A 57,671-nucleotide genomic window follows, 5' to 3' on the forward strand; every position below is an offset into this window, starting at 1 on the left:
TTCTGGAAATCTGTTTAGTTCACTTTATTTTCTCTGGTTCTTCAGAATTTAATTATTATCTAATTTATAACTAAATCCTTTTGTAAATCTAAAGGAAATCTGTGAGAAATTATTTTCAACGCAAAGTTTTAAGATTTTTTCTGTTTGATTCTATAAGGAAGCTAAGAAGGAATCAGCAAGCTGATTGAATGAAGCTTTGAGGATACTTTATCTTAATTTATTATGATATCACAAAAAAACAGCTGCCGATGGCAGCTGTTTTTTTTATTTTAAAATCTTAAGAGTTCCTTTCGGGTGTGTGAATGTACCGTCTGGTCCTGCAATATTAGAATACACAATATTTTTATTGTAATCCTGAATATGGGTTACATTGAAGCCTAAGTGAGGTTCATGCCAATAGACCATAAAAACATTCTTCGCTACTTCCACAGCAGTATATTCTACGGTATCAGTACTATTTTTTGAACTCCCTGCAGTTCCGGTAAATGTCATTATTTTATTGTCTTTAAAGTCCAAAAGGAATTTTACAGCTCCAAAATCAACTTCTACCTTTTGACCAATTGCTGGATATGGTGATTTTAAATCCCAAGCCATTTCTCCAAGGAAAACCTTTACCCCCATTTCTAACTCATCTTTTCCGGGAAGGGTTGGATATTTCTTTACCATAAAATCTACGATTGCAGATGTAGTTTTGTTTTCATTAACGGCTTTCTTATAATTTTCAAGATAACCTTTTACAAAGTCAAGAGATGCCGGAGATAAAGATTGTTTTGCAAAATGTGATGGAACTACCTGTTCAGGTTTTAAAGATTTCATCGCATCCATTTGTCCAATCCATTGGTCAATGGCTTTTACATTCTGAGTATCTGCCATCCAAAGATGTGAATCTACAGAGACTGAAATTCCTCCTGCAATGGTTTTAATAGATGGAATCCAAAGAAAACTGTGAGCAGAATCTTCAGGGTTCTGTCTGATCTCAATTTTATTTCCTTCAAGATCAGGAACAGCAGTTACTGCTTCCGGAACAATGATTTCTGAAGGAGCATCTGCTTTCAATTGTGGCTTCCAAACTGCCAGTTTATCATCCTTAGAAGCGGAAATAAGATAGGCTGTTTGTGCTGTAGAAATAATTCTTATGTTCGGAAAAGTCTTTTTAATAACATCTAATCCAAAATAGAAATCCGGATCGCTGTGTGAGATAAAAACTGTTTTCAGATTTTTCCCGGTTGCTTTAATTTCTTTTACCAACTGTTCTGCATATTGCTTTTGAAACTGGGCATCAATAAGTATAGCATCTTTATCACCATAAATAATGGTAGACGTAATGGGGAAAATAGCTTTGGTTCCGGGATTATAGACTTTCACCTTCAGATTTCCTGCAAATATGCTTATGAAACCTAATATAGCCATTAATGATAATAATTTTCTTTTTAACATTTCTGTTCTTTTTAAATTAATAAGCTGCTGTAAAACGTTCACGAACGTGGTTGTTCTGCTCCAGTTCATCTACTAAAACTACAGCTACATCTTCTACTGAAAGTTGGCTTCTTCCATTTTCATCAAATACGGGAGTTTCCAGAGATGTTCTGTACTTTCCGGTTCTTGTTCCTACATTCGCCTGATTCATTTCTATTGCTGGGCTGAAGAAAGTCCAATCTAAATTATTATTTTCTTTGATTTTGTTCAGATAATCTCTTGCAGCAGTTGCTCCCGGCTTATAAGCATCCGGAAAGTCCGGTGTGTCTACAATTTGGATATTGTCCGGTGTATAAAGGCTTCCCGCTCCTCCTACTACGATCAGTCTTTTTACGCCTGATTCTTCTACAGCTTTTTGAATATTTTCAGAACCATTCAAAAAGTCGTTGTAAAGATTTGGGTTTGTCCATCCTGCATTAAAAGCACTGATTACGGCATCACTTCCTTTTAAAGCCTCTGCTAATTCTTCTACATTGTTTACATCAACGCTTTTTGCTGTTACATTTTCCTGTGTTTTCACTTTCGATGCGTCTCTTACTAAAGCTTCTACTGCATATCCTCTGTCTGCCAATTCTGTTACGATGTGTGCTCCTACAAATCCGGTTGCACCAATTACTGCTACTTTTTTCATAATGTTTTATTTTTTTTAATTAAATTGTAATAAATTTTGTTACATTTAAGGGTAAAAAATTTTTATTCGAACTGATCTGCGAATTCCTGCAAAGATTTATCTCCTAAAAACTGGCTTACCAACTGATCTGTCTCTTCAAATAATGTATTTAAATGACCATTAATTTCTTTTCCAACACTGCATGATGGATTAGGATTCTGATTTTTCTTCCCTAATACTTCTGTATTTTTTACCGATCTGTAAATCTCAGAAATGGTAATATTTTCCGCATCTTTTGCCAGGTGACTCCCTCCTTCTTTCCCTTGTCTGCTGATAATTAAACCTGCTTCTCTCAAGACACTGATCTCTTTACGTACAATGACAGGATTTACATTGATACTACCCGCAACCCAGTCAGAAGTGAGCCACTCCTGAGGACTTTTAGCCAATAAGGTCATGATATGTATTGCCGTAGCAAATCTTGTGTTATTCATTGTAATTACTCTGCAAAGATACAAAAATTTTAATTGTAACAAAATTTATTACAGTTAATTTTTCTTAAAGGATTAATTTATCCAGATCCAGCAGTAAATAATTAATATTCTGATTGATTGTTCGTGTAGCAGATTGCATCTGATTAAGCATAGCCGCACGATTATGAAGGTCGTCTGCCCTGTAATATCCACCATCCTTGAAAATAACGGACTGATTCGCAGCTGCTGTGTCATCATCAAACTGATAATGAAGCCATCTTTCTTTCATATTTCCGATAATAGAACGTTCTTCCCTATTGGAGAATTTCTTTTCGGTATACATATACCAGATAAAGGGTGGAAAGTTCGGAGACTCCAGTTTTTCTTTCCAGATATCTCTAAGAAGGTTTCTCTGGTGAATAAATTCTACTTTTTTTCCTTTCGGATTAAGGGTTGCCAAACCAAAACCTGCTCCCAAAACCCCACCACCGATATCAATGGCATTGCTCCATCCCTGATCTCCAACAATTCCTCCGGCGATGGAAGCTGCAGCTCCTGTGATAATAGAATATAGAATGAGTTTATTATTTCTGGAAGAGTTAAGATTATCCACATAATTTCCGATCTGGGCTACTCTTTCGCCTTCGCAATCAAATTCTGCAGCTACAGCATCAAGCTCTGTAAGGGCAATGGTAATTTTACTGTTGATTTTAGTTTTTAGTTGCAAAACTTTAACCTGAGAAGCCAGAGATGAATCTTTTTTAAGGTCCATAATCTCATGAACCTCATCCAGGTTATCCAATGCATTTAAAATTAAAATACTCTGGTCAGAAAACATTTCCTTCAGCTCCTTATTGGCTGCTAAGATAGAATCCGAATTGTGGGAAGGGACTTTATTGCTATAGTTATACTTAAAGGGTGCTTTACAATAGCTATCCTTCAAAGTAAGTATATTCTGCTGAATAAGCTGATTCTTCTTGGAAACACAAGAAGTCAACAAACCGAAAACGATAAAGAGGTAAAAAATCTTTTTCATTCAAACCAATTTTTGTGTTATAGCTGAATCATTTTCAGAAATCATCAATCAGTTTCAATATAATTCATCAATACGAATATAGTACAAATAAAAAAAATTACCTGAAATCAGGTAATTTTTTAATCTATTTTTAAGCCGGATTATTTAATACCCAGTAATTCTACTTCGAAAACAAGGGTACTGTTTGGTCCAATCTCTTTGCTGATCTCCTGATCTCCATATGCTAAATGCGGTGGAATAATCAGTCTCCACTTACTTCCAACAGTCATTAACTGAAGAGCTTCTGTCCATCCTGAAATCACTCTGTTTAATGGGAAAGATGCCGGAGTTCCTCTTTTTACAGAACTATCGAAAACCTTACCGGAAATAGTGGTTCCGTGATAGTGGCATTTTACAGTAGATTTAGGACCTGGTTTTGCACCATCACCTTCTGTAATAATTTCATATTGTAAGCCGCTTGGTAATTGAACAACGCTTTCTCTCTTACCATACTCTTCCATATACTCTTTACCGTCGTTAAGATTCTTTTCAGCTAATTCTTTTTTACGCTTAAATAACAAATCTGCTACTCCCATATTATAATTTTTTACAAAGATAAGGCTTTTTTAACTTCTTGTATACTTATCAATTTGGTCCAAAAATGTTTTTACAACCATACGCAAAAATATATTAATCATTAATTATCAATAACTTACATAATAAAACCATGTAGTCGTATATTTTCAAGGAATTCACTAGTTCTGGAGCTCATATTTTGCATACTCAAAATTCAAATAATTGTAATATTTTCTTAACACAGATTCCGAAACTTGGCGTTATAATTGGATTTAAAAACTAAATGCCAAATCCGATATTATATAACAAGAAGTTTGACGAGCTTAATGAAGAGGAAAAGAAACTTCTGGAAATCAATAAAAAAACGATTACCGATTTTGTTGAGCAATCCTCTTCCATAAGCGACGTTAATTATGCTACCAGAAATGCCCATGCCAAGACTTATGCGGTCTCAAAAGGAATTTTCTTGGTAGATCCTAATATTCCTGAATTTCTGAAGCCTTTTTTTGATAAAGAGAAATTTGATTTGTTCATAAGGCTTTCCAATGCTCAATTTAAAATTACCAATTCAAAAAGGGATATTCCTGCTTATGGTTTTGCTGTACAGATCAGGGATGAAAATAATAATCTGCTTTCCAATTATCCACTAGTGAATTTTCCATTGTTTCCGGTTAATTCTGTCTCCATATTTCTGAAACTGTTTACAGCCATCAATATTTTTTATATCAAAAAATGGAATGGTTTATTTTCACTGATTACTCAAATCATAAAAGTTATTCCATCTGTTTGTACACGATCTTTTATCAGAAATGCATTGAAACTATTTCGTAAAAGAAATGATTTTATTCTTTCTTTTGATTATCATTCGGTGGGTGCTTATCGTCTGGGAGATTATATGATGAAGATAAAACTGATCCCCAAGTCTGTTAATAAGAATATGGATAAGAAACAAAACATGAAAAAAGCTTTAAGGAATTATCTTCAAAGGAATTATTTTGCCGCTGATGTTTTGATCCAGCTTTGCTATGATCTGAAAGACCAGCCTATCAACAAACTCAATGTAGAATGGAAAAATTCGCCCTTCATTAAAATCGGTGAAGTGAAAATAGAAAAAGGGGCTTTATTAGATCCGCGTGATTGCAGTAATGAGCTGCTTTCATTTAATCCTTTTGAGAGTAAGGTTATTTTTCAGCCTGTTGGGAAAATTCAGAGATTGCGAGATAGTGCTTATAAAGTATCTGTACAGACAAGAAGAAAAATCAATACCCTTTTGCATGGTAAGAAAAGTGAACTGTAGACACAAAATTTTGTTGATAAAAGATGCAACAAGTTTACAAATAATTTTATTTATGCGTAAGATCTATGTGCCTATGTGGTTTGATGCTTTTACCACATAGGCATATAGAATATTATAATGAGAAAGATCTAAATTCTCGCAGATTCTGCTGATTACGCAGATCTAAAAGGCTTTTTAATCACTACGAATGCGCTAATAAAATTATTCGTGCATCCGTGGCAAGAAAAACTTTGGTTTTGATCAACAGTTTTTATTCTTTATTTAAACTTCCGATCCTCTTCACTGATAGCTAGATCATTGATGCTTGCATATCTTTTGACCATTAATCCGTTCTCATCAAACTCCCAGTTCTCGTTGCCATAGGCTCTGAACCAATTTCCTTCTTTGATCTGATATTCATACTCAAAACGAACGGCAATACGGTTTTCAGTGTGTGCCCAATACTCTTTCTTAAGTTTGTAATTGAGTTCTTTTTCCCATTTCTTCTGAAGAAACAAAACAATTTCTTCTCTTCCATTGACAAATGTATCTCTGTTTCTCCATTCGCTGTCTAAGGTATAAGCTTTAGAAACTTTTTCGGGATCCTGACTGTTCCAGGCATCTTCTGCCATTTGAATTTTTTGCTTTGCCGTTTCAAGGGTAAACGGAGGAAGCGGGTGTTTCTGTTCCATTGATTAAGGGATTAAATGATTAACTATTTTTTTTGATTTCACTATCAGTTCATTCGATTTAAAAAGCTGGCTTTCTATAATGCTGCTTTCAAAAAGCATATAGATATGATCGGAAAGAGTATCATCTTTCAGTAATTCAAGGAAATAATTTCTAAGATCAGCTTTATGAGTTTGAATTACGTTGAGAATTTTAACATTATCCATCGGAATTTCTGATAAAATATTCAGGAAACTACAGCCTCTGAAGTTCTCTTTATCATTCATATACATCAGAAAATCAAAAGCATCAATAATCTTTGAACGGAGATCTTCGGACTGGGCAGTAAAAGAATGAAGCTCATTGAACCAATACTCATGTCTTACATTAAGAAACTCCACGCATAAGTCTTCTTTGGATTTGAAATGAAGATAAAAGCTTGCTTTGGCCACTCCTGCATCAGAAATAATCTGGTTGATTCCTGTAGAATTATATCCCTGTTTTGCAAACAGATCAAAAGTTGTTTTTATAATTCTTTCTCTTGGCGACTTCATATTTATTTTATTTTGTAAGACAAAGATAGAAGAAAAAAACAAAATAGACAAACCTGTCTGTCTATTTTGTTTTTTGAAGGGAAGCTGGAAGAATGAAGCTGGAGGTCCTATTCGTTTTATAGATAAATATTTATATTCTTATGATGATAATCTCGTTACAATGCAGCTGATTCTTTATTTCGCCTACAAGTACTTCCATCTTCCAGCATCCAACTTCCTTTCTCTTCCTTCACAAAAAAGCCCCCAAGATTAATTCTTGGGGGCCATTTATATATCGTAATGTATGCTACTACTCTTCCAACTTATCTTTTTCCTCTTCTTCTTTTTCAGGGAAGATAACGGATAAAAGAACAGAGATCACCAATACTCCACCTACAATTCCTAATGAAACTGGGGAAGGAATATGAATCCATGGTGCAATAAGCATTTTAACTCCGATGAATGAAAGGATAATCGCCAATCCATAAGGAAGTTTGCTGAACATGTGAATAAAGTTTGCCAATAGGAAATATAATGATCTAAGACCTAAAATCGCAAAGATATTTGATGTATACAGGATAAACGGGTCGTTTGAAATCGCAAAGATCGCCGGAATGGAATCTACTGCGAAAAGAACGTCTGTAAACTCAATAACTCCCACTACTACTAATAGCGGTGTAGCCATTTTGATCCCGTTCTGAATGGTAAAGAACTTGTCTCCATCGTAGTTATCAGAAACTTTCCAGAAACTTTTGATCAGTCTTGCTCCTGCTGTATTGCTGTAATCTTCATCGTCATCATCGCCACCGTCACCCCATGATTTGATTCCTGCGTATACAAGAAACAGTCCGAACAGGGCCATCACGATGTTGATCTGTACTGCTTTTCCGAAAACAGTCATTTCAGGAAGATAGGTAAGGTTAATAAGTCCTACTCCAGCAAAGATAAATATCGCTCTGAAGATTAACGCTCCGATAATCCCCCAGAAAAGAACTTTATGGTGAAGGTATTTCGGAACTTTAAAGAACCCGAAAACAAGGATAAATACAAATAAGTTATCCACAGAAAGGGCTTTTTCAATCCAGTAGGCAGCCTGATACTGTGTAAATTTCTCTACTGCTATAGCATGACTTTCCGGCGTTCCGTCTGTATTGAAAACCCAATACACGACTCCTGAAAAGATCATAGACAGTGAGATCCATACAATAGACCAGATCGTAGCTTCTTTGGAAGAAACTTCGTGACTTTTTTTGTTGAATACTCCTAAATCCAGGAGTAGCATGATAACAACTGTTATCGCGAATCCCCAGACCAATCCAGGGTGCAGTTCTAAAATACTTTGATGTTCCACTTGAGTTATGTTATTATATGATAAAAGCAATAGATGTACAAAGTACAAATATTGCTATTTTATTTACATTTTGATGTATAAACGATTATAAATAATTCATCTGTACCGTTTGGATCGTCTGCTCCAGCTTTCTGTCTGCTGTAGGATCTCCAATTGCGTTGAATTTCCATTCACCATTTCTTCTGTAGAAAACGCCTAATACCATCGCTACATGTCCTCTGAAAGAAGCATCATTAGCTACATCATATTTAGCAAAAACCTCTTTTACATTGGTTGGAGTTCCTTCATAAATACGGATAGAAGCAAAAGGAATGGTTCCGAAATCCTGACCTTTGTAACTGTTTAGTACCATTGCCACGTGATCTACATTAGGCTCAAGGTTACTGAAATCTACAGTGATCACTTCGTTGTCTAATCCATCGTCACCGTTTACGTCACCGGTAAGGTCGTCTCCACTGTGTCTTACAGAACCGTTTTTAGATTTAAGGTTCCCGAAATAAACTACTTCAGTAACATTTTTGTTTGAATCATATAAAATACAGCTTCCGTCTAAGTCTACTGCTTCTTTTTTAGTTCCGAAAAGTCCTTTTTTTTCAATTGCTCCCCAGTTGATTCCTACACAAGCTTGGGAAAGCTCAGCTCCGTTTTCTTTTTTAAGGTTAATTCTCTGACCTTTTTGTAAGTTGATAGCCATCTTTGTATGTTTAGTTATTATTTACATTTTTGCCGAAAAGCAAATGTGCTTATCCGCTTGTTTCAAATTTCGTTTTATTGATTATTCAGGTTCAAATTAAGCATTGCCCTCAGAATATTTGTTTCTTCATCAAAAGCAAATATTTTGCTCATAATGTCTATATTTTCCAGGTTTCTGATATAATCCTTTAAGACCACTTCTACCTCTGGGGGTAAGTTGCGTTTTCTTTCATTCATTGTATTTTCCAGCTCTTCGTTTTTATTTTTAAGCTGGTCTATAATAGTACTCTGATTGGATTGATTTTCAGAAGTATCAAGCTTATCCAGTTCCTTGTCGAAAAGATAAAGCTTTTTATCATCTACACTGAAAATAAAATAATCATCGGTCTGAAAGATCTTGAAAAGTTCATATTCATGGGGTCCAATAGCATAGCCGCAAACAAAACGGACTTTAAATCCTTGTATGTTCAACCTTCCCAACAGTTTCCTTTCAATAGAATAATCTTTGTACTGATATGCCGGAAAAGATTCAGCCTTCAGCAGAGATTCATCTGCTTCCAACCTGTAGAATTCCTTTGCATACTTTTTATGAAAATACAATACATTATCCCAATTGGCAGTGAAAATATCTTCTGTAAGGTCTTTATACAGAGCTTTCAGATGTTGTGAAAATATACCGCTGTACATTTTCCTGTCAGTCTGAAAACTGTCTGCCTGTCTTTCTTCAAAACCTGAAATATATTTTTTGTTGATGTCAATTTCATTAAGGACCGCCAGCATATCATTTTCCTTCTGTCTTTTGATTTTCGTCAAAAGTTCTATGAGACTGTCGGTATACTGCAGGTGGAAAAGTTCCAATTTATTGTAATCAAGAGCCGTATTTTCCTGGAACAAATTGTGGATAATATCTGTTTTAATGTAAATGGATATTATATCAATATGTTCAAAAAAATTAGCCAGAAGCTTAAGTCTTGTTAACCTTCTTTTACTCTGTGACAATATGGTTGCTGCATCTTCCCCCACCTTAGTATCCTATAAATTAACCTCTGACATTCGCTTTCAATTCGTGCTCTAATGTCTGAAGATCCTGATCCAGTTTTCTTCTGTTATCAGCTCCCTGTTTCTGGATCTGTTTTACTTCATTCAATGTGTTGATCAACATTGTAGTTGTTTCTCTCAATGTTTCTACAGATACAATCGTCTGTTCATTGGCTCTCGCTACATTAACAGAGTTCTGCCCAAGACGTTCTGCATTTTTTCTCAAGATCTCTTCTGTAGTAGCAGATACTTTCTGCTGGATCTCAATACTCTGCTGCTGTCTGTACATGGCAACAGCAAGCGAAAGCTGGTTTTTCCATAACGGAAGCGTAGTGGTAAGAATAGTCTGTGCTTTTTCTGCAATAGAAACGTTGTTATTCTGAACCAATCTGATCTGTGGAAGAGACTGCATCATAATGACACGCACCACCTTAAGATCAGCCATTCTTCGGTCTAACCTTGCAATGAAGTCTCTCTTATCTGCAATCTGATAATCCTGGAAATTCTGAGGGGCTGTCTCCATCTGAGCCAACTCCACTGCCGCTCTTTCCATTCTGATATTTCCTGCAATCACAAGCTCTTCAATTTGTTTGATAGAGTTTACATTGCTTTCAAAAATCGTCTGAAGAACTGCATTATCCTTTGTAGAAGTAATGATTCCTGCATTTACTTTATATGAGATCTGCTCAATATTGTTAATGATCTTATCATATTTTGTAAACAGGTTTTCTACCTGAGTAATTACCTTCTTCATGAATGGTAACTTGCTCAGGAAGCTTTTTACTTTGTTTGTGTTAAGCTCTTCTACGTCTACGTAGTTTAGCTCTACTAAAAGGTCATTGATTAATCCTCCAACTTCTCCTGAGTTTGATCTTCTTACATTTCCTAAGAAGCTGTCACTCTGATTAGTTAAGGTTTTCTGAAGTTCGGCTCCAAAATTTACGATAGATCCTGGATTAGCTTCATCAATAGAGTTCGCAAGAACTTCATATTTCTGACGTTCTTCTGACTGCAACTGAGTTAGATTTACGTTCCCCTCTCTATCTACAAGTACCGCTGGTGCTGCATTCTGAATAGGTTGAGCTGGGGTTGGGGGAACCATTGGTGTCGGCTCAAATGTTCTAAGAGGTTCAATTGATCCAAGTGGATCTATAGGTTGATTTTCTTGATTATCCATGATTATTTCTGATAAATTGATACAAATTTCTCAAGGCCGTCTCTCTGTCCTGCTCCTACAGCCTCAAATTTCCATTCTCCGTTTCTGTTGTAGATTCTTCCGAATTCTACTGCCGTTTCGATTGAAAAATCTTCATCCAATTCATATTTTAAGATTTCTTCATTCGTATCTGTATTGAAAATTCTGATGAAAGAATTTCTTACCTGTCCAAAGTTTTGTCTTCTTGAATCTGCATCGTGGATGGTTACAACCACTGTAATTTCCTTTACAGCATCATCAATTTTTGTAAGATCGATTTTGATCTGCTCATCATCACCTGATCCTTCTCCTGTAAGGTTATCTCCTGTATGGATTACTGATTTATCCGGAGACTCTGTATTGTTATAAAAAATAAAGTGATTATCTGAAACTAATTTCTTGTCATCTCCTAATAAAAATAAAGAAGCGTCAAGGTCAAATCCTGTTCCAGTAGAAGTATTATTGACATCCCATCCTAAACCTACAGTGAATTTAGGTGCGTTGATATTTTCTCTTTGTCCTTTTTGTAAGTTAATAGCCATAATATAATTCCGTTTGTGTTAAAGTATTGATGTTATTTTTATATTCTTTTATTAAATGATAATTGTTACTAATGGCAAGCTCCACCAGGAGATCCATCTGTTCCTTTTCTACTTTAGACGTAAGATAATCAAAATTACTTGAATCTAAGCCTAAAATATATTTTACAATCCTCGTGTTGAACTCAAAACTGTCCTTATTCATTACTTCTGCAATATGCTTTACGTTTTTCACTGCATAATAATTGAAAAAGTTTTCAATCTTAGGATCCAGATCAAAGTTCTGTAGTTCTGCATAGTACAGGAAGATAAAGTCTGCTTCCACATCATATTCATGCAGGATTCTGTTCACCGTATACTCATGACTTCCTGTGATTTTTATATCGTCTATAAAAATACAAAGTTTTCCTCTTAAAAAGTCTTTATCAATATAATAAGTATCATTGGCAATCAGATTTTTACGATCCTCAAAGTTAAGATTCCCATAATCTGTGATATAGGTATGATTTCTATTGATTTTTGATAAAATACTTGATTTTTTTTCTTGCTGGAACAGATAATAATCCAGATATTTTTTAAAATAGAAACATAAAAAATTGGAAGCCGTAGGAATCGCCATATAAGGACTTGGAAGCACTACAATTTCTTTATCTGTATTTAAAAGCTCAGCGTTTTCGGAAATAAATCCGTCGAATAATTCTTTTGCAAATTTTTCAGCATACGACTTATCGCCATACTTGAAATAGCTGTATTCTGCAGGTGAGAAAGTGAACTCATCCGCTGAATGAATGTGGTGTAAGCTGTATCTTTTGTTCATGTTTATGGTTAGTTTTTAAGTAAATGTGCGCTGAACCCGAAGTCTGTAGCTCCTTTATAATCAGCCACAGGATTATCACCAATATGTAAAATCTGGTGCAGGGGAAGATTCTGATCTTTAAGATTATTCTTCACTTCCTGAAAAATAAGCGGGTTCGGTTTTGAACAGTTGATTTCATCAGAATAAATATGAAAATCTATATACTGATCCAGGTTTTCATGGATCAGGAACTTTCTCATTGTTTTTCCTTTAATAAATCCTGTGTTGCTCAGAATATTGATGGTCTTTCCCTGATTTTTAATTTCATCAAAAAAATCATGAATATTTTCAAAAATGACAATAGGTTTATACTCTAAAAACAATTCTTCACTTTTTACATAAAACTCATTCAGTTTTTCTTTGGTCAAAAGCTTTACATCAGCATTCAAAGCACTCAAAATCATCAGATAGATCTCAAAAGTATCTATATTTCCTCCTGTAACCTCGTTAATGGTATTGCAAAGATCATCATAATATTTTACGGTTCTTGCAACCACTTCTATGGGTGCGTCCACATTAAAAAACGAGGAGAACAGCTCAACTCTTTTTGTTTTAAATTCAGGATGAGATTTGATTAAAGTGAGCCACAGGTCAAAGGAAAAATGACAGTGGTTATGAATGTCGATATCTGTTTTCAATATGTTTTAAGTTAAAAGTTTTATTTAGCTTCTTGAAAAAGATTTAAAATTTATTAATCATCAAAAAGTGTTTAATTTTCTATTCTTCCCAAAGATAAAATTTTTATCATTACTGCATTACTTTACACCTCTGTTTTAAGATATTTTATGATTTTAAGGAAGAAACAGTAAAAAATAAGGACTGTAGATCTTTCCTACAGTCCTTGTTTGGTTATGGGTGTTTAATTATTTCTTATTATGAATAGGCAGTTCGCTGCGCTTTTCAATTTTTCGTAAACAATTCTAGATTGGCACCTCTTTATTTTTCCGGCATCACCTTATACGTTGGATCATCCTGAATATTGATTTCCACGACAGCTTCAGCATTTTTTAACATTTTACGGCAGTCTTCACTGAGATGACGAAGAAATAATGTTTTCCCCAACTGTTTGTATCGTTTTGACAATTTATCTACAGCATCTATTGCACTCATATCTACAATTCGGCTTTCTTTAAAGTCTACCACCACTTCATCAGGGTCATTTATCGGATCAAATTTATCTGCAAAAGCTGTTGCTGAACCGAAAAACAAAGGGCCCAATATTTCATAGTGCTTAACACCATTCTCATCTGTATGTTTTCTTGCCCGAATTCTTTTCGCATTGTCCCACGCAAAAACCAAAGCGGAAATAATTACTCCTACCAAAACGGCAAGGGCTAGATTATGCAGTATTACGGTAATTAAAGCCACAGTAATACCCACAAAAATATCTGACTTCGGCATTTTATTCACAATTCTGATGGAAACCCACTGAAAAGTACTGATAGCCACCATCATCATTACACCCACCAAAGCTGCCATTGGGATTTTCTCAATAATAGGTGCTCCAAACAGGATAATCAATAGGATCATAACGGAAGCAATAATTCCTGATAATCTGGCTCTGGATCCTGCATTAAGATTCACCAAGGTTTGAGCGACCATTGCGCAGCCGCCCATTCCTCCAAAAAATCCATTGGTAATATTGGCTAGTCCCTGCGCTACAGACTCTTTATTGGCATTTCCTTTAGAATTGGTAATTTCATCCACCATAGATAAAGTCAACAATGATTCAATAAGGCCTACCCCTGCCATAATTAATGCATACGGAAAAATAATCTGTAAAGTTTCCAGAGAAAATGGAATCTTCGGAATATGAAAAGTTGGAAGATTTCCGCTGATATGGGCAATATCTGCTACGGTTTTCGTCGGAATATTGAATCCAAGAACTACTACAAATACTACAACAATGGCTACCAGCGATGCAGGAACAGTTTTCGTAAGCTTTGGGAAGAAATAAACTACAGCAATCGTAAGGGCCGTTAACCCACCCATAATATATAAAGGCATTCCCTGAAGCCAGCTTATCACTCCATTAGCATCTGTAATTTTAAACTGCTCCACCTGAGCCATAAAAATAATGATTGCTAACCCGTTCAGAAACCCGTACATCACCGGCTGTGGAATAAGCCTAACAAATTTCCCCAATTTAAAGACTCCAACAAGCATCTGTAGAATTCCGGCAAGAGCTACGGTAGCAAAAAGATATTCTATTCCGTGAGATTTTATGAGGGCAATCAAAACCACAATAGTAGCTCCGGCTCCTCCAGAAACCATTCCTGGACGGCCACCCAACACAGCTGTTACAATACCCATAAGGCAAGCTGCATACAATCCTGTGAGTGGTGAAAGGCCAGCCAGAATTGCAAATGAAAGCGATTCGGGAATCATGGTCATGGCTACGGTAAATCCTGCCAATAACTCATTTTTGTAATTTATTTTCTTCGAAAAATCGAATAAACTGATAGTATTTTTCATTGAATTGCAAAGGTATAGAGTTGCAGAGTGGTATACAATTTTTTCTTTTTCAACTTTTTACTCCATATTCGTGTTTTAGGTTATTTCACACATCTGTTTATATAATATGTTAATTTTAATTAAAATTTGCCCATAAAGAAACTTTTTTAGATATCCTCCTGTCTTTGCTTTTAATTTTTGTTTAAATTTGAAAGCAATTAAGCAGATTATTTGGTACTAAACAAGATATTCTAAACATAAAAAACTGGTTGTCAACACACATACAACCTTTCAACACAAAAGCTTAACGTAAATAGAATTGTATGAAAAAACTTTAATAGGTTATATATTATTTACACAAATGGAAGAAAAAAGAAGATTGAAAGAGAAGATGAGCAATAAACCCATTGGAAATAATGCATATACCTAAAGGTAGATTAAACATGCCCTTTTAAGATTAAGCTGTCCTAACCAATTTCCTAAGACTTTTTATAGTCTCATCACAGGTATTCAAGATTATTGAATAGCACCCTGATTCTTCGATTTCAAAATGAAGTGAATTATATTTTGCAAAACATAATAATATATATCGCCTATTTTACGTTTTCTTATGCATAAGTTTTAATAATATAGATAATATTAAATAAAAATGTTATACAAAGAGATCCATATTGGAAGTTTTATTAAGGAGAGGGTTGATGAAAATGAAATAACAATGGAGAGGATATGTAAATTCCTGGACAAAGATGAAGATGCTGTAGAAGGAATGTACAATAGCAGATCACTAGATGCAGATCTCCTTCTGAGATGGAGCAAATTATTGGAATATGATTTTTTCAGACTTTACAGTTCTCACTTGATTTTATATGCACCTCCTGCAGCAGCCAATAAAAATCAACAGAAATCTGACAAAATACCCTACTTCAGAAAAAATATTTATACTCAGGAAATTAAAGAATTCATTATGAAACGAATTCTTTCAGGAGATATGACCCAAAGTGACGTGATTAAGGAATACTCTATTCCTAAAAGTACGCTTCACAGATGGCTTCAGAAAAGTGATATTAACGGATAAATTGATAAAAAATGCGTCCCAATTATAAAAAGATATACCAGGACATGCTTAAGATGGAGTATCCAGATAAGTTAAAAGACCCTAAAATAAAGGAACTTCTCGGAAAACTTGATACCAGTGAAGATGTACTGAAATTCAATGACAGACTTTTCAAACCTTCCAGGGAAGGCCAGAGAAACAATCAAAAACTGAAGACCTATGACAAGAAAACGATGCTCAAACTTCTTGAATATCAAAAGAAGCACGGGCATTCTACCAGTTATATGTCTAAAAAATATAAGATCAGCAGAACTACCCTCTCAAAATGGAAACTGATATTTGAAGAAGAGTTGGACCATGCTATGAAAAAAGCCGATAAATAACTTATCGGCTTTTTTATAATAAACAAGGCAACAGGCAAATAGTGATGTCGTGCTCTACCAGCTGAGCTACTCTTCCGATTTTGTAGTGGAAGAGACCGGATTCGAACCCGTGTCCCCGTCGTGATGAATGAAGTAGCACTATTTTACGGCACTTGTTTGTTTTTAAAAAAGAGGCAAAGTTTGAAAAGACATTTACAAGACCACTTTCATGATCTTTCTGGAATCGAACCAAATAAACCGAAGTAAGCCTTTTCTACGGCACTCTTTTATACAAATCAGGGTAATATTTTTAGAATCGTTCATGCATTTGCTCTACCTGCTGAGCTACTTCTCCTTTTCGAGGGAAAAGGCAGGATTCGAACCTGCGACCCAATGTTTATTCAATCTCGAAGTATGATTCTGAGACGACACCTGATTTTTAGTTTCTTATTTTTTCATTTGTCTTAATTTCAAGTATGATTCCTGAACGACACTTGAAAAAAGCAAGGCAATTAGCTCAACAGACTCCTATTAACAGCGTACTACTTTACACTATCTGCTTTCACAGAACAGGACTTGCACCTGCACCTCTGTTACCCCACGAAGTAATTCTGTTTTACGGCACTTGCTTTATTTTTTCCATTGGGTTTTTCTGTATTTCTTCCAGTTTCGCTGAAACTTGGTTTCCTTTGCATTCACCACTTCAAAGCCATGTGGAAAACAATATGAACACCCTAAATCATTTCCGTATTGGAGCCTGGAAATCTGTACTCCGGAAATTTTCATCGGAAAATCAATCAATTCATATTCATTGGTTCCGAAGATTTGTCTTACTATTTTATTTTTTTTCATGAGTATTGAGTATTAACCTCAATACACTGCTTCTTTTAGATCTGATTTATAGTTGTTCATGGTTATTAGTTGATGTTACAAATTTATATGGTTACTGCGCATTCTTTTTACGCAGTTTATTTTTTTATAAAAACCAAGCAATGTATTGTAAGAGTAATTAGTTTCAATTGGAAGTTGATGATGAAACTCTTACGGACGGCATTGGTTTGTTTTACCGGGTAATTAGACGAAAGGCTATGTCAGTTTGGAATCGAAGTAGGCCTTTCTTACGACACCGATATTATTAACACTGCAAAATTATATGCTAAGTACGCATTCTTTTTACGTAGTTGAATTTTTAATAGGAAAATAATAAAGATATCAATTCTAAAAGCTTCACAATTCCTAAAATAGGAAGCGCTATAACAAATCCTACTAATAGGCATAAACCTACTGTTGTTAAAAAGCTTTGGTTGTTTTTAGGTATAGAATAATTTCCTTTCGCTCTGGTTTTAGGTTTAAAATCAGGAATATGCTTTGTCTTCTTTAAGCTATCCTGCTCCAATTCCGTCAAAACTTTCCTAGCATACTCATTAAGCTGTGCTTTATTTCCTCTGAAGACAACATCTTTTAAAATAGCGTTTCCGGAATTGCTCAATGTTTTTCTATACAATTCAACGGCTATTTTCATTTCTTTATTTTCATGTTCAGACAACATCCAGAATTTTCCGGCTTCATCCAGAAAACCTGCATCATAATAAATCTGCCCTAATTTCTTTCTCAAGGAAAGATCATCTGGAAACTGATTGATTAAGTTTCTTAATCTGTCACAAGCTTTCTTCTTTTTCCCTTCCTTCAGATCCTGTTCTACTTTATCAAACAGATTTCTCATGGGTTTATATTTTTATTTAATGCCGGACATGAAGGCTGAAATTCTTTCGGCATTGTCAATATTCATTTTTTTCAAAATATCTGAAATTCTATTTTTAAAATGAATTTGGTGGTATATCACTTTGTCTAATTCATCTTTAAATTCTGATTCTTCAATATCAAATTTTGTTTTCACATCTTTCACATCATTAATATTGGCTTCTGTATAATCTGAAAAACTAATCATTCCGTTTTCTCTTTTATAGAAAACCCAGGGATGCCCTATCCATATTTCTGCCCATCCGAAAGATCTATTATCTATAACTTTCTCCCAGTTTTCTATATTCTCCAGATCTCCGCAACAGCTTGGCAGAATAAGAACCTCATCATCTTTTTTTAATACAATTCCGCCATCAAAAGAGAGTACAAATCCTCTTTCATCGGGATCATCAAATTCCACTTCGGTGAGTTTTGCAACCACAATAGTTTCTAGGCTCTCATCATCAATGTTTTCAATATTGACAAGGTTGGAACCTTTTTGAATTTCATTAAAATTGAGGGTAAGGCGAGAAGCTGTCTCTGTAAATTTCAAAAAGTATTCTTCAGGATCCGGATAATCAGTAATTTCCGGTAGTTCAAAGTCTTCTTTGGAATATTTTAAAGGATTAATTTCAATTGTGTTAATAAGCTCTATCATACTGTATCTCTTCATTTACTAGCCCCGATTGCAGCGACATCCTTTTTCTGAATTGCCCTAAACCAGGCGAAAAAGATATAGCGGAAAGCGGGAATAAGCTCCTAAATATACTAATGATTTATAAGATCCTGTTGTTAATACCAATGAACTTTACATTTCAATAGAAAGCAGTGCCTTTTACAGCACTACTTTTTGAATTATTTCTATGGCTGATTTCTGATCTTCCAACGCATTCAATACATCGAAAATCTTGTCTGACCAACCTGCAATGAGGTATACATCATTTCTTTTGACATCGATAGGCTGTCTGCCATAACCCGCCAAATCAAAAATATAAAGTTTCGCATCTGGTGCTATCCTCTTATATTTATTCCAAGTACCTTCAAAAGAGTTTCCTCTTCCGCTGGTATCGTACAGCTGAGTATCTGTAAACAACATTACTTTATCTACCATTTCTTTTCTTTTGATAAGGTCTTCAATCACCAGATATCCATTGGTAGAATAGCCTACTTCTCCTTCGCGCTTGTAGAATGCATCTACATTGTTCAAAATACCTTGTTTTGGCATCGGAACGCGCAACCATCGGTCACCAAAAATTCCTGTAACTACATTTTGACATTTTGACTGTAGAATCATAGACATCAGCAAACCGATATCATACAACAAGATCTTACTCTTAGGAGAAACCGATTTCTGCATGGAACCTGAAACATCCGCTGCAATCACTACCGAAGTATTGAAACCGAAACCTTTGATGTTTTGAGCACTTGCCACTAAGGCTTCTTCCAATGCACTCCAAACGGAAGACAGATAAGGGGAATCAAGTTTTTTTAATTCTCTGTATGCTGCCAGAAAACGGAATGGCAATTGTTTTGAGTTTCGAACGGCTCTTTCATCAGACAGATAACTACACACTTTGCTCATAGCCTCAGGAGAAACTCCTGCTTCAAGAATGTTTCTCAGGTTTCTCAAGGTGGCCATATAGCCTAATTTATTACTGAAGATCAGTTCTTCCCATTTATTTTTGAAAGCCAGCTTCTTTTCTGCTTCATCAGCAAATTTTTTCTGACCCAATACTGAAAGTTCTACTTCCCACGTATAAGGGGTATCTAAAATATCATATACAATTTTGTTGAAAATGGTCTGCTGATTTTCATCCTTTGCTTTTGGGTGAACCAGAAACAAGGCATCTTTAAAGGTTACTTCTCCTTTTCTGTTATATTTTGCGAATTGGTATTCATCAAATTTATTGAAAGATTTCACCAGACCTTTCTGAATCTGTTTTGATAATCTGTTCAGTTTTTTGGTTTCTGTTCTTTCATTCGCAAGCTGGTAATATGCTAACAGTTCCGTGATTTCATCAGCTCTCTGAATAACACCATCTACCGTTTTGCTCACCAGATCATTACCAGAAGCTTCCTTCGCCAATTCTGTAGCTAAAACCAATGGAATGGAACGCAAATACATATCTTTTCTTGCATATACCGCAAGCTTGGCCACAAATTCTGGATCGTTTTTCTGAATCAGAGACTGAATTCGCTCTAATCTGTCATTTCCTTTTTCATAAGTAATGTCTGACAGTCCTGTTGTAACCACAGCACTGTACAATTCTTCTGCAGGTGTCATCACATATGCTTTTGCACCTTCGTGGTTGGTTACCACTATTTTCTCTTTTTTTAGAAAGTTAAATTTCATGAGTTACTGTTTCTAATGTTAAACATAGGAGGAGTTACTACTTCCTCTCTGATTTCTGATGCAAAGTAAAAACAGCATTGCGCAATCTTTTTGCGTAGATTGTTTTTTTGAAAAAAAATGTTTTTTTAATTCAAATTGATTGAGAAAAGATATTAAGGTTCATGCAAATTTTGCTGATGACGCAGATTCTTTTGATGGTTATTTTAGGTTTTGGCTAAAGCCAATGGAATTTGATTCTTTTATTTATTGGCCGGCCGGGCTAAAGCCCGCCCCTATTGATGTTGATATCCTGATGGATATACAAGAAGAAAAATGGTTGTTTAACGACAAGATCTTTTATCTTTTATCTTTTATCTTTTATCTTTTATCTAATCCTTCTATCATTCATTTTCATGAAAGAAATCGGTATTATCAGGCTTTTCAACAAGTGTTTTCTAGCTTTGTGTACATTAAAATTAAAACTATGATTAAAGGATTATATGAGACCCATGTTCAGGTAAGTGATTTGGAAAATGCTATCCAGTTTTATACAGAAGTTTTGGGATTGAGATTGGCCCATAGAGATGGAACAAGACCTATAGCATTCATGTGGATTGGGGAAGAAAAGGAGTTTATGCTTGGATTATGGGAGCAGAAAGAAAATCTTCAGACCAGACATTTTGCCTTTACGAGCACGAAAGAAGATATTTTGAATTATTCTGTGAAGTTTTTAGAGAACAAAAATTTAAAGCCTTACAATTTTATGAAAAACGGAAGTGTAGAGCCTATGGTATTTGCATGGATGCCTGCACTGGCCATTTATTTTAATGACCCGGATGGTAATCAGCTGGAGTTTATTTCTATTCTGGAAGGGGATGGAAAACCTGAACTAGGTGTTCTTTCTTATGAAGAATGGATGAATCTTGCATAAAACTCAAGATGAATTCTGAAATCCTTTACACACAAGATACCAGTTATTTTCTGGCTGAAGTTCCGCAAAAGAACAATTACTACATTATTTTACTGTGTCTGAAAGGAAATATTTTGATCAAAATCGGGCATCACAGTTTTGAGCTGGGCCCGAATATGATTTCTATCCTTTCTCCCGGCAAAATCTTTTCTACAGAAAAACCTACGGCCGATCTGGAAGTGATTCAACTGCACTTTGAACAATCATTTCTCAACAAATCTTTTGTACGGGAAGAAATTGTTAATCAACTGCTGGAGCTGAACGCTGATTATCCTCCTGTTTATTTTTTAGAGGACTCTTTTTCGCGTGTTCAGGAAAAATTCAAATCTGTTGGGAATGAACTGATGATGCAATCAGCTTATCATTTGGATGTTGTACGCTTGATTACGATGGAGATATTATATGAGTATAACAGAGCCTGTGAATTTTGTTTGTTAGGTTTTAAAAAGAATATGAACCGCAATTATCAGCTTACTTATGAATTCAAAAAGCTGGTAGATAAACATTTTACAGATTGGAAAGCTGTTGCAGATTATTCTTCTTTCTTAGGAATCAGTGCCAAACATCTGGCGGAAGTAGTCAGAGTTGAAACAGGAAACACAGCCTTACAGATTATTCATGAAAGGCTTTTATTGGAAAGTCAGTATTTACTAAAACACACTACTCATTCTATAAAGGAATGTGCTTATAAATTAGGTTTTGGAAGTCCTTCCTACTTTACCCGTTTTTTTAAAAACAATACCGGTCTTAATCCGAATACTTATCGTTGCCAGCCGTAAAATGTGACAGATAAACCGCAGTTTTGATATTGTTACTCTTCATGTCTCTTATGAAATTTGCAGTCATCTATTTTACAATTATATGAAGAGTACAAACAATAAATCAACCTCGTTGGAAAATACCTCATGGTATGTCTTATTCTCCAATGGAAATGGAATAAAGGCCATCACATTAGCCTTAGGAGTTATGCTGCATGCTACGAATGTTTATCTTGCAACAACGGTAATGCCATCTATTATAAAGGAAATTGGCGGATTAGAATATTACGCATGGAACACGACTCTATTTGTTGTAGCCTCCGTAATTGGTTCTGTTATTTCTGCAAACCGGATATCCAAATTAGGTCCCCGAAAGTCTTACCAGATTGCCATTATCGTTTTTTCTTTGGGAACTTTACTCTGCTCACTGGCCTCATCTATGTCTATCTTATTACTAGGACGCTTCGTACAAGGACTTGGAGGGGGATTACTATTTGCTTTGTCTTATGCGATGATCAGAATTGTATTTGAAGAAAATCTGTGGCCCCGTGCTATGGCTCTTGTTTCAGGGATGTGGGGCATAGCTGCTTTTTCAGGCCCTTTTATTGGAGGAATTTTTGCGGAACACCATAAATGGAGATGGGCATTTGGTACTCTTTTAATCATCTGTCTTGCTATACTTATCATTGCATCAATCATTCTTCCTAATAAAAAAAGTGAAAGTGTAACTCCACCCGTTCCTGTTTTAAAGCTAACCATGCTTGTTCTGGCGTCTTTTTCTGTTTCTGCAGGAAGTATTTTTGAAAACAGCTGGATGAATATTACAGGAGTTATTATTGCTTTGTTTTTCTTGTATGTCGTAAAAGTCAGCGAAAACAAAAGTTCCGGAGTACGGCTTCTTCCTTCCGGATCTTATCAGCTTTCTTCTCCGTTGGGGAAAGTATATGCTGTAATGTCTCTTTTGACTATTGCCACATCTATTGAAATTTTTGTTCCTTATTTTGCTCAGGTCCTTAATGGTTTCTCTCCTATTCAATCAGGATATCTTACCGTTCTTATTGCGATAGGCTGGACTCTTTCTTCTCTATTATTTTCCGGAATAAAACCTCATCTTTCACACAAATTAATTATTACCGGATGTATTATTATGCTGATAGGCGTGGTTGGACTTACTCTAATTTCACTACCCATACATATAATACTTATTCCAAAGCTCGTTTTAAACTGCCTATTTTTGTTGGGAATAGGTATAGGAATCGGAGCAGGATGGCCTCATCTTCTGACCAAAGTATTCTCTTTAGCTCCTAGAGGTGAAGAGGAACTGGCTTCAGCTTCAGTAACTACTGTACAGCTTATTGCTACGGCATTTGGAGCAGCACTTGCAGGATTGGTTTCAAACATTGGCGGCATCACTGTTCCTGGAGGTATTGAGGGTACACAAAATGCATCCTTAGTGTTATATGCTACATTTTCGCTGGCACCTTTGCTTGCTATTATTGTCCTGTTATCTGGAGGTAAAAAGTAGATGCTTATTTAATTCTATTGTTATTCTAACGGATTCCGGCAAGCCCTTTGGGCTTGCCGGAATCTATATTAATGAACTAAATTCACTACTCTTTTCACTGCCAGAACATGTTTACAAGGGCCTCTTTCACCTTGATATTTACTGAACCATTCACAAGTACAGCGTTCTTTATCTTCTTCAAGGATTACGGTATGGTGTACTCCAGTACCTTCTACCCTTGCTTCAGTTCTTTCTTTAGTGTTATTTAGAATCTCTACTTTTCCATCTTCAATCAACCTTTCAGCATTTTTCATGCGGGGATTTAAGCCTAAAATACGACTTAACTTAAAGGGTAATCTACGATAGAAGAATTCATTCTCATCAAGATCATACCCTAGTAATCCCATGGCTGCAAGTCTTCCTGTCAGATTCTCTGTTCTATTCAAACTAAGATTTTCTTCCAGTGCCAGAACTGTTGCATTAAATGACTGATTGGCATAAGCATATTTATCCAGGGCATCAATCCATTCATCAGGAACCTCAGTGGTTAGACTATTCAATACAGCTCCTTCTCCGGAGAATCCACGCCAGCTTTCTCTTGATAAGGAAAAACTGAATCTTATATTTCCCATATACAACTGCCAGGTTGTAGATTTCATATTTGAGTGTGGAAAAACCTGCATGGAATCAATATATGGAAGCAGAGGTTCCAGCAAACGAAGCCTGTGAAGCCCACCAATACAAACTGCATCAGCAGATTTTACAGGGGAAAACATAGGCTTATTTCCTCTTACAATAAGGTAATAGTCTGATTTCACCACTCCTTTCGGCATTCCTCTAAACAGCTGCTGGGTCTGGATCTTATTAAAAGTATGCTGCTTTTCTGATTCGGACAAATAGATCTGAACTGTTCCGAGACCTTTAATCCATTTTACAGGCAATGGAACTTTTCTTTCCACTACTTTTTTTTCTTCTTTGTAGAGCCCAACTTCTTTTTCCCCTATAGAAAGCATAATATTTTCGTTAGGACGAATACTTCCCAAAGCGGTTATCATAGGTTGATTAAAGTCTACATTAGTTGTTCCGCTCTCCAAAAATTCCCCGTTTAATCCATCCGGAAGAACGTCTACACGGGCATATACACCCGCACAGTGTGAAAAACCTTCGAAACGAAGCCTTTCATTTCCTGCAGTCACAATTGGATCTTTCAAAAGTGCCATCTGAAATGGTGACAAATTGAAGCTTGACTTCACAATATTGGAAAGGGTAATCAGACAACGAGCTAATATAAAAGGCTGACCTACATTTCCCCAGAAAAAACAGGGAACATCAGTCTTTTTCTGTATCTCACTGTATTGGGCAAGAAACAGTTCTTCAAGGGCATCTTTCTTTACAAAGGAGGATGACCTTGAATAATTATAAGTAAGCATATCTTCCATATATTTAATTTTTTAGAAGATGATTGCAGATTTTCTTCAGGCTCGAGTTTTCTTTCCAGTCTTTAAGTTTTTCAATTACTTTTTTATTGGCTTGGGACTGGTTTAAAGCCAATACTTCATGATATACTTCCAACAGCTTCTTCAGATTGGTAATAGGTTGATCCATCTGAATCAGAATATTGGAAATTAATTCTTCGAGTGCAATATTATGATTTTTACTAACATTCAGCATCTGATGTTGAATAAGATCTGTAAATCTTTTTATAGGAGCCCACTCCAATTTTTCATGGGTGCCAATCACTTTTCCTAATCGGGTGTTGTCTATCATCCTGTGAGAAACATGTTCCAGCCAGATTTCAGCAGCCGTTCCACGAATGGTTTTATCACCATCCAGGAAAATAGTTCCCAGAAACAGATATCCCATTTCATCCAAAGGCTTTTTAACCTGGTAAAGGGCCTGTGCCGTATTTAGCACTAGATTTCTTTCGTAAACTTCTGCAATACCTGAGTAGAAAAGGCAGCTTTTAATCACTTTTGCCAGGGCAGTTCCCAAGGTATTTGGAAAACACCACATCATGCCAATGGTTTCTGAAAGTTCTCTTGGCTCAGCAATAAAATATTCCAGAAGCAGCGGATCTTTTCTTTTCTCAAAATGATATTTGGGAATCATAATATTCAGCTCAGCCGGATAATATGAATTTTTCTTACTATCAATAGTTTTCCACTGATAAATTCCCGAAAAGAATTCTGCCGGAATCGTATCATATCCAAAACCACTGAACTCTTTAAAAGTCTTTTCCGGAGAGCGTGTAATTCCGGCTGTCATCCACCATGCAGGATGTTCAAATTTTCCTTTTGGCTCAATATTTTTACCAAAGAAGAAAAGCAGCAGGTCTTTATACTCTCCTTTTAATTTTTTTTCAGCCAGCTGTAATGCTTCGGATGTATTATCCAGAGCACATCGCTGAAGGGCCAGCTGCATATCAAGATGATGAGGTTCAATATTCTTATTCTGATACACTTCCAGTCTTTCCACTAATGTAACAGGAGAAATCCAACAAGGAGCATGGGTAATGGCAAACAGTAAAGGAACACTGTCTCCTGCTTTTATTTTTTCATCAGTAAATATGGCAAGTTCTTTAAAAGCTTTCGTAACAGGGCTTCCTGCTCCCACTTTCGTTATTGGTCCCAGCTTTTTATGATAGTTTGAATAAGCTTCCCTTGTGGTCTCTTCATTAGAGGTCTTCTCATATATTTTGTTCAGGTTTTTAAGCTGAACCGGATATTTTTCTAATAAGTTCAATCCGTAATTAATGATGAGATTACACAACAGGACGTTCAGATAAGGAACTTCCCATTTTGCAATGGTTTTACAGGCTTTCAGGAATACCGGTTCTATCAGCTTTACAGATTCCTCATCTACATCATTGGCAAAACGGGCAAATCCGGACAAAGCAGTATCACAGTGATGGCTGTACGGATCTTCTATAGCCAAAGGGAGGAAGAACATTAGATCTTCAAAACTTTCAAGGACTTTAACTTTATTTTCTTCGGTAGTCAGTAATATTTTTTCTGAAACTATAGCTTCCAATTCCTGTGGTTTTTCTTCTATATAAGTTTCTAAAAGAGAACGTATATTCGTTAATATACTATCTGAATAGTGGGAAATAGATTCCTTTATTGTTTCGGATGGTGGGATGTATTTCAGTATAATTTTGGCAGCTTTTGACTGTATTCCATCATCTTTGCTTACAAATGCTGACGTTAAAGCCAGTCCTAATATCTCAGGATTAACTTTTTTATGCTGGAATATTTTCTCTGTTAAGGTAAGACTACCCATCACCACTGTTTTCACTTCCATGCTCAACAGATTGGGAAGGTAGTGAGCAAATTCGTCATTTTTAAAAGCCAGGTTTCCTACCATTTTTTTCAAATGGATAAGGATCGTATTGACTGCTTTTGACTGTGCAGATGTTAACCCAGCCATTAATTCATCCTGAAGTTCTATCAACTCCGCTTCTGTTGGTTTTAAAGCTGTAAAAGCATCCATAAACCACCCTGTCACATTCTTATTGAAATTTCTATTGGAAGCCAAAAGGCATTCTTTTAAAAACCTTGTTCTTTCAATTTTCTGCTCGGTGACAAGCTTTTGGACTAATGGAAACCATTCTTTTTGGAAGGGTAATGATTTGGATGGATATTCGCACAGATACCAAAAGTGGGTATTGAGTGTTTCAGGGTGCTGGTCCAGATCAGCAGGATAATTACTTAGGTGATGTCCCAGTAATTCAGGTTTTGGCTGGATATAGCCTTTTTTTGTCCATCCTAAAATATGCTGATAGTTAAAAGCTGTAAACTCCGCATCAATAGAATCATTGATAAAATCTGAAAACCAATCCGGACATCCCCATTCCAATATCTGGTCTGTCTGTTCTATATTGCGGAAAAGACTCCAGTAATTTTTACCAAAGTTCTTTTGATCCATACAAACAAATGATGCTATATCAATAATGGAATGTTGATTTACAGAACCCGCTGTATGGTAAGAATTTTTGGTCATGATGATCTTATTGATCTCACGATCCATTTTTTTTATCGTAGGTACTAATGTCTGCTTTTCTTCTGCACTAAGCTGCTTCAAAAAAGGGACAATCTCATGGAGTTTTCCCTCATTAAGGATCTCATAAAGTCTTTCTTTCATGTGTTTTAATTTGATGTATAATTTTTTTCAGGTTATTTTCGTTTTCCCATTCTTTAAGAACTTTAGCAATTTTCTCATTTACTATGGTTCTGTTTTGATTCAGCAGTTCATAATAAAGCTCTAATAGCTTTTTAAGATTAAAAACCGGCTTTTCTACTGTTGAAAGAATGGATATCAACAGGTTTTCAAAGGCTTGGTTATGACTGGTAGTCAGATTAATAAATCCAGATAGCCCATCTGTAAACCTTTTCACAGGAGCCCATTCAAAATTGATCTTTTTACCAATGATAATTCCCAGTTCGTGAATATTAAAATCTTCTGAAACTGCTTTATTAATAAGGGCTTCAAAAGCTATACCAGAGAATGTTTTATCTTTATGAAACAATCCGGCAGTCATAAATATATAATGCGCAGGTTGAAATGGTAAATTCAATTTCATCCAGGCATCAAGAAATTTCATATTTCCTTTTACATCATATTGATATGCGGAGCAGGATAAGTCTGCATTGTATTTTCTTGCTACTAAGGACCCTGAAAAATAGGGAGCTGTATATAAAATACGGAGCAAATCTTCCTGATAAATAGTGTGATAAGAATTGAAAAAATAATTCAGAAAAGATGCATTTACAGGTATTTCCTTATGGTCTCCAATGGATATTAATGATTCCGGAACTTCTTCTGTAACATTCCATTTATAGATTTTCTTGTATCCCAGTTTCCAATCGAAACTGCCATCAAGAAATTCCTTTTCATAAAGGTCTTTATAATAATTCTTTTCAAAAACCGGCTTTACAAAATTGAAATACTCTTCATTAAGCTGCTCTTTTGCATATTGTTCTCCTTTTTTCAGGTTTTCTTTTTCTACCCGAAGGATAGCAATCTCCAAATCAAAAGGAATTGGTTTCCAGCCTTGCTGTTGATAGATTTTCAATTTATCCACAAGAGTAGTAATGGTAATCCAGCAAGGTGTATATTCCGGAACAGAAAGTAACGGAAGTTGTTTGTTTTCTTTTAAAAATTCAAATATTCCTATCAAAAGCTGATGATAAGCTTTGAAAATAAAAGGTGTTCTTTTTTCACTCCAGTTTTCAAGGGTCGGAAACCCTAAATAAGCCTCCGATAATATTTTTGATTTATTTTTTTGCTTCAGCAAGCCGTAATTAATAACAAATGTCGCCATCAAATGTTGAAACCCTACAGTATCTTTCCTTTTGAATGCTGCATTAAAGGCAGGTTCAAGCTGATTAAAATGTTCTTCCTCAAATTCACCATTGAATCTAATGAGTGCATCCAGAAACAAATCAATATGATAGGTTTCATTATTATTGAAGATCTGAGAAGCCAGGAAAATAAAATCATCTAGGGATTCTACAGGAGTAATAGGCTGTGAGACATGCCATGAAGCTGTTTCATAATTCTGTTCTTCTTTATTTTGAATGACTCCGTTTTCTGCAATGAATTTTTCCAGCAAAGTCTGAGCATCAGAAAGAAGTGAGGCTGTATAAAATGTAAGTTCCCTCCTTATCTTTTCTGATTGTAGATCTCCATATTTAACAATAATTTTTGCTCCTTTAGTTTGAAGCGTTTTATCTTTATTGAGAAAAACAGGCATCAGAAACAAACATATTGCTTCATGATATTTCTTATTGCCTTTCGCTATTTTTTCCAATGCCTGAAGCAATGCATTAACAATATTCTTTGTTGAAAGAGTCATTAAAGATGCTGTAGCCTGTAAAAAGTCTTCTGTTTTAAAATCTTTTTCTGTAATAACCGGATTGATAATCTTTAATACACCAGGAAACAGTGAATGTTGTGTGGAATGAAAGATCATAAACAATTCATCCTGCAATTCCAGAATTTCTTTGTAGCTAGGCTCCAGATAAGCAAAAAACTCTAGGAACCATGTATTATGTTCTTTTGAAAAATTAAAATTAATTGCAGTAAGACTTGCTTTAAGTACTCTTGAACGATCTATTCTCTTTTCCTGAACAAGGTCTTTCAACACATCTTTCCAGCTTCTGTCCCCGTAAACAGATGTGATACTGCATTCATGATCAAATAAAAACCAGATATGAGACTGCAACGTTGCTGGATAGGAAAACAATATTTCTTCTGTTCTTAATGATGAAGAGAGCAATGATGCCCAAATTTCATCATGAAGGGTAAGATAGCCTTTATGCTCCCATTCCAATACTTTCAGATAATAGAATCCATCAAGAAATAAGTAACTTTCTCCAACCCAATCAGGAACATAGCTCTCAAAAAGTTCATCCACAAGTTCTACCGGAATGGAATAAAATCCTGGTCTCATCTTTTCATATTCATCCTTCGTTTTACTGCATACCAAAGCAGCCAACACCGATATTGTATTGTGCCCCCATTCTTTATTGATATTTTTCTTTAAAGTGGCAGCAACTTCTTTTTTATCTTTAGGTGTAAGCTTCTTCAGGAAAGGAATGATTTCCTTGATTTTATAGTTTAAATATATAGTTTTAAACTCTTCGTCAATAAGCATAAATTCACTCTTGGCGGCTAAAATATAAAAAAATGCCTGACAGGCAGTAAATTATCCCTAAAAAGTGAGTTTTTTAACAAAACTTTAAGTTAATAAAACCGTTATACAGCTATTTATAACCAAGATTTAATTCTCTCTGCTAAAAGATATATGAATCAAGACATCAAAATACCTCCGTGTTGGCCAAGTATTATTTTTCTAACCTGATTGTGGAAAAGACATTACGAATTACTGTTTGAAGGTTCTTTCTACTTCTGTTAAACCCATTTTTGTAAGATGCCTGTATACCGTTGCAAGGGTAAGGTTTCTTTTTTCAGCTATTTCAAAAGGAGGCATTCCTGCATCAAATAACTCAAAAGTGAGAATATGGGTTGGCTTTTTACCAACTATTATGGAAGTGTCCATTTCAATTTCTTTGTTAAATAAAGGAATATCTAGTAGACAACATGCTTTAAGTCTTTCAATATATTCTTCCAGGTCATGTAAAAACTTCTTTGTTTCTTCATTAAAGGTTTTTAAGCCTTTGGTACCTGTAGTTTCTGTGTAAAAGTTTTTCAAAGGCAATACAATCTTTTCAGCGATATTTTTATAGAAAAAGTTAACAGCCCCTATACATTTTTCTTCCAACTCGTTCCATTGAATTTCTCCATTGATAAAGTCTGATAATTTCAAACGGATGACTTTTTTAAATTTTTCGGACACTTTAAAAAGATGTTCACTTTCCCTTTCAAAATCCTCAGATAATGTATTTACTTTCTCCCGATCTGGAATCCCTACGGTAAACTCTTTCCAGTTTACTACAGCTTCTTTTACCCAACCGGCATCTACTGTCATCTGAACTTTATGCAATGTATAATCATATTTTTCATGCTCAATGATTTGGAGTAAGCTGTCATTTGCATGAGTAGAATTTTGAAAGTCTTCAATCCTATGGTCTTTGAATATGGCATTCTGTGAAATTTCAGATTTCAAAACGATTCCATTCAGGGTTCGGCAGCGGCTCAATGCAACATATACCTGTCCGCTGGCAAAAGATCTTCCGGCATCAATGATAACACGGTCAAATGTTAGTCCCTGACTTTTGTGAATAGTAACCGCCCAAGCCAACCGGATTGGATATTGTTCAAAACTTCCCAGCACTTCTGTTTTGATATTTTTATCAGCATCCAGAGTATATCTTTTCTGTTCCCAGACTTCAGTGGTGAGCGTTATTTCTTTATTACTTTCATCGAGTACGGCCTTTATGGTATCTTCATCTAGGTAGGAAATTTCAGCCAACTTCCCATTATAAAAGTTTTTTTCGGGGGATGAATCATTTCTGATGAACATAATCTGAGCACCTACTTTCAGCTCCAGGGTTTCATCAATCGGATATTGGGTTTCTTTAAACTCACCAATCACTGAGGCTTTATAAAACAACGATTCTGTCTCAAGCTCTGACAGTTTTTTCTGATTAATATGATCTGCCATACGGTTATGAGAACACAAATGAATATAAGTTTCATTTTCAGGCTCAAAATCAGGATGATATCTGGAGTTCAGTTTTTCAAAATCCAATTCGTGGAAATCTGCATGCCGTACCGCATCCAAAATTTCAAGAAACTCTTCATCCTGCTGGCGGTAAACTTTCGTTAATTCTACTGTGATTAACCGTACATTCTGCAAGGCCTTGGCTGAAAAGAAAAATGGAGTTTCATAGTATTTTGATAAAATCCGCTCAGAATCATCTCTTACTACAGGCGGTAATTGATAGAGATCTCCAATTAACAACAACTGAGCTCCACCGAATGGCAACTGATTTCTCCTTACTCTTCTTAAAGAATGATCCATCATATCCAATAAATCTGCTCTTAGCATGGATACTTCATCAATAATAATCAGTTCTATCTCCCGAAAAAGATCAAGCTTTTCTTTTCTGTACTTAAAATGAGGAAACAACTCATTGATATTCATCGCAAGATTAGGATCAACGTGCTCTGTGGTTGGAACAAATGTTCGGGACGGAATGGCAAACAACGAATGAATGGTTACTCCACCGGCATTAATGGCTGCAATCCCAGTGGGAGCAACTATGATATGCTTTTTACGTGTTGCCTCAACAAAATGATTCAGGAAGGTTGTTTTTCCTGTTCCTGCTTTTCCTGTTAAGAATACACTTCTGTTGGTATGTTCCAGTAATTCGATGAGTTCCTCCAAGAGATACAATTTTTATCAAAGGTAAATTATAAAAATAAAGTAATCCATAAAAAAGAGACTGAACACGCTGGAACAGTCTCTAATAATCAATTATTTTATTTGTGCTGAATTTTAATTATTCTGCAAGCACCAATGCAAGATCTTGGCAATATTTCTGGCATCATCTACTCCTCTGTGATGAGTACCATCAAGTTTAAATCCAAGTTCATTGAGTGCTCTCTGCATTCCTACACTTTTTCTTACAGTTGGATGAATCTGTCCAAATAATGTTTTCACATTGATATGATCGTCATGTAAAGGATAATCAAGATAAAATCTTCGGGCCTGATTCTGAAGCATATTCAGGTCATAGTTTCCATAGCTTGCCCAGGTTAATTCTTCTGAATCGTATTCTGCTCTGAGAATATCAAAGGCATCATCCAGCATAATTCCCTCATTATCCAGCATGTTTTGGGTAAGGGTGGTAAGTTCCGTACAAAACGGGCTTACTTTTGAGTATTGAGGTTTTATTAAAATCCCTTCATTTTTAGAGATCTTACCGGTTTTTGCATTCATAATACAAACTCCTATTTCGATAATCTCACTTTCCTGACCTCTCGGTGGGCGGTTTTCCCAACACGTAGCTTCAAGGTCTATAATGAGTATATTTTCTGTTGTTTTCACTGTTTTTTTATTTAAGGTTAAAAAATGGAAGTTATTTATTGTTCTGAATTTTCTACTTCCATTCAAATGATTACTCCAAAATCTTATTGAGAATTTTGGCTGTGTTATAAGCATCGTCTGCTCCGCTATGATGATTACCGTCAAAATCCATTTTCAGATAATCCAGGGCTCTTTTCAGTCCGATAGATTTATATAATCTGAAATGTCTTTTGAATTCGTACATTACATCCAGGTATTGTCCTGAAAAAGGGGTTTCTATTCCGAGCCAATCGCTTTGTTCAATGATCTGCTCTCTGTCGAAATTTCCGTATCCGGCCCAAGTGAGCAATTCAGGATTGTATTCATCCCTGATCTTCTCACAAGCTTCTTCAAAATAAATTCCTTTCTCTTCTATCAATTGTGGTGTAATTCCCGTTAGCTTTGTACAAAAGCTATTGATTTCTGATCTTTCAGGAATAACATAAATGCTTTGTTTTTGGGAAATGGTATTGGATATGAGATCCAGTTTACATATTCCCATTTCAATAATATCGACTTTCTGTCCGATTGGAATCCTGTCGTTTTCCCAACAGGTAGCTTCCAAATCGACAATTATGATTTGATTAGTTGTTTTCATAGTTATTAATAAAATAGTAATGAGAGTAAGTAAAATTACTCCCGAGGCCCGAACGGAGGTGTCCATTTTTTCTTTTTCATGATTTCCTTCACTTCTTCGTAGGAAATCGGGTAAAAATTATGGCAATCTATTCCTACATCGAAGCTTAATGCCATTTCATCATCCGGCAAAGTTCCGTGCGAGTGTCCGTATAATTGCCAGACTCCGCGGTGTGAGCCATTCCAGGTTCGCATGGCGTAATGGAAAAGAATGATTTTCTGTTTTCCGTTACTATTATCCGGTTCATCAATTTTCAACTCGTGATAATCCCTGATGGAAGCAAATCGTTTAGGATACGTTAAAGCTGCGCCTTCGTGATTGCCTTTTATCAAATGGATATTTCCGTTCAGCTGATCTAAGATTTCTTTTGTAAAATCCGGTTTTCCAAGACTGAAATCTCCTAAATGGTAGACTGTATCTCCGGGATTGATTCTTTCATTCCATCTTTTAATGAGTTCGGCATTCATCTCTTCTGGAGATTCAAAAGGTCTTTCGGAGAATTTTATAATATTTTCGTGACCAAAATGATGGTCTGCTGTAAAAAATATATTGGGTTTCATTTCTTTAGTTTTTGTTGTTTATTGAACCACCCCGTCAAATCACAGATTTGACCCCCCTCCAGAAGAGGGGAATATCACGTCTTCAACTTAAATTTTTGTGAAGGGTGGAATCTTAGTTTTTTTCATTTCGAAATGCTTTATAAAAAGCGGTTTCAATTTCCTGTTGATCGATTTCAGTATATCTTCTTGAAAAGTGGATCGGAATGGCTTCTTTCACCTTGCAATCCTTCATTATTTTTCCTGACGCAGAAGCAAAACTGTGATAATTGATCTTTGCAAATTCCTGATCTGTATCTTTATAAAAGGTTTCAATATAAACCATATCAGCCTGATTGAAAACAGTTTTTATCTTTTGATAATTGTCTTCATCTACAGCATGATCCATGATAACGCCTAATTTATAACCTTCATTTCTGGTTAGTAAATGAAATAAGTCTGATGTTTTGTACAAGGTTCCTTCTATTTCAATTTCTTTGTCTGCATCGTTATTTTCAAATGCTGTTTTCAATTCGCTGATCCATTTTCCTTTCTTGAAATCAGAAGCATTTTCATGAAACGTTACTGAATCTTTTTCTTTAAACAGGTATGCAATAGAATCTGTTTTATGGTCCAGAATAGCAAAATCAACATGTACATACTCATCTTCAAAAAGGAAATTCTGAGTCTTTACAAATTCCTGTGTCCAGTAAGGAGGGCGAAGACTGTAAACATTGATTTCCTCTTTGGAAACAATCTCATGAACTTCATATTCAATAGCGTTTTCAGCTATTAAATTCCAGGTATAGGATTTTAATCTGGCTTCAATTTGTTGATGAATATTTTTCGGTCCACAGATGGTTACTTTTTCTCCACTTCCAATCTGATGTCTGAAAATACCGTCAAAATTGGCAAAATGGTCGATATGGGTATGGCTGATGAATATTGCTGATAAAGTCTGTGCTTCTTTTACCGTCAATAAACTCGCTTCTCCACAATCACATAAATAATGCTTTCCTGAATTGGGAACTTTTATTAATATACTGATGTCTTCTTTTAAAAGACTTTTTATTTCTGCTTGTAACATTGTTTTTCTTTTTTTAAACCACCCCCGTCAAAAATTCCTTGAATTTTCGCCACCCCTCCAGAGGAGGGGAATTTCCACGTCTCCAACTGAGATTTTTGTAAAAATTGAATATTTGAGATTCTTCATTCTATTCCCAGACTCTCAGTCTATATTTAGAATGATAAATTTGAAATATCCTTTTGAAGGTTCTGGTTGGGTTATACATAAAAAAGTTCCGGTAAAAATTTACCGAAACTATACTTTGAGAGTCATCAACTCTTCTTTTACACAATCAATGACTGCAGCATTCAACTTTTTATTGATCCTTTTCTGTTCATCTTTTTCTATTGTTGTGAAAACTAACGGAAAATCTTTTTCAAAATCTTCTAAAATGTCCTGTGCAAAAAGGCCTATGACTTTCCCTATCATTTTAGGTTCAAATTCACCAATTTTGCTCATCACATTATTCAGTCTGTTTGCCGTTACATATTTTTGGATTTCCGCCCAGATATTTTGAGCCGTTTCACTAAAATGAACTGTTTTCTGAACTGTTTTTTCCTGTTTTCTAACCATTTTAGACTTCTCGACCCATTTTTCATTCTTATTTTTTAGAATGACTCTAGCTCCGTTTCCAAAATATTTGGTTTTTAAGGTCTTGATAATAGTTCCTTCACACATATTGTTCATTTCCGGTAATCCTAACCAGGTTGGGATTTTAGAATTGAAAACATTAGGGAACCTCAAGGCTTCTTCCAAAGTTCCTTGAAATAACGTTTTTGCATAGAAAAATCCTGTCTCCTCAAAAATTGAGTTGATGATATCTGTATCCAAATAAGTAACCCCATTCAACTTAATGTCAAATGCATAAAAATCGTTGAAAGGTGCATAATCAATTCCTGCCTGCACTTTTATTGCATTTTTTACGGGTTCTACTTCTTTATGTTTGTAACCGCCACCGAACAATTCACCGTAGATGACTACTGTTTCAACATTCGGGTATATTGTTTTCACTTTTTGAAACAAATTAATTACATTTTTTCTGTATTGTTCCAAAATTTGATGTGCATTGTAAAATTTTTCCTCTTTCTCAATGAAAGCTGTTCTTTTGGCGATCTTAATTTCCTTTCCATCGGTAAAGAAAGAGAAATTAGCTCCGTGAACTTTTTCCTGCACGATGAAAACCTCATCCCCAAAGCCCTGCATCCTGATCTGATCGATCATGCGAGTTTGGTAAGCATTTTCTATTGAGTTATATGTTTTGAAAATCATTTTTTTAGTTTTTAATCATTTCTGATTCATTATTTTTCATTGGGGTGATGTGCCTTTGTGCATGAAATGAGGGAAAGATATCCTGAATGAATCTGAAAATGTCCATTACAATTTTTTAAAGTTTTTTAAAAGTCTTTCAATATTCTCCTTTCCTACAGGGTTCATGGAGTGGGAGTAGAATTTTGGTAAATCTAAATAGTTATCCATACAATATTCTACCAGCCATTTTGCACAATCATAACCTGTTTTTTCAACAAATTCTTTTGCATCTGGTTTCAGATAATGTTCATCTGCAAGGTCATGATCAAAAGAAATCATTTCCGGAAGTCCTTTTTCCAGAATCCTGTTGACAAACTGATCGTAATTCCGAACAATATGCCAATCTCTTCTGAGAAATATGTCCTGTTTGGTATAACGATACGCTTCAATCGGGTATCTTATATCATCCAGAAACAATAGTCTTTTGGTCATTTCCATGGTTTTGTTTTTTTACCTAATCCTCATCAATCCAATCTACAACAGTCTTCAAAAAGTGTAATCTCACTTCTTCAAACCTTGTAATATTGGGAATATGATTAATTTCCAATAAATGTTTATGACCGTTTTTCTGAATGATATAGTCATTCGCAATTACATCCATCCCTATTTTATCTTTTAACATCAGGGTATCCTGTAGAAGTTCTGTATCAATTTCCATGAATTGGGCATCATCCGGATGTATGGATTTTAACCATGTATCTCCTTCGAGCTTAATCTGCCAGGATTTTTCACCTATGTTTAATATTCTTACAGCATCACCTTCAAAATAAGGTTCAAGTACACTGTTTTCCGTACTTTCCCAGCTTCCTGTAAATTTATGTTTGTTTTCTCCACAATGCCAGTTTCCCCATTTTGCCACCAATTCGGTATCTGTATTCACATAAGCTCCTGCAGAGATAAATCCTCTTTGGGAATTAAATTTTGAATATTTCATCGCTTTGGCAAGACAAGGAATTTTCAATCGGCATTCCAACATTCCGTAAGCGTTTGGAAAGCATGGACCGTTCCAAATTGTCAATCCAGCGATAAGATCAAGATCATCTTCAAAAATTCCATGATAAACAACCTTATCTACCGGAAGCATTCCTACTCCCTGAGCTTTTTCAACATATAATGTTCCATCCACTACTTTTATCATTGGAATAGATTGATGCCAGATCATAAGACCATCATAATGTTGTCGTATATATTCGTATTCCTGTTCGTGTAAACCGATAACGGCTATTCTATTGTGAGTCATGTTTTTAGTTTTTTAGTATTATTTTCTTAATACGTGATATAATAGTTTTGCGGTATTATAAGCATCATCTGCTCCGCTATGGTTATTTCCTTCAAATTCTAGGTTTCTTGCCTGCAGTTCTTTCAAAAGACCTTTTGGTTTCTCTCCTTTCATTAGACTTATTAATATTTTCAAATCAATATAAGTGTCACTAAAGGGAAATTTCACTCCCAATTCTTTACATTGATTCTTAATAATTTCCTTATCAAATCCTCCATATCCTGAATAGGTTCTAACGTGTGAATTGTATCTGTTCTTTATTCTTGAACAGGCTTCCTGAAAAGATATTCCTTCTTTTTCCAGTTTATCAGCTGTAATTCCTGTCAGTTTTGTACAAAATTCACTTACTTCAGATTTGTAAGGTTTTACGAAATAACTTCTTTTATCTTCGATGCTTCCATCAGACATGTTCAGCTTGCAGATTCCGATTTCAATGATTTCTATTTCCTGATTTTCAGGGGTCTTCTCGTCTTCCCAGCAGGTCGCTTCTATGTCTATTACTGTAATTTTATCATACAAAAGCATTTTCTTATTTTTTATTTAGAAAAGTAGATATTCAATGCCTTGATCACACTTTTCACATTGGTGTTAGGATAAAATCCGGAGCTGTTGATGCAATTGATTTCAACTATTTTCCAGCCTTCATCCGTTAAACAAATATCCATAACAAAGGCTTCTTCGAGATTAAACAATTGAATCATTTCTTTCGCAAAACCCAATCCGTCCTGAGAAACATTTTCTTCGAAAGGGGCATCCTCATTAAGTCGATAATAACCGCTATCAACGATTTGCCCACCAACGATCCAAAGTCTTGCTTCTTTTATGGTTCGTTTTGCTTCAGAAACCTGAATTAAAGAGTCTTTTGTAATTCTATTAGCTTGGTTCTCCAATCTTTCAAAAACAAAATCCTTCCATTCTGATTCTGTAAAAACCTTTCCTGTAAAAATTTTCGCTTCATTATAAGGCTTAATAAATTTTTCTTCTCCTTTTTTCCATGATAATTCTTCAGAAATCGTTTGAACGGAAACCTTATGATTCAAAAGGTGCTCACCATAATATTTTGAATAGATCTCATACAAATGGTTACCTCCGTAAAAAGAACCGGGAACCCAATCTGAATGCTGTTTAGCCAGTCTTGCAATCGTCACCGAGCCATAGACAAAAATATCTTTTCAATCTGTTTCAAAGTCTATTTTATCTGCTGTTGACAGAATATTGATTACTTTATAGTCGATATTTAATTCTTCCAGCGCATCAAAAATTTTATAATGATCCGGATCTGAATATACATTAGACTGAATTAAAAAGTACATGGTTATTGGTGTTGTTTTAATCTTTATTATCTTTTTGGATGGAAGTTGAAAACAGGAAGTTCATATCATAGTAATAAAAACTTCCAGCTTCCTTACACCATCATATCAGCACAATTGGAACTTGCGAAAGCATAAGGTTTTGCTTTAAACACATAGCCCATTCCCAGAATATATCCCATAGCATCTTTTAATGCTACATTGGATTTAAAATCCGGATCGGTATTGATGTCTGCGTGTACCTCCATTTCTACTCCATAAGTGTCCAATACAGCACAAATCGCGTAAGCAATTTCAACGGATTTGTTGACTTCATTCAGCATTCGCTCTTTGATACTGATGGTCTGTATTTCTCTTTCTTTTCTGATAAAGGTAAACGCTCCTTTTCCCTCACGAATAAATACTACTGCCGTAGCATAATTAATGGCATCTCCGTATACATGGGAATCTGACCCCACACATACTTTCAGACGGTATCCGTTTGCCTGTTCGCGGATAATGGCTTCTTCTACCAGCTGTGTGATAGAATGTTGGAAAATTTTTCCATTCATATTCTGCCATGTTTGTTGTTGCGTTTCCATTTTTTCTACATACTTTATTTATAATTGATAAATGATTATTGATAATTAATTTGTGAACCATCAATAGTGAATTTTTAAATTACCTGCAAAGCAGATTCACTACTGAGGGTTCATTTAGTACTCTATAAGGGAATCGAACCCTTATTTTCTGCTCGAAAGGCAGGCGTCCTTACCGTTAGACGAATAGAGCATTTTTATAAACTAAACAATGAATAATTAGTGATCAATAATGATGAAAACTGCTTTTCTATCATTGATTACTTATTGCTCATTATTCATGTTTTGTGGAACAGACAGGAATTGAACCTGTACCTTTAGTTTTTCAGACTAATGTGCACACCGAGTACACCACTCTTCCCTGTTTTATGAGTAATTGATTATGAATAATGATGAAAACTACTCTACTATCATTCATTACTTATTGCTCATTATTCATTAAAAAAAGCAAAGGTTGTCTGTATTTTTATTGACTAAAGATCTTCTGCTCTTGACAACCCTTTTTTCTTTTCTTCATTTTGTGTGAATGATAACTGGCCAACTTTTTTACAATTTGAACTTTCATGGTATTATATCAATTATGTATTGACCAGTTATTCACATCCAGTACTCTATAAGGGAATCGAACCCTTGTTTTCTGCTCGAAAGGCAGGCGTCCTTACCGTTAGACGAATAGAGCGGTTTCTATGAGTAATGAGTAATTGGTGATGAGTAATAGTGAAAACTCCTTTTCTACCTTCATTACTTCTTATTCATCATTTGTGTCTTGTGGAAGTAGTAGGATTCGAACCTACTCAGCGATAAGCAACAGATTTACAGTCTGCCCCGACTCTCCAACTTCGGCGTACTTCCGTTTTTTTATAAGCAATGAGTAATTGGTGATAAGTAATGATGATAATCACTCTCCTATTATTAATTACTTATTACTCGTTATTCATTATAAAAAAGAATAAGCTTGTCTTTAAATTTGCTTAACAAAAAAGAACTTCTACGCTTGACAAGCCTTTCTTTCGAAAATTATATTGAGCATTTAATATTTTCTTCTCTTTGACCAACTGACTAGGAATCGAACCTAAACAACAAGAGTATATTTCCTGCATGCTGCCATTACATTATCAGCGGATTTTTTATGAGTAATGGGTAATTGGTGATGAGTAATGATGAAAACTACTCTCCTATTATTAATTACTTATTGCTCATTATTCATCATTAAAAAAGAAAAAGCCTGTCTGTATTTTGTGTTTTGGCTTAAAGATCTTCTGCGCTCGACAGACGTTTTCTTTTCTTAATAAAGGATATTTTCAAGCTATAATTGATAAATGATAATAGATAGATGATTTACAATCTTCCGTAACATTCCAATTTCCAGCTTTACTTTGAGATGGTTATGGGATTCAAACCCACTCAGCTTACGCAACGGTTTTGCAGACCGCCCCGACTCTTCCACTTCGGCGAACCATCAGATTTTAATATGAGTAATTTTCTACTGCTTATTATTCAAAAAAACAAAGTCTGTCTATATTTTTTGTGTGAACTTCTGCGCTTGACAGACTTTATTTTTACCTAAAATTTTATTAATCACATTTACATTTAGCTTCTAACTGTTTATGATTGAGAAAGAAAAAAGCTTGTCTATATTTTAGTGTTTTGGTGTAAAGATCTTCTGCTCTCGACAAACTTTTATTTTTCTCCTGAAACAATTAACATTCAGTTACTGCGATTCTGGAAAGACTCGAACTTTCAACTTCTGGTTTAACAGACCAGCGCTCTACCATTGAGCTACAAAATCTTTTGTACGGGAAGAGGGATTCGAACCCTCAGCGCCTTGATCCTAAATCAAGTGTGTCTACCGTTCCACCATTCCCACGGCACTTTTGTGAGTAATTGGTAATTAGTGATGAGTAATGATGAAAACTACTTTTCAATCTATAATTACTGATTACTCATTGTTCATTACTGATACTTCTGTCTGAAAAGCAAGATTCGAACTTGCGACCTCCCGCGTCCAAGACGGGTAAACAACCACCGTTATCTTTCCAGTTTTGCAGATTCACTTCAATATTCTTTTCCGGGAGACAGTCGGAGCAGAGACTTTCAATGAATCTTTGCGGTCTATGCGAGAATCGAACTCGCAGTGCCCAAGAGACAGTCGGGCAGGTTACCATTACCTCAATAGACCATTTTTTCGGAGAGCCAAGGAATTAAACCTTTATTACTATCCATAAAAAAAGCGCCTCTTTTGGGAGGCGCTCGTTTATATTCTGACGTGAGAGATCATTAGCTGACCCACGTATATAAGCACCTTTTTTCCACAATTTCACTATCATAAGCACACACTATCCCTGCCGGCTCTTGTCCGAACAATGTTGAATACTGATTGAGTATGTTGCGTAATTGTTTCATTTTATTTTTGTTTTGCTTTTAAATTATTTTTTGTTGAATCCTGAAAACCTGTTGCTTTCAATTTTCGGTTGCAAAGTAAATATGATTTTTTTTAACCTGCAAATAAATTTTAAAGTTAAGTTATTGAAAATCAATTAAATAAATCTTGATTTTGGAGTGAGTGATTTCTGTCCGCAATATTTTGCAGATATCTTAATTACCTAAATGACTGTCTCTCATTGGGTTGTCTATCACTCTATTTTATTGTATTAAAGTTGCATTGTTTATTAAAAAATTTTCATGTTTATGGTTATTTTTTTTCATTCTAAATAATTTCTGACCTAAAAAACAAAAAACGCCTCGATTTTTCGAGACGTTTCTGCAGTATTTTGATTAAATTTTTACGGGTTTACAGTAAATAATTTCCAAAGTCAGCACATTTCGCCTCTTTCCATATCGTTCCATCATATGCTAATAATCCCAGTTTTGATGGGCTTTCGCATAGTTCTGCATTGATATGTGCTCTTTGTATTGTCATAATTTTCTGGTGCAAAGATATGAAAAATTGTTTTTCAACAAGGAAAACAATACTTTTGTTCACCAACAAGGGGGATAGTTTAACTGGAAAAACACTACACTGATAACGTTGAAATTGGAGGTTCGAATCCTCCTCTCCCACAAAATTATATTATGGAGCAATATCCATTCAGTAATGAAGAATGGGAAACCTGTTTAAAGGTTCTAGAAGCACTTCAGAAAAACCCATTGCATAATCCCGATAACCAACGTTTCAAAACTCTGATCTCCTCTATTCGTAAAAAGGCTCAGAAGAATATCCGTAAAAATCCTGAGGAATATAGAGACAATCAAGAACTACATTTTAGAAATCCGGATCTCGAAATTCTTAAAAAACCAACTATCGTAGGTAAAGCACTGGAAAATAAAACTTTATATTCACATACTAAAGAACAATCTCAATCTTATCCATTACTGCAAAAACCTCAATTATGTTATTGCTGTCATCAACCATATCATCAAGTTCATTTTTTTTATCATAAACTCTGTCCTGCTTGTGCGGATGTAAATTATAAAAATAGAGATCTAGCTTATGATTTCAATGACCAGACTGTAATTATCACTGGCGGAAGGGTAAAAATCGGATATGCTGTGGCTTTAAAATTTTTAAGAAGCGGGGCGAAAGTTATTGTTACTTCAAGGTTTCCAGCACTGGCATTTGAACAGTTTCAGAAAGAAGAGGACTATGAAACCTGGAAGGAGTATCTTTTTCTCTATGGTTTGGACTTAAGAAATATCAGATCAGTTCAGGAATTTACAGAATATTGTTACAATAATTTTGGAAGTATTGAAATTCTGATCAACAATGCTGCTCAAACCATCAAATACGACGCAGAATATTATCAACCATTACAATTGAAAGAAAAGCTTCTTTTATCTCATGAACAATATCATCTGATTGAAAATAAAACTCCTGTGAATAAAGAAGAGAATGATCTTTTAAGTTTATCTCATCCTGGATTGGAAGGCGCTGTTAACAGATTTGGACAACCAAAAGATTCTAGAGATAAAAACAGCTGGAATTCCCTGATGGACGAAATAGGAACTGAGGAACTTCTCGAAGTAAACCTCATCAATCACATTTCACCTTATCTGCTGATCTCCACATTGAAACCTCTGATGAAAAAAAGTAGTGTTGAAAACAAACATATCATCAATGTGACTTCCACGGAAGGGCAATTCAGCTATAAAAGTAAAAATGAATTCCATCCACATACAAATATGACTAAAGCAGCTTTGAATATGCTCACGAAAACTTCTGCCTCTGATTTTGTAAAGGACAGGATATTCATGAATGCCGTAGATGTAGGATGGATTTCAACTGGAGCCATAGAAATCAAAAGAGAAAGACTTTTTGAAAAAACAAGAATTCCACCTTTGGATCCTGTAGATGGAGCCATGCGGATCTTTCATCCAATAGTACAGATCAATGAAGGAAATCAAAAACTTTATGGAAAGCTTTTAAAAAATTATCAGGAAACAGAATGGTAGGAAGGCTGGGCGTTATTGGGAGGATTACAATAAATTAGATTTTTAATAACTTTCATTCATGAGAGGATCAATACTTCCCTTCACATTTAATGATTAAACATTTTATTTCTTCCGGTTTTAAATCTCGAAATATCTTTCAGGATCACTTCATCGTTAGGATTAAAATGCTTCAGCTCGTTTACGATTTCTGAGCGGCTTTCTACTTTTTCAGCAACAATCTCGTAAGCGATCTTTCGTGTAACCGACTGCAATTTCGGATCTTTTTTAAACTCATGTTTCATGGCTTCCAGATAGATCATCTTTTTGTGAGCAGGAATTCTTTCATAGATGTTCTGTATTTCTGTCTCCAGTTTTTTAACATCAAAAATGTTTGCAAAGTAGTTATTCAAACAGTTGAAAGCATCTTTATCTTCTTCCCAGCCCTTTAATAATACTTTTTGACCCTCTTCAGGCTTTTCCATTTTCTTCCGGTACACCAGCGAAGCTTTCACCATCTGACTATTGGTGGTATAGTCGCCTGCAACCATCTGGTAGTAGATATGAGCATTTTTCAAATCATTGATTTCCTTGTACAGATCTCCCACTTTTTCTTTCTGCTCCATTTCTTTGTACAGATCAATAGCTTTTTTGTATTGCTTTGCTTTTTCGTAACAATGGGCGGCATCAGATTTATTTTTTAATTTTTTAAGGTATACTGCAGCGGCTTCGTTATAAAATCCTCCATCTTCCAGTGTCTTTGCTCCTCTGTAATAATCCTGTAACAGGTTCATATAGACTTTTGCTGCTTTTTTATAGTCTTTTTCTTCTATATATTTTTGGGCAAGATCCTCATATTTGCTTCTGATCCTATCAAACAATGAGTTTTCCAGATAGAAGTTTCCTCCTGCTGCGCCTCCTCTTCTTGAATTCTGTTTATTTTGTTCTTTATCTTTTAAGGAAGCAATCACCATAAGGATGATAAATGCTACTATCAGAAAAATAGCTAAAGTCCCGACAACACTCCAAAAGCTTTCATGGAAAAGCTGGGCTACGATTCCGATAATCTTAAACATGGCTAACAGAACAAAGGCAGCCATAAATTTGTCTATAAATTTCTGTTTATTCATCATCATCGGATTTTAAAATGGTTTTATCATCTCTGAACAAACGGTAAAGCAACAACATCACTCCGATAGCCAATATCCACACAAACCAGTTGTAACCAAACATCTTGACCAAGGGATAAAACAGATATACCAACATGGCTACCAGAATAAGGGTCAAGAGAAATTTCACCCAACCCGGAACATTATCTCCACCCAGATTTAATGATTTATTTTTAAACAGGAAGGAATATAATCCAACCCCGGCAATCATCAGAATCACCATATACACAATATCTGAAACAGGAGTGTCTTTTTTGAATGAATTATTACCGGATTCTACTCCTTTTACTTTTGAATCTTTGATGGTAGACGGAGGTTCCATATCAGCCATATCAATAGTTCCGTACAGTTTTCCTAAGGAATCCTGCATTAATACCTGTTTTCTTTTTAGAAGATATTTCACAACCTCTCCGTTTACAGGTTTTCCTTTGGTATATTGCTTTAAAGAGTCTGAAATTTTACGTTTCAGCACTTCACTTCTCTCCTGAATATGTCTGGTGATTCTCTTGGTATAAATTATTTTAAGTGAATCTCTGCTTTGCTGCTCATTATTATTAAGCTTCTGAATATCGTGGCTTATTTCATGAACATTCCTTCCCCCTTTCTTCTTATATTCTTCTTTTTGTTTTTCCGTTTTACTTTCCTGAAGGCCTGCATTCAAAAGTTCATTGGAGAGGTTTTTCCTTTTATTGTAATACAAGGAATCTATCTTCTGATCTATTTCAGAGACTCCTGAGTGAAAAGCAATCATATCTGAAGGTGCTTTTACTGCATCTTTTACAATCTTTCCTGAAGAAACAGTATTTTCTTCCTGAAGCGTTTTATCTTCAGACGGCAAGGCTATTTTTAAAACAATTGCAACCACAATAACAGCCCAAAATATTCTACGGAAATTTCTTGTACTCTTACTTTCCTGTTTGCTATTAGAACTTCCTCCGAATAAACCTTCCAGCCAGGTAAATTTACCAAACCCATCTCCTCTGGAGGTTCCCATGATATCTAAAGGAACGCCCAATTCTATAGCTCTTTCAGGATATTTTTCTATGTATTTTAAATATTTTTCAATTTCTTTTTTGTTTCCGGCCATTACTTTCTTCAGGTCAAACGGCAGGTTGTTCATCCACTCTTCTTCGGTTTGCGGTTTCTGTAATGCTTCGAGCATCTTTTCATCATCCATTTCCACCGTATAGCTTTCTATGGTCTGAGGGATTTTAACACCATTCGAAGGCTTTCTTACCGTTTTTTCTATTTTCCCTGGCTCCAGAATCAATTCGATCCAATCAATTTGTTCTGATAATTTTACCAATCCAAATTCAGGGTGCATGATTAGAAAATCTGAATCTATTGTACTCCAGTCTTCTGGGTTAATTTTTGGATAAAACGTTGTATTTTCCGGAATAAACAATTTGTTATCCACCCATTGGAAATAAGCATTTTTTCCAACTTCCTGAGGAGCATGATCGTTGAACACAAGAAAGCATCCATACAGTACATTGGGACTATTAGCCGGAACAGCATAACATTTTATCTGCGTAAGGCTGATTCCTAAGGTTTCCATTTCCTGAAGCCATACCATGGGTGAAGAACCTTTTATTAAAAGTCCTCTTTTAGGGTATATATTTTTCGGGAAAGGTTTTATTCTAAGCTCCATAATCCAAAATCTGCTCTATAAACGGCTTTACATATTGATTATACATTTCTTCCATAGTTCTCACCTTCAATAGGGTCTGTTCTGGAAGGTAATATTCTGACCCACCAAATTCTGTATGAGTAGCCAGCGCAAGGAATCCATAGGAAGTGGTGGGCATATAAAACTCTTCAATTCCTTTGTTACTGCTCCTGAATGTTAGTATTCCGCGGGAATCTGCAATGACTTCACTGCCATCCGGGAAGGTATATTTATTTTTATTCTGTTCTGCAAAAATTTTGATATCAAATCTGTTTTTATAAAGGTTCAGTGTGTTTTCATATACACTGCTTATTTCATATCCGGAAAAGACCAGATTATCATGGGCATTGATCCCAATTTTATTGAAATTTCCGATGATTTTTAAGCCACTTCGGTTCAGTTTAGCTACTTCAGCATTTACTTTTGTAGTGTTTTTATCTATATCATCATAGGTATTATCCAAAGGCTCTACAGAAGTATTTCCTTCAATATTTATTTTATACAGTAAAGGATTATCGAACTGATGAAGATAAAAGCTCTTTCCAAAATAGATCAGTTCATAGGCTTCCGGAATATTCAATCCGGTGATATTCTGCTCAGAATATTCTCTTGTATTCAAGTTAAGTTTTGATACTAACTTTTTAGCCGGCTGATATTGGCAGAGAATAAAATGCTTCTGCTTATTTATTGCCAGCATAAACTGTCCGGCTGGCTTTACGGAAACATCCTCAATCATCACTTCACAGCCATGATAGGTTTTATAATAATCATAGGAATTTCTGTCGTAATAATTGTCGGAAAGATAGGTTTTCAACAATTGTTTTTTTGAACTCAGGATAAAAAACTCGCCTTCGTATAAAAACTGGGCAATCTGATTAACAGGCGTTGGAAACAGAATCGGATAATTCAATGGAAGGTCTGTTCTCTTTCCATTTAAATTGATTTCTGCTCTTTTTTGCTGTGGTGGATTAGCCCATAATTCCTGAAGAGGAAGCTTTATTTTTTGGATATGCTTTCTTGCTCCTTGATGATGTTTATAAAAATTAATTTCTCCATCTGAAGTAGTAGCTACTAAAAATTTAAGCCGGTCTCTATTCTGATGAACTATTCTCTGGATTTTTTCATCTTCAAGATTCTCCTGATGGGTAATGAAAAATACTTCAATATCTTTTTGAGGATAGTCTTCATTAAAAAACTTTTCCAGTGCTTCAGAAACTTCCAGCACAGGGCTAACCTGGTTGAGGTTTTCAATCACACTTTCCACTTTATTCAGAGAAATAGAAACGGCAGCCTGCCCCAAAGCTATAACTTTACATTCTGAATGGGCTTTGGGATGTTTAATCACTGCAATAGCGGATGCAAAGGCCAATACTTTTGGCGTTCCCCAGTTTCTGAGGGAAGTATCAATCAGTATAATTCTTTCAAAAATATTTTCTTCAGGCGGTATTTCTCTCTGAATGTATAAGGCTTCATTATTGGCTACACGGTTCATGAATACATCATCTTCATTTGCAAATTCTGATAAAAGCATTCTATGAAAGTCTCCTTTATTGGTCATATCAGAAATTCCTCCAATGGGCTGTTCTCCAGGAGAAAGGTGGCGCATTGGAATTTTAAGCCCACTCCAAATTCTTTTGATAAGGCTTCCTACCTGGAATGTTTTGGGCTCTTCAATGAGTTCTCTGATAAAATCTTTATTGGTATCCGCTGTAGCATATTCTTCTACCACCTCATCATTCAGTTCCGGTTCTTCAATTAAACCCTTCATAGCATCAATGATGGATTGCGTAGTTGGGAACCTCTCATTAAGGTTCAGCGCTTTTAAGTCTCTGTTTAAAACACTTTGTTTAGCTGGTTGTTTTTCTGCACAGACAGAAAGTTCATGAGCTCTTTTATGATAAATTCTCAGATTGAATTCAGAAGTAACAGAAGATATTCTGTTAGGGCTGTCTTTAAATATAGTTTGCAGCAGTACAATCTTGTTCTGCTTTTGTTTGTAAACTTTAGGAAGTGCTTTTATTTTTTCGAGAAATTGAATTTCACTTTCTGCATTGAATTCAAAGTTATCAATACTATAAAGTTTTGTAGTATGTCTTAAAGGACCAGCAAAATCTGTATAGCCTTCCTGCATCGCATATAAAACCATTAGTAAAGCTCCAAACGGCGGCCATCCCTGTGGCTGAAGTTCTTTAAGAATTTCTATCAAATAAGGTCTATAAGCAATGGCTCCTACTCCTGGGATGGAGAGGAGATTGTTTTCATGATACCCGGAATCTCCGGGCACATCTTCATCGGTTTTCCATTCCCAGAAATAGTTTTCATAGGACTGGAGATATACCTTTAATTCCATTCTCTTGATTTTTCAGTAAGACGGAATGAACTTACGGACAATGGTCGGAAATCTGTTTTCTTTATGGCAAGATAATTTCCGTTCTCATCCCATAACAGCCATTCATCTGACGCTTTATTATATTTCTGTTGTAAAAATGTACTCAAATTTTTAAACTCAAAATCAAAACCGGAAGGCAAAAGATGGCCATCTTTCATCCAATACGTTTTTCCCAGCAGGCTTAATAGCGGAGTTCCTACAAAAAGAGCTTTATCTTCTATCACAATCCATTCTATTTTTTCCAGTCTGAATTTCGGAAATGCAACAATGCTCTCCTTACTATCATTAATACTACTTAGCAAAGCAATAACTGGATGTTCTTCATTACTTTCCTTTAGCCTGATCTGAACTTTTTCATCAATTCCGAAATAGTTTTGATTGGAGGCCGGGAAAGTAAGACGTAATGCCTTATCAATCGGCAGCCACAGCAATGCTGTTCTTACTTTTTTACTGGGAACCAGAGCCTCTTTTTTAAATAAAAGACCATCCCGAAGTTCATACAGCAAGAAATTAGGCAATTGATGAAGTTCTGAGGCTGATGCCTGCTCATCTGTAAAGCCTTTGAGCCATATGGTTTCATCATCCGTTGCGATCTGAACATTCTTCCAGTCCCGGATAGAGCCCAGATAGTCTTCATCGGAACGGGGAAGTTCTGCCCAGAATTCTTTTATATTGTCTGAAGAATTTTCTGCCATAAGCTTTCAATTTCCTGTTGGATGTATTGCTTTTGTTCAGGATTTCGGATCCAGTCGCAGCGTGTCTGCAAGTATCTTAATTTATCTTTGATTACGTTTTGCTCCTCAAAGCTTAGTTGTCCCTGATTCCATTTATCCACAAGGATTTTCACATCCTTCATCACCTCTTCCGGATTGGGAGTTTTGTTCTGCATCGCTTGTGGATGAGAATTCGGGTGATTGTCTTTTTCAATGGTCCGGTTGATGATTCCTTCCAGAATTTCAATTTGTTCTTCTGTATCCCAGATATGTTTTAAAACCCAAAGATCTGAAAGAACGGCTTCATTCCTTCCACAAATCAAAGCACTTGCAGCAATCAGATTCTGAAGTTTCACCGCTCTACGATCCGAAATGGCAATTCCGGTATTTCGCAAGCTCATAATGGTATTCAGATAAACTTCGTAAATAGGTTTTAAATCTATTGTTCTGCACAGATTCTGAAGTTCCCTGATCTCAAGGGCATGAATTTCCGGAACTTCTGTTTCTTCTTCATTTTCCAGTTTTCTTCCTGCTAAAAGTACTTGGTGTAAGAGTTCGGGGTTTACATAATCCACATTGATTCTTACTAAAAAACGGTCGAATAATGCATTTAAAGCTTCGTCTTCCGGAAGAACGTTACTGGCTCCCACGAACATTAAAGCGGGTAACTGTTTTGTTTCTTTTCCTCTTTTGAAGATCTTTTCGTTAAGAGCCATCAAAAGTGAATTCAAAATAGCGGAATTGGCATTGAAGATCTCATCCAGAAAAACCATGGAGGCTTCCGGCATCATTCCTTCGGTATTGGTCAAAAGTTCGCCTTCTTTTAATTTTCTGATATCAAAAGGCCCGAAAATTTCATTGGGTTCAGTGAAACGGGTTAAAAGGTATTCGAAGTTCTTTCCGTCTTTTACGGTTTTTGCCAAGGTTCTTACAATGGCTGATTTTGCAGTTCCGGGAGGCCCGTATAAAAAGGCATTCTCTCTTGCTAAAAGACAGATTCCCAGTAAATCTACAACATCATTTTTACCTACAAAAGTATCCTTGACGTAGTTAAGAACCGTATTAAGTTTATTGATATTCTGTGTCATTGATTTTCTTGAGTTATTATTTTTAATTCTCTCCAGAATGCTTCTTTGTGCATTCCAAATTCTGCCATAAGCAGTGCATTAATGAATGGAATTTCCGCCAGTTTATAATCTTTTTTTTCAACAATTCTTTCCAGATATAATTTCCTGTAAGTCTTGTCTCTCAACTCTTCTTCCCAGTTCACTCTGCTCAAATCAAGATCATATCCTATTCCGGAATAATGGAATTCTGTAAGGATAGCTTCAAGCATTTTAATGAGTGGGTCTTCAGGATCTGCTGAATTAAGGGCGATGATAACTTCTGGTAGGAATCTTAAACATAAGTCGGCGGACAAAATAGTAGAAACATCTCTTGTTCCTTTAAATTTCGGAATAAAATTCTCCAAATTATCAGCAGTGCTCTCTCTTATCAAATATAATTGAGCACTATGGTACAGTACTTTTGCTGCCCAAACAGCTGCTGTTGTATTACAGGTTAACAGATCGGATAGAAATTCAAGTCTTTCTTTTTCAAACTCTGCTTCAAAATACACTTCCGCTTCCTTTTCTTCTTTTGGGGAAATGGTTTGTATATTCGAGAAAAGAGTGATGCACTCGTTCTTCCTTAGCAAAAAGATTGTATCTAAAAATGGTGATTTGGGTTCCATCATGGAACAAAAATAGAATTATTTCGTTGAGAATAAAATTTTTAGGAATAAGATTGATATTAAATTATAATACTGATGAAAAAATGTTGTTTTTATGGCTATGAACGCAAGAATTTTACTTTGAAAAGATTGTGGAAAATGTTTTTATGTACACATAAAACCTATGTGTCTATGTGGTAAGATTTTTTTACACCACATAGACACATAGAATATTACAGCAAAATAATGTTGAAACCTTATCTCTGCTGAAAATCTTGTGTTGAGCGAAGTCGAAATATCCTTGCGCCTTTGCGATTATCCAACAGTAGAGGTTTTATAAGAATAATAAAGAGATTGCTTCGTCGCAAGCGCTCCTCGCAATGACGGGCTAGGCTACTATTTCAATGATATTGTTTTCCGGATCGAGGATAACGCTTTCATAATACCCGTCGCCAGTTGTTCTGGGTTCTCCGGCAATGGTATAGCCGTCTTTTCTTAGAGTTTCTGTAAGTTCGTTTACTTTTTCTTTACTTCCTGCAGAAAATGCAAAATGGATGATTCCGAATTCTTGGGATTCGTAGGAATTTTCGCTTTCTTTAAGATCCGGTCTGGTCATGATTTCAAGACGACATCCATTCTCAAAACTAAGAAAGTAGGATTCAAATTTTTTGACAGGATTCACATATTTCTCATTAGAAACTGCTTCGAAATATTTCTGATAAAATGCGCTGGTTTTTTCTAAATCTTTTACCCAAACGGCAATATGCTCTATTTTCATTTTTAAAATTTTAATATGATTAATACTGCAAAAGTAGCCTGCCTAACAATGGCGTATCTGCTCTCTGTTATTCTATCTTTGTTCTGTATTTACCTGTTTTCTCTGAAGAAATATTTTTTTGCCAATAAAAAATAAAGATCCCAAGACTCGGGCAAGAAAACAACAAACAAAATACTTATATACAATTATTTACCTATAACATTCTTATAAATTTGTTTCTTCCTTTCACTTCTCACAATGATGAGGTCAATATAAAAGTTATTATCTTTGCGCCATTCAAAATAACATTATGAGTATTCACATCAGTGCAAAAAAAGGAGAAATTGCTAAAGTAGTATTGCAGCCGGGGGATCCGCTTCGTGCACAGTATATTGCTGAAAATTATTTAGAAAATGCAAAACTGGTAAGCAAAACCAGAGGTATCTTTTATTATACAGGTCTTTACAAAGGTAAAGAAATCACTGTAGGAGCTAGTGGAATGGGATTCCCAAGTATCGGGATCTATTCTTTTGAGCTATTTACAGAATATGAAGTAGACACGATCATCAGAATCGGAACTTGTGGAGCTTACAATACAGACCTTAAGCTTTTTGATATTTTAAATATTGAAAATGCTGCCAGCGAAAGTACCTATGCTAAATATGCTTGGGGAATTGAAGGAGACATTCTTTCTCACCAGGGAGATATCTTCAATACCATCAATGAAACTTCTAAAGAGTTATCTATTGATGCTAAAGCGATCAACATCCACAGTAGTGATATTTTCTACAGAAAAGATCCTAACACTCCTGAAATTGCAACAAGATACAACTGTCCTGCAGTAGAAATGGAAGCTTTCGGGTTATTTGCCAATGCTCAGCACTTAGGTAAAAATGCAGCTACTATCTTAACTGTAACTGACATTATCCCAACTCATGAGAAAATTTCTGCAGACGAGAGAGAAACAGCTTTGAAACCAATGATGGAATTGGCTTTAGAGTCTGCAATCAAGAGTTTATAAGAAAAGGTTTAACTTTTCAACACGATAAAAAAAGAGCTTTACTGTATCAGTAGAGCTCTTTTTTATAGTCTGAAAAAATTTCTGGCGGTTTCTGTTGTTTCGTCTGCTACTTCAGAAATGCTGACCTTCTTCAAATGGGCAATCGTCTGTGCCACATAAGGGAGAAAGGAGGGTTCATTTCGTCTATTCTGCATTCTCGGCATATTCTTGGGCAGCATGAAGGGGGCATCTGTTTCAATCATCATTCTGTCTAATGGAACATAGCGAATGACTTCTTCTAAATGTTTAAATCTTTTTTCATCACTGATGGCTCCGGTAAAACCCAGATAAAATCCTTTTTCCAGATATATTTTTGCTTCATCTAATGTTCCGGTAAAACAATGTACAACGGCTTTCGGTAATTTGGAAAGATAATCATCCGTTATTTCATTAAACCTTTTAAAGGCTGATCTTTCATGAAGAAAAAGAGGTTTATTTACTTCTATTGCCAGTTCCAATTGGGCTTTATAGCATTTTTCCTGAACGGGTCTTGGTGAAAAATCGCGATCGAAATCCAATCCACACTCTCCTACTGAAATGACCTGATCCTGTCTCAACAGCTTTCTAAGCTCGTTGATACTTTCATTATTAAAAGATTTTGCATCATGAGGATGAATTCCTGCTGTTGAAAATAAAATTTCAGGATAATCTTCTGCTATGGCTGCAGATTCTTTGCTTCCGCGGACGCTTGTTCCTGTGAGGATCATATAATCTACTCCACTATCCAGAGCGCGATTAATTACTTCTTCGTGTTCATTATAGAACTGTTTATTGGTCAGGTTAATGCCAATATCAATGTATGTATTCATTTGTTTTAAATTTTTGTATTGTTTGTAGGTTGGAAGATGGAAGTTATTGATGTCATAAGAATAGCTATTACATTTTTTACATGTAAAGCTTCTTTTACCCTGACTTACGACAATTATATAATTGGAAATAACCTACAGCTTCATTCTTTCTCCCCATCCTTTCATTTGAATTTAGTTATTTATTTGGTATGGATTATAATTTCCAAATTTTCGTTTTGTTTTGGGCTAGATTATTTTGTTATGATATGTTTGAAATATATGTGCAAAATTATTCATTAGGAACGCAATCTTTTTGCGTAGTAAAAAAATATTGGTCGAAAGCTTGGAATGGAAGTTACAAGACAAAAAGTAACTTCCATCTTCGTTCTTCCCGCTTCCCGCCTTTTTATTCATTGATAAATTTTTCCAGAAAACCTATCAATTGGGTTCCTCCGTGGCTCCATCGGATACCGTGGCCTTCTTTTTCTCTGATTTCAAAGACAAGTTCATGTTTATAATGAAAGAAAACATTCCACCAGGTTTTATTTTCAAGGATGTACTGAATTTTCATCATTACTTTTTCCTGCTTTTGCTGATTATTTCCTTTGACTTCACCCCAGAAATCATCATCTTTCATTCTTCCTGTATGTTTTTCCCAAGCGCGTTGAGCAATGGTAATTTCTTCGTTAAATGGCTTCTGACAAGCCTCTATTAATATTGAGTTCAGTGGTGGAACAGCATTTTCATCACGGATACTGGCAGAGGTCAGTCTTTGTCCTAAAACAATCAACCAATTTTCAAATGGAATGGATTCCAACTGCTTGGCTTTAACCTCATCATCATTGTTGTTAAAAATGTTGATAAATTGATTAAAAACGTCTTCCCTATTGATCTCAATTTCTTCATTGAAATAAGGAAGATTCCACACCAAAGTCTTATACTGAAATTTTTGAATATTCTGTGACAGATTTTTGAGATGTTCTTCAGTTAAAATAGCGTTATATTTTTCCTTCCAATCATTTGAGATCAAAGGAATATATTGCTCAAACTTGTTCTTCATAACATTGTATCATATTAACGAAGAGATTTTCTTCTTTGATTAAATAGCCAATAAGATTGAACCATTCTTTGCAATGATCCAGAATCCAGGCATCTGAAGAAATAATAACGTCTGAACTTTCTGCGAGAAACTTATCCGGACTGAATTGTAATTCAACATCCCAGTCCAGTTGATTTTCAATAGCAAAATCAAGAATAATCTGTTTAATTCTTCCACTGTTGGAAACCGGCTGGTCAAAAATCCAGATTAATTTCTGAACCTGAGATTTTTGAAAGAATGCAGCAACAAGTTCTATGGCTCTCTGAGTTTGGTTCACCCTCTTATACGTTCCGTGAACACCGGAAAGATCCCGTAGACAACCATCAACTCCTTCAAAAATATAAGCTTCTGACAGTAAACTTTCCAACAGGATCAATACATTGAAGCCATCAAGATAAATGGTTTTATTTTTCAAAGCTGAAATATCATGTTGTTTCAATTTTCGGTCATGAATTTGCCCCTCGGATGCAGAAGCTCCGCGCAACACTTGTATCTGTCGTGTTTTCAATCGGTATCTGTTTCCAACAAGATCAGAAGATGCTTTTTCTGCATATCCTCTTGTGAGTAAATACTGCATATCTCGAACAGCAAGTTTTAGCTTACCGATCTGTTTTTCTGAACCGAACAGGGTGTCATCGCCTGTATTTTTTCCGCGGTTTCTGTTATTCATACTCAAAAATAGAATTTTTTGAATATAAAGCGCTCGCAGATTATGCAGATCAAGCAGATTTTTCCACCATTATCTGTAAGACTCTGTGAAATCTGCGGGAAATAAAATATAGTTTTCTGAAAGCTTCAGCTTTAAAATTTGGCAAATAATTGTGTGTACAGACGGTTTATTGTACTTTTAAGGAAAATGCATCATGTCATGAAAATACCGAATCAGCTTTCCTTTATTATACTGCTCTTCTTTTTCTGTTTTTCCTTTCAAAGTTGTGAAAGCAAAGGAAAAGAAAAAATTGGAAATATTTTTGGAGCGAAAAAGGAAACAGAAAAGCTGAAAAATGTGGATAACTTTGATAAAAACACGCAAACCATCCATGTATTGGTTGCTTTATGTGATAATAAATACCAGGGCATTGTTCCGGTTCCTGAAAAAATAGGAAATGGTCAGGATCCTGATCAGAATTTGTATTGGGGTGCAGCTTATGGGGTCAGAACTTATTTCAAAAAGAGTAAAGACTGGAAGTTTTTAAAGTCTGAAAAAAAGGATTCAATAAGAATGGAAAGGCTTATTTTCCAGCATGCTTCAAAGAAAAACTATTATTTGGTTGCTGATGCCTATGATGGTGAGTATATTAAAAATTGTACAAAAGATTTTTTCTACAGCAGTTCAGGGCAGATGAAAGATGTACTTTCCGTTAATAATACCAAAATTGGGCTTTACGGAAATGCTAAACTTGTTTCTTTTGTAGGACATGATGGATTAATGGATTTCCAGCTTTCAGAATCTTTTAAAAATCAGGATGGACAAACAAGGGATTGTATCATTTTAGCCTGCTACAGTAAAAAATTCTTTTCCCCTTTATTACAGGAAACAAAAGCCAATCCTTTGGTATGGACAAGCCATCTGATGGCTCCCGAAGCTTATATTCTTCATGATGCTTTAACGGGATATATTAATCATGAAAATGGAGAACAGATCAGAAGCCGTGCAGCATTAGCTTATTCAAAATACCAGAAATGCAGTGTAAAAGCGGCTAGAAATCTTTTAGTAACAGGCTGGTAATATCATATTATTCAATTCAATAGAATATCGGTTATATTTTTTACAACAAAAGAGATATTTTATACAACAACTTTAAAGTGTATTAGAGATAAGTTTGCAAAGACTTAAAAATACCCTTATGAATACACTGAAAAAACTATGTTATCTGTCTGCGGCGATTCTTCTATCTGCCTCTTTCGTTTCATGTTCCAGCGATGACAACGAAATTGTAATTGAACAACAGACTCCCTCACAGGTTCTGGCTTCTACTCCATGGGAAACTACAGGAGCTAAAGATAAAAACGGTGCTACTGTAGCCTTAACAGATGCCAACGTAGCTGGATATGTAGGTTTTGCTTATTTTAAAGCAGACGGAAATTTTGCTATTTACAGCTTAACTGATGTATTGAGATCAAGAGGAACATGGTCTGTAGATGCTCAGGGAAAAACGAGAACTATTGCA

General features: G+C 35.4%; 55 protein-coding genes and 10 tRNA genes (1 of these 65 running past the window's edge). 11 read left to right on the forward strand and 54 right to left on the reverse strand.

Annotated features, from left to right (window positions below; translation table 11 throughout):
* Positions 1-264 precede the first annotated feature (264 nt).
* From BLS98_RS21210 to BLS98_RS21230, 5 genes are all read right to left on the reverse strand, one after another.
* Positions 265-1,437: an MBL fold metallo-hydrolase gene (locus tag BLS98_RS21210; protein ID WP_089739520.1), complete on the reverse strand. Its 1,173-nt coding sequence runs from the start codon at positions 1,435-1,437 to the stop codon at positions 265-267.
* 16 nt (positions 1,438-1,453) lie between these two features.
* Positions 1,454-2,107, reverse strand: a complete 654-nt coding sequence (locus BLS98_RS21215; protein WP_089739231.1) for an NAD(P)-dependent oxidoreductase — start codon at positions 2,105-2,107, stop codon at positions 1,454-1,456.
* 62 nt (positions 2,108-2,169) lie between these two features.
* On the reverse strand, positions 2,170-2,580 hold the full coding sequence (locus tag BLS98_RS21220; RefSeq protein WP_089739232.1) for an Rrf2 family transcriptional regulator: 411 nt from the start codon (positions 2,578-2,580) through the stop codon (positions 2,170-2,172).
* A 64-nt stretch (positions 2,581-2,644) separates the two neighbouring features.
* A complete protein-coding gene (locus tag BLS98_RS21225) occupies positions 2,645-3,595 on the reverse strand; it encodes a hypothetical protein (protein ID WP_089739234.1) in 951 nt (316 codons plus the stop codon).
* Positions 3,596-3,735: 140 nt separating this feature from the next.
* Positions 3,736-4,170 (reverse strand): FKBP-type peptidyl-prolyl cis-trans isomerase, encoded by a 435-nt coding sequence (locus BLS98_RS21230; RefSeq protein WP_052480489.1) that lies wholly within the window; start codon positions 4,168-4,170, stop codon positions 3,736-3,738.
* Between the two features lie 263 nt (positions 4,171-4,433).
* On the opposite strand from BLS98_RS21230, the gene BLS98_RS21235 reads away from it, so the two are divergent.
* The gene (locus BLS98_RS21235; RefSeq protein WP_089739236.1) at positions 4,434-5,447 is read left to right on the forward strand and encodes a catalase family protein; all 1,014 of its coding nucleotides are present in this window, start codon (positions 4,434-4,436) and stop codon (positions 5,445-5,447) included.
* A gap of 257 nt (positions 5,448-5,704) precedes the next feature.
* On the opposite strand, the gene BLS98_RS21240 is transcribed toward BLS98_RS21235, so the two are convergent.
* The 10 genes from BLS98_RS21240 to BLS98_RS21290 all read right to left on the reverse strand — a co-directional run bounded on the left by BLS98_RS21240 (position 5,705) and on the right by BLS98_RS21290 (position 14,775).
* Positions 5,705-6,118, reverse strand: coding sequence for a nuclear transport factor 2 family protein (locus BLS98_RS21240; RefSeq protein WP_089739237.1), 414 nt, complete (start codon positions 6,116-6,118; stop codon positions 5,705-5,707).
* Positions 6,119-6,121: 3 nt separating this feature from the next.
* A complete protein-coding gene (locus tag BLS98_RS21245; protein WP_089739239.1) occupies positions 6,122-6,649 on the reverse strand; it encodes a TetR/AcrR family transcriptional regulator in 528 nt (175 codons plus the stop codon).
* A 289-nt stretch (positions 6,650-6,938) separates the two neighbouring features.
* Complete coding sequence (locus tag BLS98_RS21255; protein WP_089739243.1) at positions 6,939-7,979, reverse strand: TerC/Alx family metal homeostasis membrane protein; 1,041 nt, start codon at positions 7,977-7,979, stop codon at positions 6,939-6,941.
* A gap of 85 nt (positions 7,980-8,064) precedes the next feature.
* The gene (locus BLS98_RS21260; protein WP_089739245.1) at positions 8,065-8,673 is read right to left on the reverse strand and encodes a TerD family protein; all 609 of its coding nucleotides are present in this window, start codon (positions 8,671-8,673) and stop codon (positions 8,065-8,067) included.
* 74 nt (positions 8,674-8,747) lie between these two features.
* Positions 8,748-9,695 carry a hypothetical protein gene (locus BLS98_RS21265; protein WP_089739247.1) on the reverse strand — a complete coding sequence of 316 codons (948 nt, stop codon included), beginning with the start codon at positions 9,693-9,695 and terminating at the stop codon, positions 8,748-8,750.
* A 16-nt stretch (positions 9,696-9,711) separates the two neighbouring features.
* Positions 9,712-10,887: a toxic anion resistance protein gene (locus tag BLS98_RS21270; protein WP_181575102.1), complete on the reverse strand. Its 1,176-nt coding sequence runs from the start codon at positions 10,885-10,887 to the stop codon at positions 9,712-9,714.
* 2 nt (positions 10,888-10,889) lie between these two features.
* Entirely contained in the window at positions 10,890-11,447 is a 558-nt protein-coding gene (locus BLS98_RS21275; RefSeq protein ID WP_089739249.1) for a TerD family protein, read from the reverse strand.
* Positions 11,437-12,261, reverse strand: coding sequence for a phosphoribosyltransferase family protein (locus BLS98_RS21280; RefSeq protein WP_089739251.1), 825 nt, complete (start codon positions 12,259-12,261; stop codon positions 11,437-11,439). The genes BLS98_RS21275 and BLS98_RS21280 overlap by 11 nt, the downstream gene beginning before the upstream one ends.
* A gap of 8 nt (positions 12,262-12,269) precedes the next feature.
* Entirely contained in the window at positions 12,270-12,938 is a 669-nt protein-coding gene (locus tag BLS98_RS21285; RefSeq protein WP_089739253.1) for an HAD family hydrolase, read from the reverse strand.
* Positions 12,939-13,236: 298 nt separating this feature from the next.
* Positions 13,237-14,775, reverse strand: coding sequence for a SulP family inorganic anion transporter (locus BLS98_RS21290; RefSeq protein WP_089739255.1), 1,539 nt, complete (start codon positions 14,773-14,775; stop codon positions 13,237-13,239).
* A gap of 694 nt (positions 14,776-15,469) precedes the next feature.
* On the opposite strand from BLS98_RS21290, the gene BLS98_RS21295 reads away from it, so the two are divergent.
* Both BLS98_RS21295 and BLS98_RS21300 read left to right on the forward strand, forming a co-directional pair.
* Complete coding sequence (locus BLS98_RS21295; protein WP_394331784.1) at positions 15,470-15,829, forward strand: transposase; 360 nt, start codon at positions 15,470-15,472, stop codon at positions 15,827-15,829.
* Between the two features lie 11 nt (positions 15,830-15,840).
* The gene (locus BLS98_RS21300; protein ID WP_089739259.1) at positions 15,841-16,191 is read left to right on the forward strand and encodes a hypothetical protein; all 351 of its coding nucleotides are present in this window, start codon (positions 15,841-15,843) and stop codon (positions 16,189-16,191) included.
* A gap of 609 nt (positions 16,192-16,800) precedes the next feature.
* Here the strand turns inward: BLS98_RS21300 and BLS98_RS21305 are convergent.
* The 4 genes from BLS98_RS21305 to BLS98_RS21320 form a co-directional block, all read right to left on the reverse strand.
* Positions 16,801-17,022: a phosphate ABC transporter substrate-binding protein gene (locus BLS98_RS21305; protein ID WP_089739261.1), complete on the reverse strand. Its 222-nt coding sequence runs from the start codon at positions 17,020-17,022 to the stop codon at positions 16,801-16,803.
* 337 nt (positions 17,023-17,359) lie between these two features.
* Complete coding sequence (locus BLS98_RS21310) at positions 17,360-17,893, reverse strand: DUF6584 family protein (protein WP_089739264.1); 534 nt, start codon at positions 17,891-17,893, stop codon at positions 17,360-17,362.
* Positions 17,894-17,905: 12 nt separating this feature from the next.
* On the reverse strand, positions 17,906-18,583 hold the full coding sequence (locus BLS98_RS21315) for a hypothetical protein (RefSeq protein WP_167356264.1): 678 nt from the start codon (positions 18,581-18,583) through the stop codon (positions 17,906-17,908).
* Between the two features lie 162 nt (positions 18,584-18,745).
* On the reverse strand, positions 18,746-20,263 hold the full coding sequence (locus BLS98_RS21320) for a TROVE domain-containing protein (RefSeq protein ID WP_089739267.1): 1,518 nt from the start codon (positions 20,261-20,263) through the stop codon (positions 18,746-18,748).
* Between the two features lie 139 nt (positions 20,264-20,402).
* On the opposite strand from BLS98_RS21320, the gene BLS98_RS23625 reads away from it, so the two are divergent.
* The 3 genes from BLS98_RS23625 (at position 20,403) to BLS98_RS21335 (ending at position 23,495) form a co-directional block, all read left to right on the forward strand.
* The gene (locus tag BLS98_RS23625) at positions 20,403-21,173 is read left to right on the forward strand and encodes a VOC family protein (RefSeq protein WP_228436042.1); all 771 of its coding nucleotides are present in this window, start codon (positions 20,403-20,405) and stop codon (positions 21,171-21,173) included.
* Between the two features lie 8 nt (positions 21,174-21,181).
* The gene (locus tag BLS98_RS21330) at positions 21,182-21,991 is read left to right on the forward strand and encodes a helix-turn-helix domain-containing protein (protein ID WP_089739269.1); all 810 of its coding nucleotides are present in this window, start codon (positions 21,182-21,184) and stop codon (positions 21,989-21,991) included.
* Positions 21,992-22,073: 82 nt separating this feature from the next.
* The gene (locus tag BLS98_RS21335; RefSeq protein WP_089739271.1) at positions 22,074-23,495 is read left to right on the forward strand and encodes an MFS transporter; all 1,422 of its coding nucleotides are present in this window, start codon (positions 22,074-22,076) and stop codon (positions 23,493-23,495) included.
* Between the two features lie 68 nt (positions 23,496-23,563).
* Here BLS98_RS21335 and BLS98_RS21340 read toward each other — a convergent pair whose 3' ends face one another.
* The 25 genes from BLS98_RS21340 to BLS98_RS21440 form a co-directional block, all read right to left on the reverse strand.
* Entirely contained in the window at positions 23,564-24,913 is a 1,350-nt protein-coding gene (locus tag BLS98_RS21340; RefSeq protein WP_089739273.1) for an SWIM zinc finger family protein, read from the reverse strand.
* 4 nt (positions 24,914-24,917) lie between these two features.
* Positions 24,918-27,614, reverse strand: a complete 2,697-nt coding sequence (locus tag BLS98_RS21345; RefSeq protein ID WP_089739275.1) for a DUF6493 family protein — start codon at positions 27,612-27,614, stop codon at positions 24,918-24,920.
* Positions 27,595-30,129, reverse strand: a complete 2,535-nt coding sequence (locus BLS98_RS21350) for a DUF6493 family protein (protein WP_089739277.1) — start codon at positions 30,127-30,129, stop codon at positions 27,595-27,597. Before BLS98_RS21350 ends, BLS98_RS21345 begins: the two co-directional genes overlap by 20 nt.
* Positions 30,130-30,357: 228 nt before the next feature.
* Positions 30,358-32,325 (reverse strand): AAA family ATPase, encoded by a 1,968-nt coding sequence (locus BLS98_RS21355; RefSeq protein ID WP_228425278.1) that lies wholly within the window; start codon positions 32,323-32,325, stop codon positions 30,358-30,360.
* A gap of 111 nt (positions 32,326-32,436) precedes the next feature.
* On the reverse strand, positions 32,437-32,988 hold the full coding sequence (locus BLS98_RS21360) for a 3'-5' exonuclease (protein ID WP_089739525.1): 552 nt from the start codon (positions 32,986-32,988) through the stop codon (positions 32,437-32,439).
* Between the two features lie 70 nt (positions 32,989-33,058).
* Complete coding sequence (locus tag BLS98_RS21365; protein ID WP_167356265.1) at positions 33,059-33,604, reverse strand: 3'-5' exonuclease; 546 nt, start codon at positions 33,602-33,604, stop codon at positions 33,059-33,061.
* A 35-nt stretch (positions 33,605-33,639) separates the two neighbouring features.
* Positions 33,640-34,203 carry a metallophosphoesterase family protein gene (locus BLS98_RS21370; protein WP_089739283.1) on the reverse strand — a complete coding sequence of 188 codons (564 nt, stop codon included), beginning with the start codon at positions 34,201-34,203 and terminating at the stop codon, positions 33,640-33,642.
* 112 nt (positions 34,204-34,315) lie between these two features.
* Positions 34,316-35,266: an MBL fold metallo-hydrolase gene (locus BLS98_RS21375; protein ID WP_089739285.1), complete on the reverse strand. Its 951-nt coding sequence runs from the start codon at positions 35,264-35,266 to the stop codon at positions 34,316-34,318.
* 234 nt (positions 35,267-35,500) lie between these two features.
* The gene (locus tag BLS98_RS21380; protein WP_089739287.1) at positions 35,501-36,514 is read right to left on the reverse strand and encodes an RNA ligase, Rnl2 family; all 1,014 of its coding nucleotides are present in this window, start codon (positions 36,512-36,514) and stop codon (positions 35,501-35,503) included.
* A 105-nt stretch (positions 36,515-36,619) separates the two neighbouring features.
* Positions 36,620-36,991, reverse strand: a complete 372-nt coding sequence (locus tag BLS98_RS21385; protein ID WP_089739289.1) for a cyclic-phosphate processing receiver domain-containing protein — start codon at positions 36,989-36,991, stop codon at positions 36,620-36,622.
* 16 nt (positions 36,992-37,007) lie between these two features.
* A complete protein-coding gene (locus tag BLS98_RS21390) occupies positions 37,008-37,793 on the reverse strand; it encodes a hypothetical protein (RefSeq protein ID WP_089739291.1) in 786 nt (261 codons plus the stop codon).
* An 18-nt stretch (positions 37,794-37,811) separates the two neighbouring features.
* Positions 37,812-38,357 (reverse strand): 3'-5' exonuclease, encoded by a 546-nt coding sequence (locus tag BLS98_RS21395; RefSeq protein WP_089739293.1) that lies wholly within the window; start codon positions 38,355-38,357, stop codon positions 37,812-37,814.
* Positions 38,358-38,368: 11 nt separating this feature from the next.
* Entirely contained in the window at positions 38,369-38,980 is a 612-nt protein-coding gene (locus tag BLS98_RS21400; protein ID WP_394331785.1) for an ATP-grasp domain-containing protein, read from the reverse strand.
* 24 nt (positions 38,981-39,004) lie between these two features.
* Complete coding sequence (locus tag BLS98_RS23630) at positions 39,005-39,145, reverse strand: hypothetical protein (RefSeq protein ID WP_228425280.1); 141 nt, start codon at positions 39,143-39,145, stop codon at positions 39,005-39,007.
* A 92-nt stretch (positions 39,146-39,237) separates the two neighbouring features.
* Complete coding sequence (locus BLS98_RS21405) at positions 39,238-39,723, reverse strand: ribonuclease H-like YkuK family protein (protein ID WP_089739295.1); 486 nt, start codon at positions 39,721-39,723, stop codon at positions 39,238-39,240.
* 118 nt (positions 39,724-39,841) lie between these two features.
* A tRNA-Glu gene (locus tag BLS98_RS21410) sits at positions 39,842-39,913 on the reverse strand.
* Between the two features lie 95 nt (positions 39,914-40,008).
* Positions 40,009-40,081 (reverse strand) — tRNA-Phe (locus BLS98_RS21415).
* A 246-nt stretch (positions 40,082-40,327) separates the two neighbouring features.
* Positions 40,328-40,399 (reverse strand) — tRNA-Glu (locus tag BLS98_RS21420).
* 90 nt (positions 40,400-40,489) lie between these two features.
* Positions 40,490-40,572, reverse strand: a tRNA-Tyr gene (locus tag BLS98_RS21425).
* A gap of 527 nt (positions 40,573-41,099) precedes the next feature.
* Positions 41,100-41,181 (reverse strand) — tRNA-Cys (locus tag BLS98_RS23435).
* Between the two features lie 256 nt (positions 41,182-41,437).
* Positions 41,438-41,509, reverse strand: a tRNA-Asn gene (locus BLS98_RS21430).
* 5 nt (positions 41,510-41,514) lie between these two features.
* A tRNA-Leu gene (locus tag BLS98_RS21435) sits at positions 41,515-41,587 on the reverse strand.
* 101 nt (positions 41,588-41,688) lie between these two features.
* Positions 41,689-41,760: transfer RNA gene (locus tag BLS98_RS23440), tRNA-Pro, on the reverse strand.
* A gap of 68 nt (positions 41,761-41,828) precedes the next feature.
* Positions 41,829-41,899: transfer RNA gene (locus tag BLS98_RS23445), tRNA-Asp, on the reverse strand.
* Positions 41,900-42,511: 612 nt separating this feature from the next.
* Complete coding sequence (locus BLS98_RS21440; protein WP_167356266.1) at positions 42,512-42,640, reverse strand: penicillin-binding protein; 129 nt, start codon at positions 42,638-42,640, stop codon at positions 42,512-42,514.
* Between the two features lie 68 nt (positions 42,641-42,708).
* On the opposite strand from BLS98_RS21440, the gene BLS98_RS21445 reads away from it, so the two are divergent.
* Positions 42,709-42,781: transfer RNA gene (locus BLS98_RS21445), tRNA-Ile, on the forward strand.
* Between the two features lie 11 nt (positions 42,782-42,792).
* Positions 42,793-44,169, forward strand: a complete 1,377-nt coding sequence (locus tag BLS98_RS21450) for an SDR family oxidoreductase (protein WP_089739297.1) — start codon at positions 42,793-42,795, stop codon at positions 44,167-44,169.
* An 86-nt stretch (positions 44,170-44,255) separates the two neighbouring features.
* On the opposite strand, the gene BLS98_RS21455 is transcribed toward BLS98_RS21450, so the two are convergent.
* The 7 genes from BLS98_RS21455 to BLS98_RS21485 form a co-directional block, all read right to left on the reverse strand.
* Complete coding sequence (locus tag BLS98_RS21455; RefSeq protein ID WP_089739299.1) at positions 44,256-45,275, reverse strand: tetratricopeptide repeat protein; 1,020 nt, start codon at positions 45,273-45,275, stop codon at positions 44,256-44,258.
* Positions 45,268-46,965, reverse strand: a complete 1,698-nt coding sequence (locus BLS98_RS21460; protein ID WP_089739301.1) for a hypothetical protein — start codon at positions 46,963-46,965, stop codon at positions 45,268-45,270. The genes BLS98_RS21455 and BLS98_RS21460 overlap by 8 nt, the downstream gene beginning before the upstream one ends.
* Positions 46,955-49,333 (reverse strand): hypothetical protein, encoded by a 2,379-nt coding sequence (locus tag BLS98_RS21465; RefSeq protein ID WP_089739303.1) that lies wholly within the window; start codon positions 49,331-49,333, stop codon positions 46,955-46,957. The genes BLS98_RS21460 and BLS98_RS21465 overlap by 11 nt, the downstream gene beginning before the upstream one ends.
* Positions 49,324-50,067 (reverse strand): hypothetical protein, encoded by a 744-nt coding sequence (locus tag BLS98_RS21470; RefSeq protein WP_089739305.1) that lies wholly within the window; start codon positions 50,065-50,067, stop codon positions 49,324-49,326. Before BLS98_RS21470 ends, BLS98_RS21465 begins: the two co-directional genes overlap by 10 nt.
* Positions 50,040-51,173 (reverse strand): AAA family ATPase, encoded by a 1,134-nt coding sequence (locus tag BLS98_RS21475; RefSeq protein WP_089739307.1) that lies wholly within the window; start codon positions 51,171-51,173, stop codon positions 50,040-50,042. Before BLS98_RS21475 ends, BLS98_RS21470 begins: the two co-directional genes overlap by 28 nt.
* Positions 51,170-51,820: a hypothetical protein gene (locus BLS98_RS21480; protein WP_228425282.1), complete on the reverse strand. Its 651-nt coding sequence runs from the start codon at positions 51,818-51,820 to the stop codon at positions 51,170-51,172. Before BLS98_RS21480 ends, BLS98_RS21475 begins: the two co-directional genes overlap by 4 nt.
* Before the next feature lie 364 nt (positions 51,821-52,184).
* Positions 52,185-52,574, reverse strand: coding sequence for a VOC family protein (locus tag BLS98_RS21485; protein ID WP_089739309.1), 390 nt, complete (start codon positions 52,572-52,574; stop codon positions 52,185-52,187).
* A gap of 289 nt (positions 52,575-52,863) precedes the next feature.
* Between BLS98_RS21485 and deoD the strand changes: the two genes are divergently transcribed.
* The gene (gene deoD, locus BLS98_RS21490) at positions 52,864-53,574 is read left to right on the forward strand and encodes a purine-nucleoside phosphorylase (RefSeq protein WP_089739311.1); all 711 of its coding nucleotides are present in this window, start codon (positions 52,864-52,866) and stop codon (positions 53,572-53,574) included.
* Positions 53,575-53,636: 62 nt separating this feature from the next.
* On the opposite strand, the gene BLS98_RS21495 is transcribed toward deoD, so the two are convergent.
* The 3 genes from BLS98_RS21495 to BLS98_RS21505 form a co-directional block, all read right to left on the reverse strand.
* A complete protein-coding gene (locus BLS98_RS21495) occupies positions 53,637-54,422 on the reverse strand; it encodes a TatD family hydrolase (protein WP_089739313.1) in 786 nt (261 codons plus the stop codon).
* Between the two features lie 385 nt (positions 54,423-54,807).
* Positions 54,808-55,461 carry a hypothetical protein gene (locus BLS98_RS21500; RefSeq protein WP_089739316.1) on the reverse strand — a complete coding sequence of 218 codons (654 nt, stop codon included), beginning with the start codon at positions 55,459-55,461 and terminating at the stop codon, positions 54,808-54,810.
* Entirely contained in the window at positions 55,445-56,170 is a 726-nt protein-coding gene (locus BLS98_RS21505; RefSeq protein ID WP_089739318.1) for a DUF434 domain-containing protein, read from the reverse strand. The genes BLS98_RS21500 and BLS98_RS21505 overlap by 17 nt, the downstream gene beginning before the upstream one ends.
* Before the next feature lie 198 nt (positions 56,171-56,368).
* On the opposite strand from BLS98_RS21505, the gene BLS98_RS21510 reads away from it, so the two are divergent.
* Complete coding sequence (locus BLS98_RS21510) at positions 56,369-57,229, forward strand: hypothetical protein (protein ID WP_228425284.1); 861 nt, start codon at positions 56,369-56,371, stop codon at positions 57,227-57,229.
* A 118-nt stretch (positions 57,230-57,347) separates the two neighbouring features.
* Positions 57,348-57,671, forward strand: partial view of a DUF4822 domain-containing protein gene (locus BLS98_RS23450; RefSeq protein WP_167356267.1) — the start only. The gene runs 534 nt beyond the window's last position; 324 of the gene's 858 nt are visible here — the first part of the coding sequence; the start codon lies at positions 57,348-57,350; the stop codon falls past the right edge of the window.

The sequence above is a fragment of the Chryseobacterium jejuense genome (assembly GCF_900100075.1).
Lineage (GTDB): Bacteria > Bacteroidota > Bacteroidia > Flavobacteriales > Weeksellaceae > Chryseobacterium > Chryseobacterium jejuense.

Bases quoted from the DNA above. Each gene is read 5' to 3' on its own strand.
- BLS98_RS21330 (WP_089739269.1), top strand. From the start codon at position 21,182: ATGAATTCTGAAATCCTTTACACACAAGATACCAGTTATTTTCTGGCT.
- BLS98_RS21235 (WP_089739236.1), top strand. From the start codon at position 4,434: ATGCCAAATCCGATATTATATAACAAGAAGTTTGACGAGCTTAATGAA.
- BLS98_RS21270 (WP_181575102.1), bottom strand. From the start codon at position 10,887: ATGGATAATCAAGAAAATCAACCTATAGATCCACTTGGATCAATTGAA.
- BLS98_RS21505 (WP_089739318.1), bottom strand. From the start codon at position 56,170: ATGAATAACAGAAACCGCGGAAAAAATACAGGCGATGACACCCTGTTC.
- BLS98_RS21385 (WP_089739289.1), bottom strand. From the start codon at position 36,991: ATGGAAATGACCAAAAGACTATTGTTTCTGGATGATATAAGATACCCG.
- BLS98_RS21450 (WP_089739297.1), top strand. From the start codon at position 42,793: ATGGAGCAATATCCATTCAGTAATGAAGAATGGGAAACCTGTTTAAAG.
- BLS98_RS21310 (WP_089739264.1), bottom strand. From the start codon at position 17,893: ATGAGAAATCTGTTTGATAAAGTAGAACAGGATCTGAAGGAAGGGAAA.
- BLS98_RS21240 (WP_089739237.1), bottom strand. From the start codon at position 6,118: ATGGAACAGAAACACCCGCTTCCTCCGTTTACCCTTGAAACGGCAAAG.
- BLS98_RS21220 (WP_089739232.1), bottom strand. From the start codon at position 2,580: ATGAATAACACAAGATTTGCTACGGCAATACATATCATGACCTTATTG.
- BLS98_RS21280 (WP_089739251.1), bottom strand. From the start codon at position 12,261: ATGAACAAAAGATACAGCTTACACCACATTCATTCAGCGGATGAGTTC.
- BLS98_RS21370 (WP_089739283.1), bottom strand. From the start codon at position 34,203: ATGAAACCCAATATATTTTTTACAGCAGACCATCATTTTGGTCACGAA.
- BLS98_RS21395 (WP_089739293.1), bottom strand. From the start codon at position 38,357: ATGCTTTTGTATGATAAAATTACAGTAATAGACATAGAAGCGACCTGC.
- BLS98_RS21510 (WP_228425284.1), top strand. From the start codon at position 56,369: ATGAAAATACCGAATCAGCTTTCCTTTATTATACTGCTCTTCTTTTTC.
- BLS98_RS21500 (WP_089739316.1), bottom strand. From the start codon at position 55,461: ATGAAGAACAAGTTTGAGCAATATATTCCTTTGATCTCAAATGATTGG.
- BLS98_RS21320 (WP_089739267.1), bottom strand. From the start codon at position 20,263: ATGAAATTTAACTTTCTAAAAAAAGAGAAAATAGTGGTAACCAACCAC.
- BLS98_RS21350 (WP_089739277.1), bottom strand. From the start codon at position 30,129: ATGCTTATTGACGAAGAGTTTAAAACTATATATTTAAACTATAAAATC.
- BLS98_RS21340 (WP_089739273.1), bottom strand. From the start codon at position 24,913: ATGGAAGATATGCTTACTTATAATTATTCAAGGTCATCCTCCTTTGTA.
- deoD (WP_089739311.1), top strand. From the start codon at position 52,864: ATGAGTATTCACATCAGTGCAAAAAAAGGAGAAATTGCTAAAGTAGTA.
- BLS98_RS21345 (WP_089739275.1), bottom strand. From the start codon at position 27,614: ATGAAAGAAAGACTTTATGAGATCCTTAATGAGGGAAAACTCCATGAG.
- BLS98_RS21230 (WP_052480489.1), bottom strand. From the start codon at position 4,170: ATGGGAGTAGCAGATTTGTTATTTAAGCGTAAAAAAGAATTAGCTGAA.
- BLS98_RS21210 (WP_089739520.1), bottom strand. From the start codon at position 1,437: ATGTTAAAAAGAAAATTATTATCATTAATGGCTATATTAGGTTTCATA.
- BLS98_RS21215 (WP_089739231.1), bottom strand. From the start codon at position 2,107: ATGAAAAAAGTAGCAGTAATTGGTGCAACCGGATTTGTAGGAGCACAC.
- BLS98_RS21480 (WP_228425282.1), bottom strand. From the start codon at position 51,820: ATGATGGAACCCAAATCACCATTTTTAGATACAATCTTTTTGCTAAGG.
- BLS98_RS21460 (WP_089739301.1), bottom strand. From the start codon at position 46,965: ATGGAGCTTAGAATAAAACCTTTCCCGAAAAATATATACCCTAAAAGA.
- BLS98_RS21300 (WP_089739259.1), top strand. From the start codon at position 15,841: ATGCGTCCCAATTATAAAAAGATATACCAGGACATGCTTAAGATGGAG.
- BLS98_RS21375 (WP_089739285.1), bottom strand. From the start codon at position 35,266: ATGTTACAAGCAGAAATAAAAAGTCTTTTAAAAGAAGACATCAGTATA.
- BLS98_RS21365 (WP_167356265.1), bottom strand. From the start codon at position 33,604: ATGAAAACAACTAATCAAATCATAATTGTCGATTTGGAAGCTACCTGT.
- BLS98_RS21495 (WP_089739313.1), bottom strand. From the start codon at position 54,422: ATGAATACATACATTGATATTGGCATTAACCTGACCAATAAACAGTTC.
- BLS98_RS23630 (WP_228425280.1), bottom strand. From the start codon at position 39,145: ATGTACTTTTTAATTCAGTCTAATGTATATTCAGATCCGGATCATTAT.
- BLS98_RS21225 (WP_089739234.1), bottom strand. From the start codon at position 3,595: ATGAAAAAGATTTTTTACCTCTTTATCGTTTTCGGTTTGTTGACTTCT.
- BLS98_RS21390 (WP_089739291.1), bottom strand. From the start codon at position 37,793: ATGACTCACAATAGAATAGCCGTTATCGGTTTACACGAACAGGAATAC.
- BLS98_RS21335 (WP_089739271.1), top strand. From the start codon at position 22,074: ATGAAGAGTACAAACAATAAATCAACCTCGTTGGAAAATACCTCATGG.
- BLS98_RS21275 (WP_089739249.1), bottom strand. From the start codon at position 11,447: ATGGCTATTAACTTACAAAAAGGACAAAGAGAAAATATCAACGCACCT.
- BLS98_RS21470 (WP_089739305.1), bottom strand. From the start codon at position 50,067: ATGGCAGAAAATTCTTCAGACAATATAAAAGAATTCTGGGCAGAACTT.
- BLS98_RS21440 (WP_167356266.1), bottom strand. From the start codon at position 42,640: ATGACAATACAAAGAGCACATATCAATGCAGAACTATGCGAAAGCCCA.
- BLS98_RS21465 (WP_089739303.1), bottom strand. From the start codon at position 49,333: ATGGAATTAAAGGTATATCTCCAGTCCTATGAAAACTATTTCTGGGAA.
- BLS98_RS21405 (WP_089739295.1), bottom strand. From the start codon at position 39,723: ATGGAAACGCAACAACAAACATGGCAGAATATGAATGGAAAAATTTTC.
- BLS98_RS21315 (WP_167356264.1), bottom strand. From the start codon at position 18,583: ATGAAGAGATACAGTATGATAGAGCTTATTAACACAATTGAAATTAAT.
- BLS98_RS21290 (WP_089739255.1), bottom strand. From the start codon at position 14,775: ATGAAAAATACTATCAGTTTATTCGATTTTTCGAAGAAAATAAATTAC.
- BLS98_RS21485 (WP_089739309.1), bottom strand. From the start codon at position 52,574: ATGAAAATAGAGCATATTGCCGTTTGGGTAAAAGATTTAGAAAAAACC.
- BLS98_RS21380 (WP_089739287.1), bottom strand. From the start codon at position 36,514: ATGATTTTCAAAACATATAACTCAATAGAAAATGCTTACCAAACTCGC.
- BLS98_RS21475 (WP_089739307.1), bottom strand. From the start codon at position 51,173: ATGACACAGAATATCAATAAACTTAATACGGTTCTTAACTACGTCAAG.
- BLS98_RS21305 (WP_089739261.1), bottom strand. From the start codon at position 17,022: ATGAAAAAAAATAAAATAGTAAGACAAATCTTCGGAACCAATGAATAT.
- BLS98_RS21245 (WP_089739239.1), bottom strand. From the start codon at position 6,649: ATGAAGTCGCCAAGAGAAAGAATTATAAAAACAACTTTTGATCTGTTT.
- BLS98_RS21455 (WP_089739299.1), bottom strand. From the start codon at position 45,275: ATGAATAAACAGAAATTTATAGACAAATTTATGGCTGCCTTTGTTCTG.
- BLS98_RS21295 (WP_394331784.1), top strand. From the start codon at position 15,470: ATGGAGAGGATATGTAAATTCCTGGACAAAGATGAAGATGCTGTAGAA.
- BLS98_RS21260 (WP_089739245.1), bottom strand. From the start codon at position 8,673: ATGGCTATCAACTTACAAAAAGGTCAGAGAATTAACCTTAAAAAAGAA.